Genomic DNA, 57,671 nt, shown 5'->3' with positions numbered 1-57,671 from the left:
TTGGTTATTCGCTAAGAAACTTTAATATTTTAGAAAGTGATCCCATTGAAATTGTAGAAAGCTATGTTAAACAATGTTCGATCAATGTGACGGTAAAGGATTTGGTCAATATGATGAGCGTGCTGGTGAATGATGGTATTCTTCCCCGAACAGGTGAGCGCATCTTGAGCCATAATACGGTTCGCCAAGTATTGACAGTGATGACTACTTGCGGTATGTACAATGCTGCTGGTGATTGGTTGGCCACTGTCGGGATTCCTGCCAAAAGTGGTGTTTCGGGTGGTATTATTGGCGTTCTCCCCGGTCAGGTCGGACTTGCTGTATTTTCCCCTAAACTAGATCGCTATGGAAATAGTGTGCGTGGCATAGATATTATGCAACAAATGTCGCGTGATATGGGCTTACATTTGCTCGAAGGTGTTCCGTCATCGCGCGTGATTGTAAATGATCACGATGTCGAGCAAATAAAAGCGGGTGTAAAAATGTACAAACTACATGGTGTTTTGCAATTTACGGATGCTGAGCGTTTGTTACGTAAGTTACAGGAAGAAGATCAAGACAGTGGTACTATCATTTTAGATTTGAGCCATATCTCGTTGGTTAATGACGTAGGTAGGCGTATGTTGCTTGACGGTATCGACCGATTGAAGGCAGATGGACATGATGTGGCATTAGTGGATCCCGAAAAAATTGTACCTAATGCAAAAACACAGTTAGACTTTGAACCTAGAATTTATGAAAATTTAGAGGATATTTCTAAGTAAGAAGGTCACCTCGCCTTATTTGTGTTACCATTTAGAAGTCAATTACCCACGAAAAAACTTCCTCAGAATGTAGTTAGCTTAAACGCATAAAAAAATGGTAGCAAGCCATTACTTGCTACCATTTAAACTTGCACTTCTTCTATTGATCTAATATCTCATCAAATAGGTAAGATCTTAGATAGAAACTGTAAAATAATCTTTTAAATTATGCTTCGTCGAAAGTCACTTTTACCAAGTGCTTGTCAATTTCCCACTGGCCTGTTCCTTGTTCACCAATGACATCAAACAACTCGATGATACGACGTGCTACATACTCTTCTTCTACTTGCTCTTCGAGAAACCATTGAACGAAGTTAAAAGTAACATAGTCCTTAGATTTCATACATAAGTCAGCAATATTATTGAACTGCTCAGTTACAAACATTTCTTGCTCTAAAGTTTGCTCAAATACACCGCGGAAAGACTCGAAGTCTGTAGGTACATTCGTGATCTCTGGAGAAACTGCACGCCCACCACGATCACCCACGTACTTGAATAACTTCAGCATGTGCGTACGTTCCTCATCCGATTGACGTGCGAAGAAAGCTGCCGCGTTGTCAAATCCTTGATCGTCACACCAGCTAGACATAGCTAGGTACAAAGCAGATGCATGTGCTTCAACTTTGATTTGTGCATTCAATATGTTTTCTATCTCTTCTACTAAAGAAGATTTCAATTTTAATAAATCTTTCATGTTCTGTCTTTTTTAGAAAAACTAAATACATCGTAATAACAGGATGCACTTTGCTTTTGTTTGATACAAAGATACTGCAGCAGGAAACAATTAGGATGAAAAAAATACAATACGAATTCAGTCTAAATTACACCTTAGATCGGTAAGTTCTTTAGAATCAGTATAATTATAAATGCGATTTAGGCAATCACACAACCACGACGCAAACAGCGTTTTACTTCGCTATTCAACTGGATCATAAACTTGGTACCCGACAATATCTCTCTTAAATTGAGGATATCAGATACATTAAGCAGATAGCATCGCTCCGTACGAAAAGGCATGACAATTTCGAAGTCGTATGATCTAGAAGACTCGGATAGCATGGCTTCGATGTCAATCGAATCGATACGTTTTTTCAACAAGAAAAGATCGGAAATCTTAAAAGCGGTTGTTGATCCCTGAAATTCCAACCAATAGCAGTTTTGACGGCTGCACTGGTACACCACACCGTGTTCTGTATCGAACACCTTTTCCACATTTGCTAACGGACAGATCATACTTATCTAATTGGAACAAATCTAAATACTATTTGGAATAAATCCAAATCATATCCGATAAATATCCAAAAAAATGATTTAATCCTAAACTGACAAATAATCGCTGTAACAGTAACCTTCTATTTGCTCGGTCACTTTCACCAGACACCAATTTTGATTGGTAAATCCCAATACCTGTACGCTATCACCTTGCTTGAGTTCGGCTACCACCAGTTGGTTGACACCCGGACCGCGACGCACAGCCACAAAGGGTTCGTCTATACAGTTTACCCGAGCTACGTTCAGTATGTCATCTACCTGCACGGTAAGTTCTAAGGCCAGATCTTCGGAAATATAATTGGGATCGATCCGATTATACAAATCCCAAGCCTTATGCTTGGCATCTACAGAAGAAGCGACACCTGAGATGTGCAATACATTATTTTCCTCTTGAATCTCTAATTGCTCTACTTTTAAAGAATGTAAGAGATCAATAAGCGTGGCATACTTAGAAGTTAATAGCATAGGTAGAATAATGTAATGTATGGTATTAATCGTTGTGCAATAACTCGTCTACTTTACGACTCGCTCTTTGTACAGAAGTATCCACCGCTGCTCCTGTTTTACGAGCTGCCTTCTTGGTGGCATTTACAGCATTATCTGCCGCCTTTTTAGTATTTTCCCAGATACCGGTTGCTTTGTCCAAGGCTTTTTGCGCTTCGCTTTCCGCCTTCGCATCACCGCGTTGTTTTGCGTCGGCCAAATCTTTTTTGGCTTGTTCTACGGCTGCTTCCGCTTTATTTACTTCTTCTTTAGCAAGTTCGCTAGTACGTTCGGCACTTTGCTCCACTTTTTCAATAGCATGATCCAAACGTTGCCCAGGAGTGGTAGATAGTGTATCTGACTCCGTAGTGATTGAACTATCTTGTTGTTGATTTTGATTGCAACCGACTAACATAGTTGCAGAAAGTGCGGCGATTAAAATAATAGGTTTGCCCATGAGCGTAATGATTAAGTTTACGCTCATACTAGGGCAATTTTTATACCAAAGATTAGTCTTTATAAATCGTGCCTTTGGCAGCTTCGAGTGTGTTTTTTAGCAAGCCAACAATCGTCATCAAGCCAACACCTCCCGGAACTGGTGTAATCCAAGATGCTTTTGGTGCTACGTTTTCATAATCCACATCACCAAATAATCTGAAGCCCGATTTGGTTTCTGTAGATGTCTCGCGGTTGATACCCACATCGATCACGACAGCCCCATCTTTAACCATATCTGCTGTTACGAAATTTTTCTTGCCGATAGCCGCAACGACGATATCGCCTTGCAATACTTCATCGCGTAGGTTTTGCGTGCGGCTGTGGGTGATCGTTACAGTACAGTTTCCTGGTTGCGTATTGCGTGCTAGCAAGATACTCATCGGCGAACCTACAATATTACTTCTACCTACGATAACCGCTTTCTTGCCTGCTGTATCAATATTATAATGTGCTAACATTAGCATGATGCCATACGGCGTTGCCGGAATGAAACAAGGCAAGTTGCGCTGCATCCGACCCAAGTTTACTGGATGAAAACCATCTACATCCTTGCGGTAATCGATCGCTTCTGTAATTTTTTCTGGATCAATATGCGGTGGCAATGGCAATTGTACAATCAAACCATCAATAGTGGCATCTGCATTGATTTCTTCAATCTTAGCAATCAATTCCGCTTCGCTGATCTCCACACCATATCGAATATTGGTCGATTCAAAGCCCACCAACTCACAGTTACGCATTTTACTGGCCACGTAAGTCTCGCTTCCACCATCATTACCCACTAAAATAGCGACTAAATGAGGTTTACGACCCGTTTCCTTCAAAAATTCGGCAGCTTCCTGCTTGATATCCTCTTTAATTTTGGCCGATACGACTTTACCGTCTAGTAATTGCATGCTGTATAATTTATGATCTTAAAAATAGATTAGTCCAATTTGAGAACCGCCATAAACGCCGATTGTGGAATCTCCACATTACCTACCGAACGCATGCGTTTCTTTCCTTTTTTCTGTTTCTCCAATAGTTTACGCTTACGGGAAATATCACCACCATAACATTTTGCGGTTACATCTTTACGTAATGCGGAAATGGTTTCACGTGCAATGATTTTTGCACCGATGGAAGCTTGAATACGAATTTCAAACTGCTGACGCGGCAAAAGTTCTTTTAGTTTTTCACAGATTTTCTTACCAAAATCGTACGCATTACTCCGGTGAATAAGCGAGGATAGCGCATCCACAGGTTCATCATTCAGACGAATATCCAAACGAACCAAATCGGATGTGCGGTAGCCAATCTGATGATAATCAAACGAAGCGTAGCCCTTGGATATTGTTTTTAGCTTATCATAAAAATCGAATACAATCTCTCCCATCGGCATTTCAAAGACCAGCTCCACACGATCAGAAGTCAGATAAGATTGATTGACTATCGTACCGCGTTTCTGAATACATAAAGACATTACTGGCCCAACAAAGTCAGATTTTGTGATAATGTTGGCTTTAATGTAAGGTTCTTCGATCATATCGAGCTTACTTGGATCGGGAAGATCGGATGGATTGTGCACCACAATTTCTTCCTTGTCTTTGGTAAGATAAGCTTTGTACGACACGTTGGGTACGGTGGTAATCACCGTCATATTGAACTCGCGCTCCAGACGCTCTTGGATAATCTCCATGTGAAGCATTCCCAAAAATCCACATCGGAAACCAAAACCCAATGCAGCAGATGATTCTGGTTCGAAAACCAAGGAGGCATCATTCAACTGCAGGCGATGCATGGATTCTCGCAACTCTTCGTAATCTTCGGTATCTACCGGATAAATTCCGGCAAAAACCATCGGTTTTACCTCTTCGAATCCCTGAATTGCAGAAGAACAAGGACGTTCTTTGTGGGTGATGGTATCGCCAACTTTCACTTCTCTGGCTTCTTTAATTCCCGAAATAATATAGCCTACGTCACCGGTTTTAACCACATCTTTAGCCACTTGATTTAGCTTCAATGTTCCGATTTCGTCTGCAAAATATTCTCTCCCTGTAGCCACAAACTTTACTTTGTCGCCCTTACGTATTTCTCCATTAACGACTTTGAAGTACGCCATGATACCACGAAACGAATTGAATACCGAATCGAAGATTAAGGCCTGCAATTCGCCCTTCGGATCGCCTACTGGCGCTGGAATACGATCTATAATGGCGTCCAGAATATCTGGAATACCCATTCCTGTCTTACCAGAAGCTGGAATGATATCTTCGCGCTTGCCACCAATCAAATCGACGATCTGATCTTTCACTTCTTCAGGCATCGCTCCGGGCAAATCCATCTTGTTTAAGATCGGAATAATCTCTAGATCGTGCTCGAGTGCCAAGTATAAATTGGAAATAGTCTGTGCCTGAATACCTTGCGAAGCGTCAACAATTAAAAGCGCACCTTCACAAGCAGCGATAGAACGAGATACTTCGTATGAAAAATCGACGTGCCCGGGTGTATCTATTAGGTTAAGCGTATATTTTTGTCCATCACGCGTGAAATCCATCTGGATTGCATGACTTTTTATGGTGATTCCGCGCTCTCGCTCGAGATCCATGTTGTCCAATAATTGCGCCTGCGCTTCGCGCTGCGTAATGGTGTTGGTGAATTCCAACAATCTATCGGCCAAGGTGCTCTTTCCGTGATCAATGTGCGCGATGATGCAAAAATTGCGTATATTCTCCATACTAGGGTCTACCGTCTCTCTTTTTATAATCGGCAAATATAGGTATTTCGATGCGCTTTTTCGCATGCTACACCCAGCAATTGAGCTATCTAAAAAATAAGTAATTTCGTGCATAATCACTTATATAGATAATATGAAGACGACACTGGCAAAGCCAAGAACATATGTACCGCAGGACCTGCCTATCGTGTGGGAGAATTTACATCTCTTATATGCCGAATTACAGCAGCGTGAAATCGTTGATTTATCGGCCTTAGAGCAGTGGATGCTAGATCGCAACGAGCTCGACGCCGTATTGCAAGAAGATCAGGCTTGGCGCTATATCCAGATGACTTGCCATACGGATAGCGAAGAATATGCGGAGAACTTTCGCTATTTCACCACGGAGATCGAGCCGAAAATCGCTCCGATCCACAATGAATTGGATCAGAAACTGATGGCACATCCATTGACCATGCAATTGGATCAAGATCGTTATTTCATCTATCTGCGTAAAGTCAAAAAATCTTTAGAGATTTTTCGTGTAGAGAATATCCCGTTGTTTACGGAAATGCAACTGCAGCAACAAGCTTACCAAGCGATCGTTGGTGCTATGACAGTCATGCTAAATGGCGAAGAATACACCATGCAGCAAGCATCTGTACGATTGCTTGATATCGATCGTACCATCCGCCAAGAAGCTTGGGAAGCTATTACATCAGTACGCTTAGCACAAACGCAGGCTCTCGAAGATATATTTCAAGATTTGCTGCGCCTACGCCATCAGGTGGCATTGAATGCGGGATTTGAAAATTACCGTGATTATATGTTTGTTGCAATGGGTCGATTTGATTACAGCGTAGCGGATTGCGAAGCATTCCATACCGCTGTGGCAGATCATGTTGTGCCTGTATTGCAAAAACTAGCCGACGAGCGCCAACAAAAACTGCAATTAACCACATTGAAACCTTGGGATATGCAGGTCGATCCGGAAAATTTGCCGCCATTAAAGCCATTCCAATCTGGCGAAGAACTAATTGACAAGACCGAACAAGCTTTTGCGAATCTGCATCCGTATATGGGTCAATGCATCAGCACGATGAAAGCGAATGGATTATTCGATGTAGAAAGTAGAAAAGGCAAAGCACCCGGTGGTTATAATTATCCGCTATACGAATCTGGTGCGCCTTTTATATTTATGAATGCCACGGGCACGATGCGCGATCTAACGACGATGGTACACGAAGGCGGACATGCCATCCACACATTTATTAGTTCGGAACTCGCATTAAACGATTTCAAGGATGTACCTTCGGAAGTAGCAGAGTTAGCTTCGATGTCGATGGAACTCTTGTCGATGGAACAATGGCATTATTTTCTTCCGGACGCTGCAGATCTCTCGCGTGCCAAGAAAGAACAGTTGGACGATGTGCTCTCGACCTTGCCTTGGGTGGCTACGGTCGATAAATTCCAACATTGGCTGTACACGAACCCCACTCATAGTCTTGCGGAACGCGCCGACGCGTGGAAAAGCATTTATCGCGAGTTTGGCCATGGTTTTGCAAACTGGATAAGCTACGAAAAAGCGGAGCAATACCTATGGCACAAGCAGCTTCATATCTTTGAGGTTCCATTTTACTACATCGAATACGGTTTTGCCCAATTGGGTGCCATTTCTGTATGGAAAAATTACCTCACAGGTCGTGATAGCACGCTGGCACAATATCTAGCAGCATTGAAACTTGGATATACACAACCTATTGGTAAAATCTATGAAACTGCTGGTGTTCGATTTGATTTTTCGCCGGATTATGTAGAGAATCTCGTGAGATTCATCGAAATAGAACGGAAAAAAATTTAATTGGCATTACTATTGCTTTTTAATGCTAATTTGAGTAGATTCAAATTGGTTATTAAATCGTATTATTATGAAAAAATGGTTGTGTGGGTTGGTCTTGAGTGGGTTTCTTTCCAATTTGGTTGCGCAAACTACATCTGTGAATCAAACTGAATCATCACCAACCGGTTATGTTTTAATTGGCATTCTGTTGCTGGCTATTGTGATATTTATGTTGTACCGGCGACAAAAGAGAAAATTCAACGATTAATGTACATAAAAAAGGGCTTTCATATGAAAGCCCTTTTTCGTAAAACACTATTTACCAACCGCTTATTTAGCATCTGGCAAAAGAATGAATCGAAACAATTTCGCCTCATCCAAATATTTGTTAGCTACTGCTTTCACCGACTCCACAGTCACGTTTTGTATATCCTCTTGGAGGTTGACAATAGATTTGAAATCCTCCTCGTTACTGATCACATCATTCAATGAATTAAGCCAAAAACGATTGTCTTTCAAATTAACTTCGTGTTGACGTTTTTGCTCAATAAAGAATTTATCCAAATCTACTTGCGTCGGTCCATTTTCTTTCACCTTACGAATTTCGTCCAATGCAGACTGAATTAGTGATTCGTACCGATCCACACCAGTACCAAATCCGATATGGAAGCCATATCGTCCACTTGGTTGTTTACGATAGCTAGCACTTGCACCCGTACCATATACACCACTTTCGTCTTCACGCAAACGCTCAATCAGTTTAATCGACAAGACCGACTCGAGTGCGTCCATATTCAAGTTTTCTTTCTCATTGTAGGCATAATCACCATAAAAAGACAAACGTACTTGAGCTTTTTCTTCCTTGCCTTTATGTACGATTTTCTCGAATCCAGTTGTTGGTTCTAAGATATTCAAATCTTTTGCAGTGTTATCTCGTTTTTGCGATGGCAATGAAGCGATGTATTGCTCAATTAAAGGTGTGATTTCCTCATCGGTAAATGAGCCAACAATCATAAAGGTAAAATCAGATGCGTCCGCAAATCTTTCTTGAAAAATGGAAAGTGATCGCTGTTGATCGATAGACTCTATATCTGCTACGTTTGCCGGATTACGTCGTACATTATCGCCGTACAAACTTTTTTGTATGGTTTCGCTGAATACGAATGAAGGATTGTTTTCGCGATTTTCCATCGATGATACCGCACGGCTAATCGTACTTTTGAAGACATCATCTTCTATGCGAGGTTCTGTGAAATAGCCGTAAATCATTTCGAAAGCTGTTTTCAGCCCTTCCTTATCTGCCGAACCAGTTAGTCCCTGCGTCCGTTCTCCGATAAATGGGCCGATATTGGCTTTTTTGTCGGAAAGATATTTTTGCAATTCCACCGTAGTCATCTGTCCTAACCCGCTGCCATTTACTAGTGAAGCGGCATTGGAAGCATTAAAATAATCGGCATCCGCATACAGTGAAGTACCACCAGGACCAAAAGCATGGATTAAAATTTCATCGTTTTTAAACTTGGTCGGTTTTAGCACTACTGTTGCGCCATTACTCAATTTCCAAGTTTTCGCTTCAATCACATTCAGATCTTTATGATCTACTATCGCACCTTTTGCAGGTTCTGAGGCTAGTAATGGTAAATCAGAAACTTTATCATCGTACGCCGTTAACGTTTCCTGATTCACTTCTTGAAACCAAGCGCTTACAGCTGCTTCATCTGGTAAATTGGCTTTTTCCTTATCGGGAGCCAAAAATAATACATCACGATTCTGATCTACATAATATTGCTTGCCAATAGCTTCGACCTCACTTAATGTTAAGGTCGGCAATAATTCTTTGGTGATTTGATAGCTATCATCATCACTCAAGGCAGGATTGTCTTTTAGAAAATGACTTAAGTAAGCATTAACATAGCTGTCGGAACGACGTTTGTCGCGCTCGGTGTAGGCACGTTCATTATTTTTTTGCATAGAAACGACCGTACGAGCAAACTCTGATTCCGTAAAACCGAATTGATCCACTCGATCCAGCTCGCGCACGACAGATTTAAACCCATCTCCAATAGCACCTGGCTTAGCCACAAAATAGGCAGAAAGATTATCTAATCCACCCAAAAATTCACTAATACCGATACCACCTTGCAAAAATGGTGCGTCAGCAGATTGCATCAATTCGCTCAGTCGGCTATTGATCATTTCGTTGTAGGTAGATTTGAGTAAGGAACGTCGGTAATCACCTACCGTTTTAACTTGTTCTTCTGGATGTTTTATGAAAATCTGACCCACGGTATATTGCATTTCGGGATCGGTGACTACCATAAACTGATTTTTATTCAGCAAATCAACCGTATACTTCTTGCGATCCTGTGGAGATTTTGATTGTTTCATGTCGCCAAAAAGGCGCTTGATTTCCTGCTCGATCATTTGAGGATCGATATCTCCAACCACGATGATGGATTGCAAATCTGGGCGATACCACTTCTGATGGAATTCCCGAATGGTTTCTGGTTTAAAATTCGTGATAATAGCTTCTTTACCGATCGGCAAACGCTCCGCATATCGAGATCCATTGAGCATCAAGGGGAAATATTGATCGCGCATCCGTTGCTGCGAACCGCGAGAACCGCGCAATTCCTCTAACACCACGCCGCGTTCTTTATTGATCTCATCTTCATCTAGTAATGCATCTTGCGCCCAATCGCGCATTACTTGCAAACCATTTTTCAACAGTTCGGGATCATCAGAAGGAATAGGCAACTGATATACGGTTTCATCGAAGCTAGTATATGCATTGAGATCACTACCAAAACGTACCCCGGCACGCTGTAAATAATCCACTAATTCATTTTTTGGAAAATGCTTCAATCCATTGAAGTTCATATGTTCTAAAAAATGTGCTAATCCTAGCTCTTTCTCATTTTCTAAAATAGAACCCACTTTTACGGCAAGATACATCGTAACTCGGTTTTCGGGTTCTACATTTTTACGAATATAGTATTGAAATCCATTTTCTAATTTTCCGGTAATGACCCCATCATCAAATGGCAAAGGTTGTGTCCATGAAGTGGTGTCTTGTTTTAAAATTTGCAAAGCCTGTGGATGCAATCCTGTCGGAACTTTGTCTAGCGCCTTTGCCTGTGCGCCCAACGCAGGTAGTAGGAAAGCCAGCGCTAATGGTTTAAGTATTCTCATGTTAGTTTGGTTTCGAAATTGAATGGAAGCAATTTATCAAAATTGCAGGAAATTTGCAATACGCAAAAAAGGCACTCTTTAGGAATGCCTTTTATATGGTATGATATATTAGCTTGCGCCTAATCTCCTGTTAATGAGGCGTTATGACATCAGCTTGGCCGCTTGCTTTTCGGCAACAATTTTTCGCAGCGATCTGGCGGAGAAACGGTGCGCCCGATTAACATAGCAAATTTCGATACCAGCTTCTTGGCAATACTCCTTACCTGTGAATGGCCCATTTTCATATTCACTCCCCACAAAGCGAATATCTGTTGGGATTGTTTGCAATAAATCCATCAGATCATCATCATTCTCGAATGGGATAATCTCATCTACGCTGGGATTACCTTCCAACTGTATAAAACGCTCTACAAGCGATTGTACGGGTTTACTCTTTCGAGCTGCATCGATCTGTCCGTTGGTGCACAAACCAACGATCAAATAATCGCACTGTTTACGTGCTTGTGCCAAAAACATGATTTGCCCTGCGTGCAACATATCAAATGCACCAAATGTAATTCCTACCTTCATCACCTATCCTCCTCTATCCTTTATGCAAAACTTTTTTAATATTATTCTGATGAACCAAGGGCTCTTTGAATGGTAAGATTGTTCCTTCCATTTCGCCTTGCTTTTCAAATACAATTTGTCTTAAAGCGGAGCTCGAGAAACGGTTTTCGCGGCGATTGAAATACAAGTCAATCCCTTTTTCTTCACAGTAAGATCTACCAGTAAAGTTCTTATTTATGTATTCATCACCTAAGATGCGTACATGAAACTTGAATGAACGTAAGATATCATCCAAATCTTGCTCAGTAGCATATGGTATAATCTTATCTACGTGTTTACAACCTTTCAATTGAATATAGCGCTCTACTACCGTTTGTGTGGGCTTATTTTTTTCCACTCTATCTAAGGTCGGGTCTGTCTGCAGACCACAAATTAAATAATCACATTGATCTTTCGCATCTTCCAACATCTTTACGTGGCCAGCGTGTAATACGTCAAAAGAAGAGAATGTAATTCCGATTCGCATAATATTTCCTAGTTATAGTATCTAACAATTTTCTTTATATCTTGATCAGGCTTTGCGCCTGGCTTTTTTTATTTCTTGGGACCCTTCTACTACAAATTCACCAAAATAGTAAATCTGACTGACCGATATTTTATTAACAAACCTTACGCCAAAAAGTTCGCACGGCAAGTGTCGGAAAATATACTTAATACACTGCATTGACAATGACAATCTGATAAAGAACGGCTTGAATATATGATGCACGTAGATTTGCATCTTATCTATCCATTTTGAGGCTTAAATTAAGCAATCAGCACTAAATTATTAAACAGGTATTACACACCTCACATAGCGTATAATACGCAATTAGCAGCCTATTTCGGCTATGTACAAATTACATACTTTATGGACCGATTCTATACTGCGCCATCTTCATAAAGATTAATTCAAAAAACCAATTGACAATAATTTAACCGTAAACAGGAAAATTATATATTGATCATGGGATTGTTATATAATAATGGTTAACGAACAAATTACTGGAATAGCTGTTATAACGCAAGATAAATCTCGCAGGAGATTCAGATCTATTATAAGAACAAGAGATCGAAGAATATACAACCAAACTAATAGAAAGACATCATAGATATGGAGACAAAAGTACTGACAGGTTCACCCTACCCACTTGGCGCCACCTACACTGGTGAAGGCGTGAACTTTTCAATATACGCTGAAAATGCGGAAGGCGTAGAATTATGCTTATTCAACAAGAAAGACGACCCAACTGAAAGTGTAAAAATTCGCTTTAAGGAGCGTACACACCAAGTGTGGCATGCCTTTATTCCGGGTATTCAACCCGGACAGTTGTATGGATATCGCGTGCACGGACCATTTGATCCAGCTTCTGGCCATCGATTCAATGCCAATAAATTGTTAATAGATCCTTATGCAAAAGCGATCGCTGGCACGCTAGAATGGGATGATTCTTTATTCGGTTACGAAGTAGGCCATGAACAAGAAGATCTTAGTTTTAGCAAACTAGACAGTGCGCCATATATTCCGAAATGCGTGGTGGTCGATGAGTCTTTTGATTGGGAAGGTGTTAAATCACCAAAAATACCGATCCATAAAAGCATTATTTACGAAACACATGTCAAAGGTTTCACCCAAATGCACCCTGATATCCCGGAAGAAATCCGTGGTACATACTTGGCGATGGCACATCCTGTGACCATCAAATACTTAAAAAATCTCGGTGTCACCGCCATCGAATTAATGCCAATTCATCATTTCATTACCGATCGGCACTTGAAAGATCAAAGATTAACCAATTATTGGGGCTATAATACGGTAGGATTTTTCGCACCTGATGTGCGCTATGCAGCCAACGGAGTACAAGGCGAGCAAGTGCGCGAATTCAAAGAAATGGTCAAGGCATTGCATCACGCGGGTATGGAAGTGATCCTTGACGTCGTGTATAATCACACCGGCGAAGGTAACCAAATGGGGCCAACGCTTTCTTTCCGAGGTATTGATAACGCGGCGTATTATCGCCTAACAGAAGATTCACGTTATTACATGGATTATACGGGAACGGGCAATACCTTAAATGCGATGATGCCGAGCGTATTGCGCCTGATCATGGATAGTCTACGCTATTGGATTCAGGAAATGCATGTGGATGGATTCCGCTTCGATTTGGCTTCTACATTGGCGCGTGAACTGCACGAAGTAAATAAGTTGAGCTCCTTCTTTGATGTGATCCACCAAGATCCGGTCATTTCTCAAGTCAAATTAATTGCGGAACCTTGGGATATTGGTGAAGGCGGTTATCAAGTAGGCAAATTCCCATCCGGATGGGCAGAATGGAACGGCAAGTACCGTGATTGTATGCGCGATTATTGGATCGGAGCAGATTCTATGTTGGGCGAATTTGCCGAACGTTTTATGGGTTCTTCCGATCTGTACCAAGATGATTACCGCAGGCCAACCGCCAGCATTAACTTCATTACTGCGCACGATGGTTTTACCTTAAATGATTTGGTGTCGTATAATGAAAAGCACAACGATGCAAATGGCGAGAACAATCAAGATGGCGAAAGCCACAATAGATCGTGGAACTGTGGTGCCGAGGGCCCCACAGATGATAACGAGATAAATGCATTACGCAGCAAGCAAATGCGCAATATGCTCACCACCATGTTGCTATCACAAGGTGTACCGATGTTGGTAGCAGGTGATGAATTTGCGCGCACACAAGACGGCAACAACAATGCGTATTGCCAGGACAATGAAATCTCCTGGTTGGACTGGGCGAATCGCGATGAAAGCTTACAAAACTTCACCGCACAATTAATTGCATTCCGTAAGTCGCACCCCTCATTTTGTCGGCGTAAGTGGTTTCAAGGAATGCCAATTAAAGGCATAGGTTTGGAAGATATTGCTTGGTTCTTGCCAGAAGGCAACGAAATGAGCGACGAGCATTGGCAACACGATTTTGCCCGTTCTTTGGCGGTCTTCTTAAATGGTAATGGCATTCGCTCCCTCAACGATGATGGCGAAAAAATCAAAGATGACAACTTCTATATCCTGTTCAACGCGCACCACGAAACCATCAATTATAAGTTGCCTTCGGAGAAGTACGGACAAGAATGGACAAAGGTGATTAACACTGAATTTGACACGATCGATGAGCATGACACCTTCAATCCGGGCGACGAAATCGCTGTACAAGGCCGCTCGATCATTGTGCTGAAAGCAAATAGCAGCCATTAAAACACGACACTTGTGAATACACCAAATAGAACTCATGTAGGTGTTCGCACCACTGCCAACGGCACTCATATTTCTGTATGGGCGCCATTGGCAAAAACGGTGGAATGTCAAATAGAAAACCAGGCCACACGCATCCCACTAGATCGCAGTGCATATGGCTACTGGGAAACCAACACAGCTGCTTTGCAAGCTGGTGCGCGCTATCGCTTTGTCGTAGATGGCGAAGTACATCCCGATCCAGCTTCCTACTATCAACCAGAAGGTGTACATGGTCCATCCGAAGTAGTTGACCTTTCTTTTGCGTGGACAGACCGTGCATACCAAGTGCCTGCGCTGAAAGATTTGATTATCTATGAGTTGCATATTGGCACATTTACCGATACGCACGATTTCCAAGGAACGATAGATAAATTACCTTACTTGAAAAAGCTTGGAATCAATGCGATCGAGGTCATGCCAATTGCGCAATTTCCAGGTGAGCGCAATTGGGGATATGATGGCGTGTTTCCATTTGCAGTACAAGCTTCTTATGGTGGGGCAAAAGCATTTCAGCAGCTCGTAGATGCAGCGCATGCACACGATATTGCGGTGGTATTAGATGTGGTGTACAATCACTTTGGGCCAGAAGGAAATTACGCGCCAAACTACGGACCATATTTTACAGACAAATACGGTACGCCTTGGGGCAGCGCAATCAACTTCGATGATGCTCATAGTAATGGCGTACGCGATTTTGTACTTGCAAATGTGCGCATGTGGTTTGCCGATTTTCACGTAGATGCGTTGCGCATTGATGCGGCACACGCTTTAAAAGATCTGAGCGCCTCTCATATCTTACAAGATATACGAAAGGATACAAACGCTTGGATCGAGGAACAGCATCGAAATCATTATCTCATCGTGGAATGTGACCTGAATGACAAACGTTATTTGGATTCCTTAGAGAAGAATGGCTATGCCATGGATGGGCAATGGGTCGATGAATTTCACCATGCGCTTCGTGTAGCTGCTGGCGGCAAACCCGACGGCTATTACAGTGATTTTCATGGTGTAGCAGATTTGGCGAAATCTATGCAGTATGCGTATGTGTATACTGGTCAATATTCTGAACATCGTCAAAAGTTTTTCGGAACAGATACAACAGGTATAGCAGGCGAGCGTTTTGTGGTGTTTTCACAAAACCATGATCAGACTGGAAATCGCATGCTGGGCGAACGCTCGAGCATGCTTTTCTCGGCCGACATGCAGCGCCTAATGGCACTTACTGTGATGGCCTCACCATATGTACCAATGCTATTTATGGGCGAAGAATGGTCGGCCTCTACTCCATTCCAATACTTTGTACATCATAGTGATGAAGAATTGATCGAAGCCGTACAAAAAGGCCGCAAAGAAGAGTTTAAATCATTCCAATCGGAAGCGGAAGCGCCCGATCCACAGGCGGAAACTACCTTTACAGCTTGTGTGTTGAATTGGGAGGAAATAAACACCCGAGTGCACCAACAGATGTTAGCCTACTACGAAGCGCTAATCAGCTTCCGCAAAGCGAATAGTATTCTTCGTCAAGTCGATCGCTCATTAATCACGGTACAATATGATGAAGCCAAGTCCGTGATCGTACTGAGCTATGCTTTTCAAGACCAGTCGATGGTTGGCATATTGAATTTTTCGACAACAACGCAATCGGTCAGCTTAGATAGTGCTTACTCTTGGGAACGGATTTGGGATACTTCTGATCCAGTTTGGGGCGGTTCTGGACCGACAGCAGATCTTTTTAACGGTCAAATTACGATTCCGGCTGCTACGGGCGTTTTCTTTCAACAGTTATAACACACATAAGGTCATCCACATGCCGCATCCGCAAAACACGTATCGTATTCAATTCCATCAGGATTTCAATCTATCCAATTTGGAGCAAGTTACGTCATACCTCCAGCAACTAGGCGTTCATACCATTTATGCATCACCGCTATTGGCTGCAACGCCGGGTAGCACACATGGTTATGACGGTATTAGTAGCCATCGTATCAATCCAGAAATAGGTTCAAAAAACCAGTTGATACAACTCAAGAAGAAACTGAGTCAGCATAACATGGCTTGGTTGCAAGATATCGTGCCCAATCATATGGCTTTCCATCCGGATAACGTCTGGTTGATGGATCTTTTGGAAAACGGTGATGATTCTACTTACCGATCTTACTTCGATACCAGTTTCAGCAGCGAACTTATGAATGGAAAGATGATGGTGCCCGTGTTGGGAAAATCATTGCGTCAAGCATGCGTAGACGAAGAATTAGGCATTCGATTCGATAAAGGTAAGTTCGCAATTCAGTATTACGATCAGTCATTCCCGCTTGCGCCAACCAGTTATACCTACCTGTTGCAAAGATTGTTACAGGATACTGACCAAAAAGACAAATTGGATGTGATCCTGCAAAAATTGCAAGAACCGTCTGCAGAGGAAATATCAATTCGGAATACCGTATACCAATCCATCGCTAAATTATTTGCTGGCGCAAAAAAACGCAGTCAGCTGCAGCGACATTTAGATCATTTCCGATTGGATGCGGATGCCATGAATGCATTATTAGAGCAACAGCATTACCGTCTTTGCCACTGGCAAGAGACGGACAAGCAAATCAATTACCGACGATTCTTTACGGTAAACGGCTTGATTTGCATGAATGTGGATCGCCCAGAAGTATTTGCAGATACACATTCACTCATAAAAGAGCTGGTCGATAAAGGCATTTTTGATGGCCTACGCATCGATCATATCGATGGACTGTATAATCCATCGAAATACCTTCGCGATCTGCGCCAGCTTTGCGGCCCAGAAACTTACATCGTGGCCGAAAAAATTCTGGAAACTGGAGAAGAACTACCCGAAGAATGGCCAATCCAAGGCGCGACGGGATACGAGTTTTTGGCATTATGTAATAACGTACTGACGAATAAAAAAAGCGAAAAGGTTCTGACGGATTACTACCAAGAACTTACTGGAATAGCAGCTGACCCGCATACCTTGCAACTACAAAAGAAGGCAGCCATTTTGAAAAACCACATGGGCGGTGAGGTCGATAATTTATATCATTACCTCTCGCACTTGGATCTGCTTCGGGACGACAAATCTTGCACGGCGAGTGATATGAAGGATGCTATTGCCGCATTTCTAATATATTTTCCGGTGTATCGTTTGTACGATGAGCAATTTCCATTAGACGATGCCTCTGTAAATGTGATTGGTAGCGTTTTCGAGCAAATTCTACAAGATAATGCAGCGAAGAAAAAATCGGTCAAAGCCCTAGCGGCTATATTTGAGGTGGCACAATCTACTCATGACGACGAATTACTAAAAAAAACTGGGTTATTTTTTGCGCGATGCATGCAGTTTGCCGGTCCTGTAATGGCAAAAGGTGTAGAAGATACGTTGATGTACACCTACCACCGCCATATTGGTCGGCATGAAGTAGGCGATCATCCGGAAAATTTCGGTTTATCGAAAAAGAAATTTCACCAGGCCATGGTCGATCGGCAGGAGAAATGGCCTGCCGCCTTGAACGGAAGTGCTACGCACGATACCAAGCGTGGTGAAGATCAACGCGCGCGATTGCAAGTGCTTACTGCGATCCCCAAGGACTGGATCGAAGCGGTGAAATCTTGGGAAAACGAGGTATCAGCCAGCTACACGCAAGATTTACCACATGCGAACGATCGCTATTTCTTGTATCAGACGTTGTTTGGCTCGTATCCGATGCCAGAAACACCTTATGACAAGTACGATTCGCGCTTGCAGGCCTATTTGGAAAAGTACCTACGAGAAGGAAAAGAGCGCTCGGATTGGGCTGCGCCCAATGAAGCATACGAAGATAGTGTCAAGGCATTTGCCAGCTATTTACTCGACAAAAAGCAACCTTTTTTCCCGAAATTTCAGGCTTTCTTGCTGAAACACCTTGATTTTGGCATCAGCAATTCACTGAACCAACTGGTACTGAAATTAACCTGTCCGGGTATTCCCGATGTATATCAAGGTTCGGAATTGTGGGAATTAGGATTTGTGGATCCCGACAATCGCCGGCCAGTTGATTACACGCTGCGCCAAAAGTATTTGGAGCAAATCAAGACTTCTACGTTGCAAAATCAAGCTGCATCACTGTGGCACGACAGGCATTCGGGCAAAATCAAGCTAGCGCTGCTACATAACTTATTGCATCTAAGAGCTGATCATGCTGATGTATTTCGCGACGGGATTTACCAACCGATAGAAGTAGCTGGCAAGTACAAACGTCATGTACTCGCGTACGCCAGAAGATATCAGCAGGATTGGGTTATAATAGTAATGCCTTTGCATCTGTCTTCTATTGCTATATCTGCACACGATGATCTTCGAAAGTTTGATTGGGAAGATACCCATATCGTATTGCCCGAAGATCAGGAGATCCATTGGCAGCACGGTTGGTCTGATGTAAGTACAGACGCAAAACAGATTGACATCAATACGCTTTTTGAAGATTTACCGATCGCGGTTTTAAGTGGTAAATCAACTGCGAACAAACGTAGCGCTGGCGTAGTACTACACATCACCTCGCTCCCATCAGAAAATGGAATTGGTGATCTGGGAAAAGAAGCCTATCATTTTGCCGATCAGTTAGCGGCGGCCGGACAGCGATGGTGGCAAGTATTGCCGCTTGGCCCCACGGCAAAAGATCAATTCCATTCTCCCTACAGTACTTGGAGTGCGATGGCTGGAAATCCATTATTAATTGATCTAGATCAGCTCGGGATTATTCAACAGAACGGTCAATCATTATCCCAAAAAAGAAAGAAAAATAAGCGCTACGTAGTCGATTTTGAACAGGCGATAGCGCTTAAGATGCCTTTGTTGCAAGCAGCATACGAGCAATCCGATGTGAAAAGCAACTTGGGATTTCAGCAATTCTGTAAGGCTGAAAGCAAATGGTTGTATGATTACGCGCTCTACGTCGTATTGCGTGAAAAGCATGGAAATGTAGCATGGTATTGCTGGGACGAGGCTTATCGCTTGCGAGATCCTGAAGCATTGCAAAGCTTCTCCGATCAACATCAATCTGCCATATTATTTCAGAAATGGTTGCAATATACCTTTGACAAACAGTGGTCTAAATTGCGCCGTTATTGTCATGCAAGGAATATATCGATCTTGGGTGACATCCCTATCTACGTCAGTCATGATTCGGCCGATGTGTGGGCAAATCCTGCGCTGTTCGCTTTGCAGGAAGATGGCAGCCTAAAAGCAGTAGCTGGAGTACCTCCCGATTATTTCAATGCCGATGGCCAACTTTGGGGAATGCCGGTATTCAATTGGGAATCGCACAAAAAAACTGGTTATAAATGGTGGAATGCACGCATAACGCGCAACATAGCTTTGTACGATATGGTGCGGCTAGACCATTTCAGAGCATTCTCCGCTTACTGGGAAGTGCCTGCAACAGCAGAATCCGCGAAATCAGGCGCTTGGAAAAAAGCACCAGGAAAAGCACTTTTTGCTAAAATACGACAAACATTAGGAGATCTTCCTTTCATAGCCGAAGATCTCGGAGATATCGACGATGAGGTGTATGCCCTTCGCGACAGCCAAAATATGCCGGGTATGAAAGTCTTGCAATTTGCGTTTGGCGCTGATATTGCTACTTCGCCACATATCCCTCATGAGTTCGAAGAGAATTACGTAGTCTACACCGGTACCCACGATAATAATACGACCCGTGGATGGTATGAAACGGAAACGGATGAAACCTCGCGGCAAAATATTAAACGCTATGCTGGTCAACAAGTAAATCTGAATACGATCAACGAAGCTTTGCTTCGATTGGCTTACGGTTCTAGCGCGGCAATGGCGATCGTACCTATGCAAGATATCTTGGATTTAGATGGCAGTAATCGGATGAATACCCCTGCTACGACGGAAGGAAACTGGACTTGGCAAATGCAAACAGGAGATTTTGATGCGGCCACAATACAGGAATTGAAAGAAACAGTCAAAGTCTTTAATCGCGGATAATGCCTGGTGCATTATCCGCAATAATGCAATATCGGATCTACGTTGGTAATCTTCGCATAATCGACTGATGGAATATGCCGTTCATGACTTTCATAAGTCCACTTGCGATCATCACCGCGCTTGAACGTGATGATGTAATTAATCCCTAAAGGCGGTAAGGGCGGCTGTCGCCGGTGCACATATATACCCACACGCACACAAGAACTATTCTCCAGTTCTACACTCTCCTTGTCGTGCACAAATGTTAATGCCTTAGCGATCGCTTTATCTAATACGGTTTGATTGTTATTCATGCCATCCTTTCTTTTATTACTGCATATAGTATACCAAAAAAGTAGTCGGCTGCAGACTTACTACATGCCGACTACCCCCAGTTGTGTAAACAACATTAATAATCACACATTATTAAATATCGCTATGGATGGCCATAACCTCCTGCTACACCTACAATCTGTCCGTGTGAGTAGCTTGATGTCGTATCTGCCAACAAAACGTAAACTCCAGCTAACTCAACCGGTTGTCCAGCGCGTTCTAATGGTGCCGTTGCTCCAAATTCTGGAATCGCATCGTATGGCTGACCACCACAAATCTGTAAAGGTGTCCAAATTGGACCTGGCGAAACACCATTTACCCGAATACCTTTTGGCCCTAATTGTTTCGACAATGCTTTTACATAAGCGACATTTGCCGCTTTGGTTTGTGCGTAATCAAAAAGATTAGCGGAGGGATCGTAGGCTTGTACCGACGAAGTTGCAATAATGGCCGAACCCGGCTTTAAATGCTTCAATGCTGCTTTGGTGATCCAATACGGGGCATAGATATTCGTCTTCATCGTCAGATCAAAATCTCTGGAATCGATGTCTTCAATCGAATCATGACTTTTCTGCTTCCCAGCATTATTCACCAAAATATCCAATCCACCTAGGTTAGCGACAGCATCTTCCACCAGTTGAACACAAAATGATTCATCTGTAATGTCGCCCGGTATGGCAAAACCTTTCTGGCCTGCTTCTTCGATATACCGTATCACTTCTTGTGCGTCTTCTTCCTCATGTGGCAAATAATTGATAGCCACATCAGCACCTTCACGAGCATAAGCGATAGCCGCTGCACGACCAATACCTGAATCTCCGCCTGTTATTAAGGCTTTGCGACCTTTTAGTTTGCCAGATCCCACGTATGACGTTTCGCCATGATCGGGTACAGGATCCATTTTACCAGCTAACCCCGGAAATGGTTGTTGCTGCTTTGGATAAGGTGGCTGTTGAAATCGTGTAAGCGGATTGATTAATCCTTCTGTCTCTTTATTTTCCATGTTTAATCATTTTAGTGGTTGTGCACTATAGCAACTTGTAGTCTTATTGTGCAGATCATTCACTGGAATAGACATATTGATCACGCTAATGTTTTCGCAGATCACAGAACACGAAATCGCATCCGATGTATTGCGGCATGTACGCCCGATGTAGACGTAGTACTACCCGTATGTGTTTTAGGTGATCGATTTCCCAAACTATTGCATGTAGCAACTGTTGATTCATTGATTGATATAAGACGTGCTGCTTATCGTAAAATCTGTCAGAGATTTTTTTTAATTATAGCACGCGCTTAGTAGAAAAAAGAGATAAGGAAATACACGTTCAAAACCCCAGAAGAGATATGGCAATCGATAAAAACGGAAGAAACCCGAAGAAAGAGCAGATGGATGCTCATTTGGTGAATAACAATATGACCAACATGACAACCAATCAAGGGCTGAATATACACGACAACAACAATTCGCTGAAAGCGGGGAAACGTGGGCCAACTTTACTAGAAGACTTTATATTGCGAGAGAAAATCTTTCACTTCGATCATGAACGCATACCAGAACGTATTGTGCATGCACGCGGTAGTGGCGCGCATGGCGTGTTTCAAGTTTACGATTCTCTGGAGAAATATACCAAAGCTGATTTTCTACAAAACCCAGCGAAAGAAACACCCGTTTTTGTTCGTTTTTCGACCGTGGCTGGATCTAAGGGATCGACGGATATGGCGCGAGATGCGCGTGGTTTTGCCGTCAAATTCTATACAGATGAGGGTATCTATGATTTAGTGGGGAATAATATACCTGTCTTCTTTATACAAGATGCGATGAACTTCCCAGATCTGGTGCACGCGGTAAAACCAGAAGCAGATAATGAGATTCCGCAGGCTGCATCCGCACACGATACTTTTTGGGATTTCGTATCGCTTATGCCAGAATCGGCCCACATGATCATGTGGGCTATGTCGGATCGCGGGATTCCGAAAACCTTCCGTACAATGGAAGGTTTCGGGGTACATACATTTCGTCTGATTAACAAGAAAAATGAATCGCATTTTGTCAAGTTTCACTGGAAGCCTTTATTAGGAATGCAAAGTGTAGCCTGGAATGAAGCGCAGAAAATCTCAGGATTTGATCCAGATTTTCATCGTCGTGATTTGTGGGAAAACATTGAAGCCGGGAATTTTCCCGAATGGGAACTAGGTTTACAGATCTTCACACAAGAACAAGCAGATGGCTTTTCATTTGATGTACTCGATCCGACCAAGATTATTCCAGAAGAATTAGTTCCTGTACAACGCGTAGGCAAACTAACCTTGAACCGCAATCCGGATAATTTCTTTGCAGAAACAGAACAAGTCGCTTTTCATCCGGGGCATATCGTTCCTGGTATTGAATTCTCGAGTGATCCACTTTTGCAGGGTCGTTTGTTCTCTTACACCGATACACAACTCAGCCGTTTAGGCAGCACCAATTTTCACGAATTGCCGATCAATAGATCCGTTGCTCCAGTACACAACAATCAGCGCGATGGACACATGCGGCATGATATTGCGAAAGGTAAAGCCAATTACTTTCCAAATAGCATGGGCGGCGGATGTCCATTTCATGCCATGATACAAGGACAAGGATTTGATTCTTTTCCAGAGGAAACAACGGAGACGAAAGTTCGCGGCAGATCGGATAGTTTTGCGGATCACTTCACCCAAGCTACACTATTTTACAATAGCCAGTCAGAACCAGAAAAATCTCACATCGTTAATGCATTCAGCTTTGAATTGGGCAAGATAAATTTGGTTGAAGTGAGAAAGCGCTATTTAGGAATTCTTTCGCAAGTAGATACAGATCTGGCAAAACAAGTTGCCAATAACTTGGGATTGGAAGTGCCCACTGGCTTGGCAGAAGAAACGCTGTTTTATGCGAAACAAAATCATGCAGATTACCCCATCACCCCAAACAAGCCCGAAGTAGAAAAATCAGAATCACTGAGCATGGAGTTCAATAAAGTGGAAAGTATCAAGACTAAAAAGGTCGCTATACTTGTAGCAGATGGTGCTTGCGAAGAATCATTGGAAAAATTGACCATCCCTTTGGAAGAAGGTGGCGCTACACCGGTATTGATCGGGCCAAAAGTTGGTTCCATAAAAACCAAACAGGGCAATACATTGCCAATAGAGCATAGTTTCTTGACCGAAGCTTCTGTGTTATACGATGCGCTATTCGTACCGAGTGGCGACGAATCAATTAAAGCTTTATTGGAAGAACCAGATGTGTTTCAGTTTGTTAATGAAGTATATAGACATTGTAAGCCCATGGCCTTCGGTGCTGGCGCAGAAGAAATTTTGAGCCATACATACATCAAAAAGAATGATGACGATTGGGGAATTGTGATTGAAACAGCAGACCAGAATTTGGACGCATTTGTAAAAGCGGTGGCACAACACCGGATTTGGGCACGTGAATCATTTCGAAAAGTGCCTGCATAACAGTTTAAAAGCAGCATTATGAAAGAGGCAAATAGGCAAAAACTAGGAATAGGTAGACATATCGGAAGAATAGCTTTAGGTGTATTCTTTGTGTATGCCGGTATAGCGCATCTCACTTTTGGCCGTCGCGCATTTCGAGCGCAGGTTCCTAAATGGATTCCTGCAACAAAAGATCAGACGGTAGTCTGGTCTGGTTATGTCGAGATTCTACTCGGGCTACTTATACTTTGGCGAGGATACCGTGACCCGCGAATCGGCTGGTTGATCGGAGCTTTTTTAGCAGCTGTGTTCCAAGGAAATTGGACGCAATATAAGAATCAAAGAAATGCATTTGGTTTGAATACCGACAAGGCCCGATTCATTCGCCTATTTTTTCAACCACCGCTTATCTGGTTAGCCTTATGGAGCATGGGCTCGATCCATACATCCCAAAATACAAGAATTACAGATTTAACAATAAAATAGACTCGTGATATGGCAAAAATAACAAACAATCAAAACGGACAATCGGTAGATATTCATTATCAAGATTTAGGATCTGGGAAACCAGTCGTTTTAATCCACGGCTGGCCTTTAAGCCACACATCATGGAATAACCAAATTTCAGCATTAGTGGATGCAGGTCATCGTGTTATTGCATATGATCGTCGGGGTTTCGGTGATTCTACCAAAGGCAATAGCTATGACTATGATAGTTTGAGTTCGGATCTCCATGCTCTGCTGGAGGAATTGGATTTGAACGATGTGAGCTTAGTAGGCTTCTCTATGGGCGGTGGCGAAGTCATTCGCTACGTGACCAACTACGGCACAAGCAGAGTTTCTAAACTAGCTTTGGTAGCTTCTATTATTCCAGTAGTAAAGCAAAAGGATGATAATCCAGATGGTGTACCACAGGAAGATTTAGACGATATCTTAGCCAATTTGAAAGAAGATCGTATAGCGTTTTTGAAAGAGTTTCATCAGCAGTTTTACAACGTAGACAAAGACCCTGATGCAGTACCCGAATCTCAGCTGGATGCTGATCTGGCGGTATCTTCTGCAGCGGATGCGAATGCAACCATCGAGGCTGCTAAGGCTTGGATGGATACCGATTTCAGACCTGAGACACAAAAGATTTCGCTACCGACTTTGATAATCCATGGCAAGGCAGACAGTACCGTGCCGATCGCTACTTCGGCTGAACAAGCCGCTAAGCTAATCTCAGGAAGTGAATTGAAAGTCTATGAGAATGCACCGCACGGACTGAATATCACCCATGCCGAGAAATTAAACAAAGATTTGATTCAATTCTTAGGATCGTAGTCCGTATCTATAAATAGTACACTTAAACAAATAGAGCCGAGATACTATATCTCGGCTCTATTTGTATTTTACAAGGAAGAAAGACGTGTTCGTATAAATACCAATCTAACTGAAGCTTTAATCCAAAGTTAGAACCACCACAGAAAATGGCGGCAATTCTACTGATAATTGATTTCCTTTTTGAGCAAATCCTTGGAATGCTTCCGGTTGGATTGCCGCTGGTTTTTCAAACGTATTATGATCGTTGAGCGAAGCAGATTTCAAGATTCTTCCCGAAAGATTTTTCGCGGATTTACCAAGATTTAGATCCACCTGTTGTGATTTTTTCGCATCAATATTGACGATACTAACATGGGTTTTCCCATCTTTGCCCACCGAGGCAGAAACATGTACAGCAGGCAATGTTTCTCCCTCGAAAGTATATAGTGCACTCTCCACCGTCAGCGGGATAAGCTGTGCATCCTGATGCACCTTGTACATTTCCATTACATGATAAGTGGGTGTCAAGATCATCTGCTCATCTTTAGTAAGGATTACCGCTTGCAGCACATTGATCGTCTGTGCTAGATTGGCCATGCGCACGCGCTCTGCATGATTGTTAAATACATTGAGCGTTAGTCCAGCAATCATGGCATCACGCATCGTATTCTGCTGATACAAGAAACCCGGATTGGTATCTTCTTCTACTTCGTACCAGCCTCCCCATTCATCCACCACTAAGGCAATGCGTTTTTTTGGATCGTATTTGTCCATGATGGCAGAGTGTTTGCGCACCAATTCATCCATCTTCCAAGCAGATTGCATGGTTTTAAAATATTGCGTATCCGAATATCCTGTTGCAGGCCCTTTGCTATTCCACTCGACATTGGCGTAGTGATGCAAAGCTAATCCCTCGACCAAATTGTGTTTGATATTTTTCATGAGCGTTTCTGTCCACTCATAATCGTCTACATTAGCTCCTGAGGCAACCCGAAATAACCCACCTGTATTTGTCCAGTCAGACATGAAAGTGGCATATTTGCGGTACACATCCGAGTAATAAGCCGCTGTCATGTTGCCACCGCAACCCCAAGCTTCATTTCCTACACCCCAAAATTTAACTTTCCAAGGTTCTTCACGACCATTTTTACGTCTCAGATCAGCCATCGGACTTTCACCTCCATGATTGGCATACTGCACCCAGTCGGCCAGTTCTTGCACTTCACCGCTACCTACATTTCCAGCCAAATAAGGCTCTGTCTCCAACAGTTCGCACATGTTTAGAAAATCGTGCGTACCAAAGCTATTATCTTCGGTAACGCCACCCCACCAGCTATTTACTATCGTTGGACGATCTGGCTTTGGGCCAATACCATCTTTCCAATGATAGGTATCTGCAAAACATCCTCCTGGCCAACGAAGATTTGGAATTTGGAGTTCTTTTAACGCGGCCACCACATCATTGCGCACGCCCGCTGTATTCGGAATGCGTTCATTATCTTCACCGACATAAAAACCGCCATACACACATCTACCCAAATGCTCGGCAAAGTGCCCATAAATGTGCTTGTTAATTGTCGTGCTGGAAGGTGCTTGCAATGTAACGGTCGTTTTCGTTTGCTGTGCAAATCCCCAATTGCCTGTGAACGCCAGCAACAAAAGAAAAAGGAATGGTCTAGAATTCGTCTTGATCATCTTTTAATAGTTTTTCGGTTTATGTGTACGATGACCTTTCTGAGTTATCGTATAGGTTGTTAGTTATATCACTCGTTTAGAGACAAGTACTATTCGCACTTGCTAGTAGATACACAAATATGCAAAAACTTCCAGTAGCGTACGATGGGTGATCTCAACCAAATAGAGGGGGTAGATTCGGCAAAAGAATTCAACGAGCACAATTAATATTTTTTGTAAGTTCTTTAAATAAATATTAAAAAAACAGATTATATAATTCCTTTTTTGATAAAAATCACCTCTAAAAAACAATTTTTTAACATTAATTGTATCGAATTAACAAACACCGGTCTAATATTTGCAAAAATGTATGTATAGGAAAAAGACTAATTATACTCACAATGGTAGTTTGTGCAATGATGTTTAGTGTTACATCGTGCTATACAATCGGCCCTAGACATGGAAGTTCGAAAGTGACTAAAAGCAAATCCAAAAAGGGTCATGCACAGGCTTCGCCAAAGAAAATAAAAGGAAAAAAAGCCTATACAGCAAGTAGCAGTGAAAATTTATTTCCGCCAAAACGCTAGAAGATTAGGTGCTATCAATCATGAAGCGCGTCCGCATCTTTTTGTCGACGCACTATCGATCTCTAAGCCCTAGCATTTTGAGGTATTCTTCTTTGATGAAGATGTCTCAGACTATTCTTCAATCCTATTTTGACATCATGCTTTTCAGATATCTCAATCTGGCAATCGTGAGCGCCGATATCACCACAAATAAAGTAAATAGGTGCAAAATTGTATCAGGCAGATCTCGAAAACTTGCCCCTCCTTGAACCATTTGAGTATAAAGCTTTATAAAAAAGGTGTCGTAGGCAAAAGATTAGAAAGCCACAGTATCGGGACATGTAACGAATGAAAAGGCAATTAATATCCTGTGATCATAAATATAGGGTAATAGCTAAAACCCGAATAACCAACAGGCTATTTTTGAAAAAGCTCCCAACTAGAGTAGCAATACTTGCAATCGTGATCAAAAATAAAGAAGACCAAATGCAGGTCTGCCAGTGAGAAGCGAAATATGGCATATCAGAAAGTTGATAAATGATTTACTTTTTGAGTGAAACCTTTGAATGCATCCGGTCAGTTTGCCACTGAAAAGCTCTATACTTTTTGGAAACAGTCCTCAAGCAGTAAATAGCCTCTCTTAGCATACATCTTATAATTAGGCAGTTTTAAACATCAGCGAGATCCAATCACTGACATATATAAATGCATTGCCGTAATATGATTTACAGACCTTCATTCCACTTCTCCGCAATGGAGTTCCATAGCCCGCTTAAGCCGCGCTAATCACTGCGTTTTCTACCGTAGTCAAAAATTCGTCAACATCGAATGGTTTGGCGATGAATGTATTTGCTCCTGCCTCATTAGCCACCTGCAAACCATCACGACTTGCAGAAATACAAATAATAAAAATATGCTTAAGTGCTTCGCTAGCACGAATTTTCTTGATTAATTGATCACCTGTTACAACGGGCATCCATAAATCTACAATTAAAATATCTGGTTTAAACTCGACCATTTTATCGTAAGCGTATACGCTATCAGTCTCAGTAATGGTGTCTACATCTTCCAATTCCAACACCATCTCCAACATATCTGTTATTCCCTTATCATCATCACAAATGAATACTTTTTTCTGTGCCATAATTATCTGCTATCTATACATTGCAGCCGCCTAATACTACACTTCTATCTTCTCAAAAATGCGGTTAACTTGTCTGTTACATTTATAGACCAATTCCCATACCAGAAAGTTTATTTTACAAAAAAATATAACTATAAAATGGGAAAATTAAATATTAGCTGCTTATTTGGCAGATCCAACACCATCTTGCTCCCTTCAATTCGCTGTATCGATTGTTCTAAAACTGTATAGCCAACAAATTGTTGACCTACCTCAGAATCGGTATATCTAAGGATATATTGCACCCCATCCGTAATCTGATTGCACGAAATTAACACCGGCATATATTGCTCACAACCAGACAATTGGCTCGCACTTTGGATCGCTAAATTGAAAATAGCATACACCGACTTTAAATCAGCAGGAATGGCCAACATACTGCTAAAATCTAGCTTGCTAGTATCCTGCCCTAGATACAATTGATTTTGTACAAAAATCTTGTGAACTATGTTCGATACATTGGTAGCGGCAGGTGTAGGCGCTTGTTTTTTGCTAATCTCTACCACATCCGTGATAAGCGTTTCGACACTTTGCAAAGCATCAATCACCATCGTCACCCATTTATTCTGTTCTTCGGGAGTCATTTGAGTACGGGATCGCATATATTGCATTCCCAATTTAGCGACCGACAGCGGATTGCGTAAATCGTGAGATAGATCGCGACTCCACTTAAGCAACTTCTCATCAGCCAGTATTTCATTTCCTTGCATCATTCCCGATTGCAAATTCAGCAGCGGATTTTCCACTTCGCGCATGGTGTGAATCATGGACTCCGTTTCGCCTGCCGAATTCACTATTGGTTGTAGATCAAAGTCAACATAAAACAGTTTTGCAGCACCATGTGCCTTTATTTCGATGGGATATGCTGTAAGACGAAATGGCCTCTCTTGATTCCAAACATCGGAAAGCAAGCTTGCAAGATATTGCTGGTCGTCTACGGTCAATAGATCTGGAAATTGTGCTGTTTCTTTTTCGGTGGTATGCCCCCATATCGCTAGCATTCCTTCGTTGATAAATCCGATATGTAATGCCGCCGAAGTATATATGGCCGTTGCGACGCTAGATTGACGCAGGGTCTCTAGCATAAGTGTTTGTTGATTACTCATTTTTATATCCTACAACGGTTATACGGATGCAATATTCACTTCCAGTGTATTTAATTCTTCTTTCATTCCTTCTAAAAACTGACTTCTAAATCGTTCAATTTGTCTCACATTCTTGACGCCTACTTGGATAGAAACTTTATAAGTGTCCGGTTGGATATCCTTCGTATAAACCTTTATCGGAATGGATTTATCTACAAACCGATCATTTTTCAAGCGGTTACGCAGTCGCTCTTTTACGTCCTCAATATTGTTACTTCCAGTAATAGATAAATCAAAATTTACCCTAATATCAGTCGAAGAAAAAGTCCAGTTGACCAAACGACCAGAGAATAAATCGGCATTGGGGATAATCACTTTCGCACCTTGGTCGGTCAATAGTACACTAGATCGGATTCCGATCTCCAGCACCTGCCCTTTTTTATCTGCCAACTCAATATAATCTCCAATTTTAAAGGGTTTTTCGAAGACCAATATTACGCCAGATACAAGGTTGTTGATGATATTTTGCAAACCGAAACCGATACCGACCGTAAGTGCACCTACAATCACCGTCAACTTATCCAGCCCTAAACCGAGAATACTGATCGCAAAGAAAAAACTCACGACAACCAAAATTAGTCGAAATAATGGAAACAAGGTCATTCGTTTCATCTGCAGCTCATCGGATGATGGATCATTTAACAGGTGTTTTAAATTCTTTTGAAACCAATTAGAACCCCATAAAACCAAGGCGGCCAATAATAGGTTGGCATAGTTAAACGTGATGCTACCTAACGACTGTTCCTTATAGAGTACACCTTGTAAAAAGTTTGCTGTGCGTGTGGTGATGTTCAAATTGTTGACTAAAACAATCGCTACAATGATCAGGGAAACCAACGAAATCAATCTATTCAGACTACTGAGCATGCGCTGTAGATCGAATCGGCGAATAAGATTTTCTTTAGAAACTTTGTTATAATGCTGATCCAAGTCTTTCAATAGCATCGTACTAAATGCACGCAAAGCAAGCGCCTGAATAAGGCCGACGCTGGCTGCAATACTGCTAATACGTGCCATATATACATAGCCGAATGCATTACTTATGATAGAGACAGTAAATCCTAGCAAGATTGCCCATTTGGCAATAGGTCGAATGTGATTTGCTGGCTCACCATCTTTAGCGGACTGCCCTATTCGCCAGGTCACTATCAGTCCAAAAACATTTAATACACCTGCTACCAAGCGAATCCACAAGGCTTCAGAAATAATAAGGTTGGCTACAATAAGCAATAGAAATACAGCAAATACCACGTGAACCGCATTCTTTTGTGCCGTTGAAAACTGACTATAATGTAAGCCATACAGAAGCAGAAAGATGATGAGATAACTCATCTGCAGTATGAAAATCGGGATTACATAGGCCGTTAATGGCAATAAGATCAGGAAGAAAATAAGTGCCTTGACCAATGGAATCCAGATCGGAAAATGCTTAAAAAGGCGCCACCGTTGATTCGTGTTTTCTTCATCTCTACCCAATCGGAATGTCCAATACAGGTATCCGAACGTGAGTAAAATCAATAAAATCCGACTGCTCCAAGCGGCGTAGTCAAAAAACTGCTCCAAAGGTTTATCACTATCCAAATTATTGCGAATGGAAGTCATCATGCGGCGTCGGGTTGGTATTTCCATCGTTGCACTATAACTAGAATCTTGCGCTAGCGTATCCGTAAGTACAGGGTCAGACAAGTGTTCGCGAATCTGTACCACATTGTCCAAAAGGCCATCCAGCCGCTGATCCAGACGTAGTAGCGAATCTTCGATACCGAGCTGCAATTCGCGCAATCCCCCAGCCACTTGCAAGCTGTCATTATTATCCGACGTGCTTTGCTTTTGTCGTTGTATCTGCAAATCCTGTCGGTATCTGCTTATCTCCCGTTTTAAGACGGTGATATCACGTACCTTATCGTTGAGAAATATGGTGGATGGCTGTATTGTCGAATCCAAAATGCCTATATTATTTCGCAACGTATCTTGATCCGCTTTAGCACTATCGATTTCCTTTGCTAAAGCAACGACTCGTCCTTGTAGTGCGCTTAATTTTAGATCAACCACGATTGATTGTTGTCCAACTGCTTGTTGTGCGGTATCTACTGTATCTGCATGCACAATATTCGTCGAGTCGGGCGCGATATTCCCATCAGATATGCCGCTATCCTGTTGCGCATAAAGCGGCAGCGCCGACCACATCAATATTCCTAAAAACCATGTATACATGGCATGGTTCGTCTTTTTCGTCATAGCTTTTTGTACAACAAATCTTGCAGAGACATGTTTGATCCTTGTTGCCCAGCTCATCTATATCACAGCAAATAAGCGGATTTATCTTACAACCATTTCTGTTTTGTGCTGTTATAATTTAAACACGGTTTTTTTAACATCTACCTAATAAAGAGTTATGAGAAAGCTAAAAACGGTTCCTATGCGCACCAAAACATATAATAGCATAAATCCTGATTATGCGATTCCAGATTACGAAGATGTGCCCGATCCAGAAGAGCGCGACCTCCCTACGCCACTGGAAGAAAATAGCCCAGGCATTAATTTACCACCGATCCCAGATCGCGGATTTCCGGGTGAAGATGAGCGCGTATTAGAAGATTTATTAGTGTAAGAAGAGGAAGGATACCATGATAGAAACAGAAAAACAGAAAATAGAATCGCAGGCATTTTACAAAGAAGCTTTGCAGCTTATGTACGATAATGACTGTCAGTTTATGTTGGGCGGCGCATTCGCTATGTTTCAATATACAGGCATATTTAGAGACACAAAGGATCTGGATATCTTTTGCAAAAGCAATGAATATCCAAAAATCCTGAAAGCTTTTGCTGAAAAAGGGTATCGCACGGAACTGACCGATGTACGTTGGTTGGCCAAGGTATTTCACGGTGACTATTTCATTGACATTATATTTGACACCGTCAATAACATTTGTACAGTGGATGATCGTTGGTACGAGCGTGCCACCGAAGGCGAATTCGCCGAGCTGCCGGTCAAATTTATTCCTGTCGAGGAATTGATTTGGTGCAAATTATATGTACAAAATCGAGAACGTAATGATAGCGCCGATGTGAATCATATTCTGCTACGCTATGGCCAACATGTCGATTGGAAGCATTTATTGTCACGATTGGATCCGCACTGGCATATCCTCTTAGCGCAACTCCTTATTTTTCAATTTGTATACCCAGCAGATTATCGTTCTATCATACCGAAGTGGCTATTTGATGAATTGATCGCGCGTGCAACGGAGCAATACGATCTTCCTGCGCCGGTCGAAAAGGTATGCCGTGGTCCGCTGATCGATCAGACACAGTACCAAGTAGATATCAAAGAATGGAATTATAAATCGTATACGATTACGACAATTTAAACAACTATGAACGCAAAACGTGCTCCTAAAAGAGTAGCCGCTATGGCGGATATACATATCAAGATGAACGATCGCGGAAAGATGAAGGCGATTTTTGAAGAAGTGTCGCACCAAGCAGATGTATTGGTCATTTGCGGTGATTTGACCGATACAGGGGATGAAGATGAAGCTTCAATTTTGGCGGAGGATCTCCGGGCACTGCAGATTCCTGTCGTTGGTGTGCTAGGCAATCATGATTATGAAAAAGGACGGCAAAAAATCATCAAACAAATCTTGACCGAACATAAAATGACCATACTTGACGGAGAATCTACAGTGTTGGCCGATGTGGGTTTTGCAGGCGTCAAAGGATTTGGTGGTGGTTTTGATCAATATATGCTATCCATTTTTGGGGAGGATATGATGAAATCCTTTGTACACGAAGTGGTCAATGAATCCTTACAGCTCGAACGTGCCCTTACCCGCTTGGATCAAGAGCATCCCGACATACCAAAGATCGCATTATTACATTATGCGCCGATCAAAGAAACCGTCGTTGGCGAACCCGAAGTATTATTCCCGTTTTTAGGGTCTTCTCGCTTGGCCGAACCAATTAATCGCGGCAATGTTGTTGCTGCATTTCACGGACATGCTCATGCCGGCACCTTGGAAGGCAAAACGAAAGAAGGGATTCCCGTCTTCAACGTTGCGTTGCCTGTCTTGCGAAAGTCAAAATTAGACACGTGCTATTACCTATTAAAAGTATAGCTACGTAAATCATTCGCTCTAAATACGTAATCATTCAAAATCAGTTGGCATAGACTTAAATAGTACATGTTTGGCCTCAAAGTTGCAATCGTTGCTCAAAAATAAGAACGATACAAACAAATGAACGATATAATTTTTAATGAGCACTATAATCGATTTGAAAAAAAATTGAAAAGATCATTGTCGGAAAAAGTGCGGGAGAAGCTCATCAATAATGACATCATTATTAAGCGCTCTAGGTGGGCAACAAATGCTTACCTAGGCGCATTAACTGCTGGTAATCCAGAAGATTATTGCGAACAAATCGCGACAACAATACTACTCGATGGCTTGGAACAATAGCTATCTGGTTGTAAACTGTTTGTGATAATCTTTAAAAAAACACCTCTATGAAAAACGAACGTGATCAATCACAAATAATCGCTCCTGATTGGAGCACTAAAGATATCAGCCCTTTATTTCATGCGGCACTTGATGCAAGTGTTGCAGGTATTATTATTACAGATAACAGCTTACCTGACAACCCTATTGTGTACTGCAACAAATCTTTTCAACGAATCAGTGGATACAGTCGAAAAGAAATTATAGGCCACAATTGTCGGTTTCTGCAGCACGACGACAGACAGCAGGATGAACGTAAACAATTGCGCAGAGCTGTGAACGAAGGAAAACATGTTAATGTCGAGATTAGAAATTATAACAAAGACCGCGAACTATTTTGGAATGAACTTTATGTTTCTCCTATAAAGGATAGTGTGGGAAATGTCACCCACTTTATTGGTGTGCAAAATGATATCACTGCACGAAAAAAGGCTGAACAAGAATTGCAGTTGGAGCGTGAGCTCATGGAGCAAAAGGTCAAAGAGCGTACGGCCAGTCTACAGTTGAGTCAAGAATATTTACAGAGTATCGTAGAGACCGTTCGCGAAAGTCTTATCGTACTGGATCCTGACTTAAAAGTGTTGACGGCGAACGAGGAGTTTATGCGCACCTTTAAAGTCAACAAATCGGAAACAATTAATAAAAAATTGTACGATTTGGGTAATGGTCAGTGGAACATCAAGGCGTTAAGAGAATTGATGGAAAACATTCTACCTACGAGTAATCCAGTGCTCGACTTCGAAGTAGAGCATAACTTTCCACATATTGGTCATAAGATCATGCTACTGAATGCACATCGTATAGAATTAGAAGGTGCTTACAAGGATCGTATCTTATTGGCAATTGAAGATATCACGGATCGGCGCGCGATCGAACTCCGCAAAGACGATTTCTTGGCGGTGGCAAGTCATGAGCTGAAAACACCCCTAACAACGGTGAAGGGCTATATACAATATGCCACACGACTATTACCTAAAGATTCAGATACTAAAATCTTAGATATCATGGACAAAGCTAATGTCCAACTGGATAGATTGAATAGGTTGATAGCGGAGCTACTGGACGTATCTAAAATACAATCTGGAAATTTAGAAGTGCATAGGGAAGTTTTTGATTTTAATAACATGGTAGAGGAAGCTGTTGAATCTATGAATAGAACAACAGATAGCCACGAAATTACGCTTTCAGGCAATATCGATGGATCCTATATGGGTGATGAAGCGCAACTTAGTCAGGTGGTGAAAAATCTTCTTGCCAATGCGGTAAAATATTCGCCCAAAGCTCGAAAAATAGAAGTTTCACTGTCGGTAATTAGCAAATACATTAAGTTTTCTGTCAGAGATTTTGGTATGGGAATTAGTCTAAACGACCAGAAGAAAATATTTGAACGCTTCTATCGCGCTCGTCACATACAGCAGCATTTCCCCGGTATGGGTATAGGTTTATACATCTGCGAACAAATTGTTGAACAACATGGTGGCACCTTGTGGGTAGATAGTGAGGTCGATAAAGGTTCTACATTTAGTTTTACATTACCTTTGTAGTATACCAAAAATAGTAGCAAACAAGTAAGCATTAGCACGTACTAAATATTATTTAGTTGCTCTATGTTATACCAAGCAATGATCAGGCGATTCATCATGCCATAACGCTGCATACCTTCAGGCTGATTATTATGTTGCAAATATTGGTTGTAAATTATTCCCGAAACATAATTTACTGGACCGCTGTAATTAGACCAAAAATCTTGTTCCGATTGCAAATCTTGTATAATCTTAGCGTCCAAACTATTAAAATAAGTTTTAAATAGTTGTGGCTGCGAATAACGCATGGCACCCAATAAGGACTGAATGGCTGAATAATGGGCGCTATAGGCATACCACGGATTAGGATGCGCTGATAGCACCTGATAAGCAATAAAATTACATTCATCTTCAAAACCGATCCCCATTTGATGCGACAGTTCGTGCGCTACGGTGAATGGAAAACTTGGCCAAGGAATTAACTCATTCACTTGCACCTCGTGTGTGAATGGATTAAAATAACCACTTACCGTGAAATAAGAAGCTAATGTGCTAGAGAAAGGTTGTTTTGCACTGATATACTTTTTACTTAGCATTGTATCGAAGGTTGTGTCTGTCGCCATCAAATGCTCCAACTGCTGCATGTTTCGCGAATTGGCAATTGCTCCTACATCTATTTGTTGTCGCAAATCATTGGCCCGACGAATCAAGCTATCCAACACTGTTTCATAATCTTGTATACTGATGTTTTCCAGATCCAATCCGTACTTAACGGCCAAAGGTTGTCGGTAATAATATAGTACTCCCTTTTTGCTGGACAGCAGTAGTTCAAACTTAAGTTTATTTACGACACTTTTTTATTATTTTGATAGAATACCTGATTTGGGGTAAAATGGTCCATAGACTGATGTCTTCTTTCCGTATTGTAAAATTCGACATACCGTTTCACACCTTGGAATAACTCCATGCCACCGTTAGGTGGGTTCAAATAAATGTATTCCTGCTTCAATGACCTCCAGAACCTTTCGATAAACACGTTGTCCAGCGCTCTTCCTTTTCCATCCATTGATATACTCACACGATTATCCTTGAGGACTTTGGTAAAGATCGGACTGGTAAATTGTGAACCCTGATCGGTATTGAATACTTCAGGAGTGCCGTGCTCTGCTATTGTTTCCAACAGCACATCCCTGCACCATTCCACCGTCATGGTATTAGAGATACTCCACCCCACAATCTTTCGACTATACACATCTATAATGGCGAACATATACATGAAGCCTCTAAACATAGGAATATAAGTGATGTCGGCCTGCCAAACTTGGCTTGGCCGCTCTATCTTTAAGCCTTTGAGTAAGTACGGGTATTTGTAATGTGTTGCATTTGCTTTACTTAGGTTCTTCTTTGGGTAAATGGTCCGAAGGCTCATTAGCCGATATAAACGCCGTACGCGCTTGGCATTTATACGATACCCTAGATCTTTGTTGAGATACGCAGTCATCCGTTCCACACCGTAAAATGGACAGTCCAGAAACTTGCGGTCAATTAGCTTCATGATGGACTGATTCAACAAGGATTCACCTTTAGGCTTGAAATAATAGAAGCTACGCTGAAGATTCAGCAGCTTACACTGCCCCACAATACTTAGCGGTTTATATCCTGGGGAAACAAGTCCGCGCCTTTCAATCATGCTCATTTCCCCAATACCTTTTTTAAGAAATCAACTTGGATCTGAAGTTCACCAATCTTGGAATAAAGTTCTTTCTCTTTAGACTCTTCTTTCTGTGTAGGTTTCTCTGAACCGAACACCGTGTCAGCTTTCTCCAGAAATTCCCGTTTCCAAGCGGTGATCTGTGTGGGATGAAGGCTGTATTTGGAAGCACGTTCCTGCATGGTACTAACTTCTTTAAGGGCTTCTAAGACTACTTTGGTCTTGAAAACCGGACTGAATTTTCTACGCTCTTTTTTCATTTTCAACTGTTAAATTATCGAATTTAATCAGCTGTCCAATATTTGGGGAGTATTATATAATTCAACCCCCAACTGATATAAAACAAGTGATGCAGCAGTAAGATCGTCATGATGAGTTGCAGTCCAGTGCGTCCTGCAAGATTCCATTGACGTAGAACAAGAAAACGAATTCCTTTGAGGAATAATACCAACAAGCCTAAAGAAACGACCGTATAAAATAGATCGCCAAGGCTGAAAGGTAGCCAACTAAATAAGATCGTAGGCAAATAACTATAAAGCGGATAAAAGGTTCTGGAATAGAACCGCTCAACCCGAGCAGGATCTTGCACAAAAACAAATCCAATCATGGCCAGTAAGAAGCAAACTCCTATTAGCCAAAAATAAGCTCTGTTTTTTGATCTTGAAGACCGCATAAACTATTGTTCGTTATCGAAATACAATTTGTAGAAGTTCATTCCACGCTCCTCGTCATATCCCCGTTCAATGTAATTTCTTTTTCCGTGGATATAAATATGAAAATTTTTATCCAATTTAACAACAGACTTATAGTCAGAAGACATTTTTTTAACAGCACCGGCGGCAATATCGAAATTCGTTTGGAAAGGCATATCCAATTCTTCGCCAACTTGCTCACGGTATTCTTTAAACAGAGAAATCGCTTCTGCATTGCCCAACACCTCGCCCGAGAACTCTTCCTCTTCAAATGTATCATGCGCTTTAAAGTAGTTCATCGATCGATTGAGCAGGTCTACCTTTTCCGCTTTATCCATTTCAAAGACTTCATCAATCTTCTCGTTGACAAAGTTTTTGTACACTTTCAGGAAATTACCGGTCTGCTGATAATTATCATCACGCACACGCAATTGCAAGAAATCATCTTTCCAATAGACCGCGTCTGAGCCATTGGTCTGATCGGTTACCAATACCTTATATCCTTCTTCGGCATCCGCTTTCACGATCACCACACCTTTATCTAGCTTATTGATATTGATGGCCTCCTGCTCATAATCCAGTCCGAATCCGCCCTGCTCAGGATACACTTTGAGGTAAGCTTCTTTATTCTCCGATTTAAAAATCCCGACAGCCGATCCCTCCTCGCCTTCCATCTGCACATTTTTGAGCGCTACGACATACAATTCACCCGGTTTGATATTCGGATGCGAGGATACTTCGTACAAATGCTTCGTTACTTGCTCAGAAAATTCGTGGAAAGGCATTTTCCCTTCAAAAAAAGCATGTGCAAAATGATACACTTCATTGAGTTGCAAATCTTCATTGGGATGAAAAAAGCGGTATACTTCCTTCGCTTTTGCAAAAGGTTTCATAAAATATTGCATCAACAAATCTGGCAGTACCTCATCTTGACTGAGATCAATCGGTTGTTCTGATAAGGCGTAATATTCGTCGCGGGCCTTATTGCCCACCCGGTGTATAGATAATGATTCGAACGTTGCGTCCTGATGAAAAAACATATTTGTTGAAATTTTGTAATGATAAATTTATAATCCGTACAGATCAATCGCGGTACGATAAGTACTCACATGCGCATCTACAATATGGCGAAGCGCTTCCGAATAACCACCGCCCATGCTTACTTGCACTGGAGCTTGATACCTACGGCATAATTGAAATACGACCTCATCGCGCTGCCGACAACCTTCCGATGTCAATCCTAATTTGCCCAGCTTATCGGTTGCCAGTACATCCACGCCAGCTTGATAGAAGACAAAATCAGGTTTTACGTGTTCAAAAACAGGCTTCAATGTTTGCGCTAGTAGCGCTAAATAATCTGCATCGCCGATGCCGTCTTTCAAGCCGATGTCTTTGTGCGATTGCTCTTTTACGAAAGGATAATTCTTTTCGCCATGCATCGAAAAGGTAAAAATATCGGGATGATCCTGAAAGATATGTGCCGTGCCATTCCCTTGATGCACATCCAGATCGACAATCAAAATTCGTTTTGCGAGCTGCTCATGCAGCAAATACGCAGCAGCTACCGCTTGATCGTTGAGCAAACAAAATCCTTCTCCAAAATCGCGACCAGCATGATGCGTACCACCAGCGGCATTAAAGGCAACGCCGTATTGCTGCGCATAATGACAGGCTTTGATCGTCCCATCGACCAACAATCGCTCACGCACAATCAGGGATTCGGATAAAGCAAAACCAATGCGGCGAACCATTTTGGGATCCAAGGTGAGATCGAGTAGCTGATCTACATATTTGGGATCGTGTGCGAGGCAGAGCGTTGCACGATCTGCCAGTATCGGTTTAAAGAAATTTTCTTTAGCAGCCAAGCCTTCATGCATCAATTGCGCTGGTATCAATTCGTACTTCGCCATCGGAAACCGATGATTATCGGGCACGGGATGGACATAAGCCGGATGATAGGCGATTTTGAGCACAGCGAATGAATTACTTCTTGAGTAATGCTTTGCAAATTTTGCTCACCAAGCCCGGTCCTTCGTAAATAAAGCCCGTATACAATTGGATCAAGACTGCGCCTGCTTCCAATTTTTCTAAAGCATCAGCAGCAGAATGAATGCCACCAACGCCGATCACTGGAAATGCCCCCCCAGATTTCTGAACTAGGTAACGGATCACTTCTGTCGACCGCTTGGTCAATGGTTTTCCGCTAACACCGCCTGTTTCTTGCACTAAGCGCGGATCACTTTTTAGTCCATCACGAGAAATGGTCGTATTGGTCGCAATGACACCAGCAATTTTCGTTTCTTGTACGATCTCTACGATATCATCCAACTGGCTATCGGTCAGGTCGGGTGCTATTTTCAATAAGATCGGCTTCGCCGAGTCCTTTTGCAAGTTTGCCGCTTGCAACGTGTTTAAGATATGCATGAGCGGTTCTTTCTCTTGCAACTCGCGCAAGCCGGGGGTGTTGGGCGAACTCACATTCACCACAAAATAATCGACATAACTATACAAGGCGTGAAAACAATACAGATAATCATCTACCGCTTGATCGTTTGGTGTCACTTTATTCTTCCCGATATTGCCACCTATTATTAAGTTACCTTTATTTTTAAGATGCTTCAATCGGCCAGCCGCCACATCCGCACCTTGATTGTTGAACCCCATCCGATTGATGAGTGCGCCATCAGGAATCAAGCGAAACATACGCGGCTTATCATTGCCCGGTTGTGGCTTTGGCGTTACCGTTCCGATTTCGATAAACCCAAATCCGAAAGAGGCCATCTCCTCTATATATGAGCCATTCTTATCAAATCCTGCAGCAAGGCCAACCGGATTTTTGAACTTCAAACCAAACACTTCCCGTTCCAAACGAGGATCTTCTAATGTGTAAGAAGCTTTTAACACCGCTTTCGAACCCCAGATTTTGGACACTTTGGTAAGCCCACCGGTCACCAAATGATGCGCCGATTCTGGATCCATTTTAAAAAAGAAAGGTTTGACAAGTTTATACATAGTACGGCAAATTTAGCCAAAGAAGCAGAAATATTCACTACTTTTGCGGAAATGATCTCGATTAATAATTTAACTTTTGAAATAGGCTCACGGGCTTTGTACGATGACGCTAACTGGCACATCAAGCCGGGCGACAAAGTAGGGCTAATTGGTGCCAATGGAACTGGAAAATCTACTCTACTAAAGATTATCGTAGGTGAGTACGCTCCTACATCGGGCACTATCTCGATGGCCAAAGATCTGAAGATCGGTTACCTCAACCAGGATTTGCTGTCTTACCATTCCGAAAAGAATATTGTGCAGGTGGCGATGGAGGCTTTCGAACGCCAAAATCAGCTACACACAGAAATAGAAAATTTGTTAAAGAAATTGGAAACCGATTATTCGGATGACATCCTTAACAAATTGAGCGACAAGCAAATGGAGTTTGAAGCGTTAGACGGCTACAACATTGAATTTCGTGCAAACGAGATTTTGGCGGGTTTGGGCTTCTCCGAAGAAGAACAAAAACGCCCTTTGGCGACCTTCTCTGGAGGTTGGCGTATGCGCGTAATGTTAGCGCGTATTCTACTCCAAACTCCTGATATCTTGCTGCTGGATGAGCCGACCAACCACATGGACTTACCTTCTATTAAGTGGTTGGAGAATTATTTGGGTTCATTTGAGGGAGCGATCATCATCGTTTCTCACGATAGGTATTTTCTAGATAAAATCATTAATAAGACTGTAGAATCCCGCAAAGGTAAACTAACCCTGTATGCTGGTAATTATTCTTTCTATTTGGAAGAGAAGTCGCTACGCGAAGAATTGCAGGGCAATCAGTTTAAAAATCAGCAAGCAAAGATAAAGCAAGAGGAAAAGTTGATCGAACGTTTCCGTTCGAAAGCATCTAAAGCAAAAATGGTACAATCACGTATCAAAGCATTGGATCGGATGGAGAAAATATCGGACGTAGATGATGATAATCCGGAAGTGAACTTCAGCTTCAAGTTTTCCAAACCTTCTGGTCGCCACGTTGTCACGTTAGAAAACATTTCTAAAAGCTATCCTAATATTGAAATCCTTCGCAATGCGGATGGATTAATCGAAAAAGGCGATAAAATTGCCCTGATCGGTGCCAATGGTAAAGGAAAATCCACCTTGTTACGTATTGTTGCTGATGATGATACTGAATTTACAGGCACGACAGTAAAAGGGCATAATGTATCGCAAACTTTCTTTGCACAGCATCAGTTGGAAGCCCTGCACTTGGAAAATTCCATTTTACAAGAGCTTCAAAACTTCGCTCCTAAACATTCGGAAACAGAAATCCGATCGATTTTGGGTTGTTTCTTATTTACAGGAGATGATGTTTTTAAGAAAATCAAAGTCTTATCTGGAGGAGAGAAATCTCGTGTAGCTTTGGCTAAGGCACTGACTGCGGACGCCAACTTTTTGGTACTGGATGAGCCGACCAACCACTTGGATATGGCATCGGTAAATATCCTGATTCAGGCCTTACAACAATATGAAGGTACGTTGATTGTGGTTTCGCATGATCGGTATTTCTTGGATCACGTAGCCAACAAAATCTGGTATATTGAGGATAAAGACATCAAAGAATATCCGGGCACCTATGAGGAATATGAAGCGTGGAGTAGCAAGCGCGTGACAAAACCTGCAGCAGCGGAGAAAAAAGAAGAAAAACCGAAAGCAGAAAAAAAGGCAAAGCCTGTGCTTACGGACGACTCAAAAGCGCAGCTTCAAAAGAAAAATAAGGAACTCACACAACTGGAATCGCAGATAGCTACAGCAGAAAAAGAAGTCAGCCAACTGGAAGCTACATTAGCTACGGAGGAAGTTTTTTCGGATGCCGAAAAGCTTAAAGCAGCTACCAGAGAATATAATTCATCGAAAGCGGCATGGGAACAACTGCAGAAAAAATGGGAACAGTTGGCAGATGAGATCATGGAACTAGAAGGTTAATCAACCCTTTAACAGTGATAATCAAGCGGTCACATTTCCTCCGAAATAGATAACACTAAAGATCGCCGTAGGGCGATCTTTAGTGTTTAATAACCACGTTAAGAACAAAAAACTTTCTACCAGATCAAAAAATAAAACGTTTTTCGTAATACGTTGTTGTAATCGTATTATGGAAAAATCGGAAAAAATATCCATCATGCGTAAAACCGCGCTGATATCCTTTATCGTTTTATTATTTGTTTTATTTGCCTCGCTATTCGTCAAAACCTTTAGCATCATACTATTGCTGTTTGGTGGCCTCCTCCTTTCCATCTTTTTTCAGGCGATCTCTAATCGTATTCATGGTTGGACTGGTTGGCACAGAGGCGTCACGCTCACCCTGTCCTTTTTTTTAGTTTTTGGATTTATATCAGGAGTTACTTACCTGATCGGAAATACAATGGCTCAGCAGTACGAACAGTTTAAAGAAGGTATTCCAAAGACTTTAAAAAATGTAGAATCTTATCTGGATGATCAGAGTTGGGGCGACAAGGTAGAAGATGCCACTCCTTCGCTAGACGAAAATGGAGACCAATTGATGCAACATGCCGGTTCACTATTTAAATCTACTTTTGGTTTTTTTGGAGATCTGTATGCCGTGATTTTTCTTGGTTTGTTTATCATGATATCACCTAAAGAGTATAAAAATGGTATAGTAGCCTTGGCCCCGAGTCAATACAAACCAAAGACGGATCACATCCTGAGTAAAATGGGAAATGACCTCAAAGTATGGTTGAAAGCGCAGATGTTGGAAATGGCGTTTGTATTTACGCTAACAGCTATTGGATCATTGATTCTCGGCGCAGAATTGTGGTTGATTTTGGCTATCATCGCCGGTACGCTGACTTTTATTCCCAACATCGGACCAACTTTGGCACTGATACCTGCCGCATTAATTGGGCTAATGGACGGCCCTGAAATGGCACTGTGGCTTATCGGTTTGTTCTTATTGGTACAACTATTAGAATCTGGTGTCTTCGGACCTTTTGTGAGAAAGAAAATGCTTTCCTTGCCGCCCGCACTGGTTTTATTCTTTCAGTTGTTTATGGCTGGTATATCCGGAGCTTGGGGGATTTTGTTTGCGACGCCAATCTTAGTGGTAGTGATGATCTTAATTCAGGAAACCTATTTACGCTGGAAAGAATAGTTTATGAGATAAATGTGACGGGTATGCTCCACTTGACGGTAGACTTTTTCTATTGTAAAAGCAATTGGATACCTTACCATTTCTATATTACACTGTTGATTGCAGATCAATAATGAAATGCCATTTCTTCGTGATTCAGATGCATTACGAACTCTACACACCCTAGAAATCAAAATGTTTAATCACAACATACTCAAGAGTATGTTGATTGCTATCATGCTTTTAGCATCTTAGAAGATCGTAAGATTTTTATGTTTTACGAAGCTAACAGCATATTCAAGTATAGATCTAAATTAGAATAGAATTTTTACGGGTTTTCCTTCTTTCCTATACTGAAGAATAATTTTATATTTGCGCTACAATTACAGCTAACATTCGTTAGTATCAAAGGTGTATCAACTGATACCAAATGACAAAAATGAACCCTCTTAGAAGCTCATCTTTTTAGAGGGTTTTTTATATTTAATAGTGTCAGAGAAATAAAATGTACTTCCTCATATTCTTAAATAGATTGTACAATTTGTATCCGCCCTACGAACTACAAGTTAGCTGATTTTTGAAGTTCTGAGGATAAAGAAGCTTTAAGTTTTTATGGTTTATGGACATGATATTTTCCAGCGTATGTTTTAACCACTGAAATGGATTGACCTGATGTTTTTTGCAGATAGCAAAGAACGAGTAGATCATTGCCGCACGCTGTGCTGCTTCATGGCTTCCTGCGAAGAGGTAATTTTTTCGTCCCAGTGCAACCGGGCGAATAGCGTTCTCGACAAGATTATTATCTATATGCAGATTTCCATCATACAAGTATGCTGATAGCGCATCCCATCTGGCGTATGCATAGGCCATTGCTTTACCAATCTGACTTTTAGGAAGTGTATTTTTTATCTCTTCAAAGATCCATTTTCCCAGTTCGTTGATAACAGGCAGTGATTCGGCCAGACGGATTTCTTTGATCTGTTTGGCATCAAGCTCACCTTCTTTGACCCGACTTTCAACAGCGTAAAGTTTTTGGATCATCAATAATGCCTTTTCAGCTCTTTGCTTGTCATTATCCAGTGCTTTCTCAAACTCACGGCGCGCATGTGCCCAGCAAGCAAGGTGTGTCACCTGTTTCTTTTTACCGTATTTTTCATACACTGCATAGCCGTCCGTCTGGAGATAACCTTTGAAGTTTCCAAGCATCGGTACAGCAGCAATACCACCGCGGGTAGGGCTATAATCAAATAATACGGTTCCCTCCAATGGAGCATGGTATGCCCAATAATAACCTTGGTGGGTAGCGCCTTTTTTATCGCTGTCCAGTACTTTTATTGGGGTCTCATCTACCTGCAGATACCCTTGAGCTTTGGTATCGAAGACGAGTTGTTCATACAGTGGTTCCAGTTTTTCTAGCGCTTGTCTGGTCCATCCTTCGATGGTTGAGCAGGCTATCTGTATGTTTTCCCTGGCAAAGATCTGCTTCTGTCGATATAGAGGAAGGTGATCCATATATTTAGCGGTCAGGATCATCGACAGCAGGCCTGGCCCCGGTATTCCTTTATCGATTACCCGTTCAGGAAGTTCGGCGATGGATACAGCAGATCCATCTCTGGCGGCATACTTATAACGGATGTAACGTTTGATGTAGAACTTAGCAGGCTCGCATTCCAATTCTTCAGTAATTTCTTTTCCGATACAGACCATTTGGGACAGATCACCTTCGGGATGGATTTCAATCTCTTCCACAGCAAGGTGTGCAGGCAATTTAGCACGTCCTTTATGGTTAGGACGTTTACGGACATACTCGATTTTTTCTTTGATTTCTTCCTGTTGCTGCTCTACTTCAGCAGGCTCCGCATTGAAAGGGAGCATAGTCTGGTCAGGATTGCCTTCAAAGCGCTCACGCTTCTGTCCGAACTGCATACGCTTTAGCATTTCAACCTGATATTTTAAGTGATCGCGTTCCTGAATGAGGTGCTCTATCTTTACATCACGACTGGAAATGACCTTGAGAAGGTCTTCTTTTGAGAGGTTTTCCAGCGCTGTTTCCATATGGTGAATATACGAAAAAAGCGACTTTTATCCTATATGAAAGCCACTTTTAAGGTAAATAAAAACGTCTTTTTTGAATACTCTTTACGACCTGTATGCCTTCAACCATCAGTACCAGATCACTCCAGGACAACTCGTTGTTTTTTGTGGACGGAGCAAGAAAAGTTCCACTTTCCAAACGTTTGTAATACAATACAAAGCCACCCTTTTCCCAATGCAATAACTTCATGTGCGTACGGCTACGGTTTAGGAAGACGAATACTTCACCACTGGTGGCTTGCCGTTGAATCACCGAACTGATCAATCCACAAAGTCCGTCAAAACTCTTGCGCATATCGCAATGGCCATCGTAGAGATAGAACCGATGCGAGGAACCCAATGAAAACATATCAATAAAGGCGGATCAACTGGGAAAGTAAACCAAGATCGGTATCTACCTTGATCCGCACCCCATTGGGATAGACAACCTCAATAGTACTGTTTTTGACGGCCTTATCGATCGATATAAAACGCCCGCTGGACGTATCGTCTTCTTTAATGCGCGAAAACCAGTAATAAAACGTAGCCTCATTGATCCCTTTTTCCTCGCAGTATCGTTTCTTGCTCCTGCCGCTCTGCTGCCAGTCTGCTATCATAGCAAACATCTGAACTCTTTTCTCTTCTTTGCTCATAAACCAAAGGTCTGATTTATCAAGAACTTAGGAAATATGTACTTCGACGGGCGGATACGTACAATTTCGTCTAAACCAAATCTGGATTTCGGCAAATTATTCGGGTGTGCCCAATCACTTTTATCCGCATTCTATAATACTCCCCAAATATTGGACAGCTGATTAAATTCGATAATTTAACAGTTGAAAATGAAAAAAGAGCGTAGAAAATTCAGTCCGGTTTTCAAGACTAAAGTAGTCTTAGAAGCCCTTAAAGAAGTTAGTACCATGCAATCCCACATTTACACGCACTTAAGAAGTAGCCTAAAGAAAGATAAACCTGATTTTCTATCTAGGATTTCACTGCCAAATCCACATTTGATTTTATCATCATCTCATAGAAAACCCTACCCAAGCTTCTGTTCGAACCGGCATAACGCAAAAAAATCCCTCGTCTTGCGACAAAGGATTTTTTCTGCGGAGAGGGAGGGATTCGAACCCTCGATACGGTCATCCCGTATACAGACTTGATTAATAGGTAGTTACAACATTACAATACCGTTATACTTTGGCAGACTTTAAATAACTCTGCCAATTGCAACCAAAGCATATGGAGTATAACAGCGATAATGTACGGATACTACAAGGCAGTAGATGTAAGACAAACAAACAACAAGCACTTAAAACTTGGTGTGTAGAATTTACTTTTAATGGTAAGCGTAAGAGGGTTACCAATAACCTTAATCGCATTAAGGATTATGTAACTAAGCTTAGTTCATTTATTGAGTTACGTGATGATCTTATTAATCAGCTTAATGATGGTACTTATGATCTTAAAGAAGTGGTTGAACAACCCTCAACAATTCCTACTATCAAAGATGCAAGCAACGCATTCATGCGTTGGCATCTTGCTAAAGGATCAAGACCAAAAACAATACAGTCCTATCAAAGCAAGCTAAAATACTTGATAGATGCAATGGGTGATACATTGGTTAATTACGCGTATCACAAGGAACTAAGTGATATGTTGCTCGATCTATCCAATAGTCTTAAATGGTCACCAAAGACCTATAATAATGCAAAGCTTATTTATTATGGTATGTTTCAATACTGCATTGAAAGTAGATGGATTGAGAATAATCCAATGTCTAGAATTAAATCACGCTATGTACCTAAATCCAATCGTAACAAAGCATTCAGTAAACAGGATTTCCAAACGGTATTGGAATATATAGAAAAGGATAAGATGCTATTAATGTTCGTTAAGAGCATATACTACACGTGTATCAGACCACGTGAATTAGTAAGCTTGCAAGTACATCACATAGACTTCAAGAAGCGTACAATCTTCATTCCTAGTACTATAAGCAAGAACAAAAAAGACGGCTATGTACATATTGATGATACCTATTATGATCTATTACATCATTACTATGCAGATGCACCAAAGGATGCTTTATTATTCTGTAACGATGAATGTCTTTGGGGATATGAAAGCTACCATCCAAATAGACCTTATAAGAGATTGGTTACTGCATTAGCTAAGTTGAATATGAGCAACAAAGGATATTCATTATATAGCGTAAAGCATTATTCCAATGTACAAAAGTTCTTAGGTAATGGTGATGGTACTGGATGTTGGACTGTTGCCGAAATAATGAAAGCAAATCGTCACGCTAGTATTGAAGAGACTGAGAATTATTTACGGGACTTACTGGATTATGTTGACATAACAAAAAAAGCAGTACCAGCAATCTAATCTTTACAAGTAGCAGAGTATTTATATCTAAAACAGTTAACATTATGAAATATATTAAAACAACAATCGTAGCGGTTATAATCGCTTTATTATCTTTTACATCTTGTAGCAAAGACAGTGAATATGATCCTTATGTAGATCAGTATCCTAGGATGATATTAGGTACGTGGAAAGAATCACATTTGGAATGTCTATTACCTTATAAAGGTAGTTATGCTTGGGGATTAACTCCATTAAATCAACACGAACCAAACGGTGAAGGGAGTGGTGAAGCTGAAGTACTAACATTCTCAATGAATAGTCATACCATCCACGGTAACAGATTAAAGCACAAAGGACAGAATTATAGACTCAAATTATCGTTGCCAGATACATTACGATTACTTCATCCAACCCAAGACAAACCAACGTGGCCAGAAAAGCATAGGGTATTTATTAGGAGAAAGTAAACCCTACATCATTATCTATATTACAGGCTACCGCATGGGTAGCCTTTTTTGTTTATCTTTAGTCAACCAACTACTGAAATATGGATAATGATACACCTACCAAAGCTTGGATAAGGAAGACAAAACGTTTTGTAATCGTACGTAGAGTGGAGATTTCGCTGAAACTGACCACCCGATTTCGGTTTAAACTGACCACCTATTCCGCTTGAAATTGACCACCCGATTTCGGGGGAAATTGACCAGTTCGAATAATGCGTGAATGCTATAGCGGCCAGCCTACTTTTGATGGATATATAATCCATCGAAATGGCCAATTCCACTATAAGCATGAGCAAGATCAGACAGATACTCAGAATGTATTCCCAAGGGCGTAGCAAGCTTTCCATCGCTACCCATACTGGTGTTTCCCGTAATACGGTCAAAGTTTATTTAAGGGCCTTCAGTTCCAGCGGCTGTAGTTTTGAGCAGATTGATTCACTTAACGATAAGGAACTGGATGATTTCTTTGGCAAGAGCCGTGAACAAGCTCCCAATAACCGGTTAATATCGCTTCAACGTTGTTTTCCCCGCATTGACCGTGAACTAAAGCGGACCGGGGTCAGTCGTATGATGCTATGGGAGGCCTATATGAAGGAGTTTCCGGATGGCTTCCAATATACCCAGTTCTGTTTCTACTACAACCAGTGGAAGAACAGGGTGAACCCCGTGATGCACTTGGACCATAAAGCGGGCGATAAACTTTTTATCGATTTTGCGGGACAGAAACTCGCCATCGTAGACAAGAATACGGGCGAGGTAACCCAGGTGGAGGTCTTCGTTGCCATCTTGGCCGCCAGCCAGCTCACCTATGTTGAAGCGGTCATGAGCCAACAGAAAGAGGACTTTATCTCGGCCTGCGAGAACACGCTCCATTATCTTGGCGGTGTTCCGGCAGCCATCGTACCTGATAACCTCAGGGCAGCGGTTACCAAGAGCAACCGCTACGAGCCTACCCTAAACGATACCTTTGCCGATTTCGCAGACCACTATGGAACAACGATCCTGCCGGCCAGGGCATACCGCCCAAGGGATAAGGCACTGGTGGAGGGAGCGGTAAAGATAGCCTATAGCCGCATCTATGCCCCGTTGAACAAAAAGGTATTCCATTCGCTGTCCGAGCTCAATTCGGCCATACTGGAGGCGCTGGAATCCCATAACACACAACTTTTGAAAGGTCGCAACTACAGCAGGAGGCTGCAGTTCGAAGAGATCGAAAAAGAGGCACTGAATCCTCTTCCGGTACTGCGCTATGCCTTCAAAAAGCAACACTATGCCACCGTTATGAAGAACGGGCACGTGAACCTAGGAGTGGACAAACATTATTACAGCGTACCATTCCGCTTTATCGGTAAAAAGGTCAAGATAATGTACAGCAGCTCAAATGTGGAGGTATTCTATCATTATGAACGCATCGCCATGCACAAGCGGATGAAAAGCCCCTACAACTATACCACCGACAGGGAGCATATGGCCACCACCCATAGGTTCGTTACTGATTGGACACCAGAGCGTTTTCTGGAATGGGCCACCAGCATCCATGACGACGTGAGGCTCTATATCTTAAAGGTACTGGAGCGCAAGCAACATCCAGAGCAGGCCTACAGATCATGCGTGGGTATCCTTGGCTTTGCCAAAAAAGCCGGCAACGAACGTTTGATCAATGCCTGTAGAAGGGCGCTGGGCTTTGGTATCTACTCCTATAAGACCATACAGATGATATTGGAGAAGAATATGGACCAGTACCCCGAAAGCCTCTTTGCCGATGAACTCCCTATGCCCAGCCATGACAATATCCGTGGCGAAGACTATTACCAATAACCCTTAAAATAGATAAAAAATGAACACGAGCACACTTGACAAATTACAGAAACTGAAGTTCTACGGCATGTTCCATGCCTTTAAGAGCAGCATCGAAACCGGACAGACCGACCAGTACACCTCCGATGAGCTATTGGCGCACCTTATCGATTCCGAATGGGATTACCGCCAGAACCGGCGGATCGAACGCCAGATACTGTATGCCAGATTCCGTTATAAAGCTTCCATAGAGGAGCTCCACTACCATGTGGATCGGAGCATTGATAGAAACCAGGTGATGAGGTTGGCAGACTGTACTTTTATCGACAGGTTTGAAAACCTGCTCATTACCGGAAGTACGGGGATCGGAAAAAGCTACCTTGCCTCGGCAATCGGACATCAGGCATGTATGCTGGGCTACAGGGTATTATATGCCAGTACGCCAAAGCTTTTTGCCAAACTGAAAATGGCCAAGGCCGATGGCTCCTATATCAAAGAGGTTGCAAAAATTGAAAAACAGCAGCTATTGATCCTAGATGATTTCGGCATACAGCCCTTCGATGCCCAGAGCAGGGCGGCTTTGATGGAGATCATCGAGGATCGCCATTCAAAGACCTCACTTATCATTACCTCACAGCTGCCGGTAAGCAAATGGCATGAAGTGATCGGTGAAAAAACCATTGCTGACGCAATATTGGATAGGATTGTTCATGATGCACACCGTATTGAACTCAAGGGAGAATCAATGCGAAAGAAAAGGATGCCTGTGCAAGAAAATAGCTTCCAATAAAACACAACTTTTAAATCACTACTTTTGTTAACGCCTCTATAGCATTTGCAACGTTCGTTCGCCAGCGAATTAGGTGGTCAATTTGCCACGGAATTACATGGTCAGTTTCTCCGAAATCTACAGGTAAGCTTTTTTGGGTTGATTTTTTAGATATCTAAAAAAATGAGGAAGAGAAGATTTTTTTTTGAACAATTAAGGGAGGATTTTGCTGAGTTTTTGCAAAATCCTCCCTTAAATATAATGGTATTATCTTAGGCTACTTGGCAGCTAAAATGTCCAATTTTTCAATAGACGGAGGTGTTGCCAATAGGTCTGGTGCATTTTCCATTAATGCTTTTGCGATCTTACCGCCAAGGTGTGCCTCTCTGCCTTCTTCGTTTGAAAAAGTATCGTAAATACCGAAGGTAGAAGCATCAATACGAAATGCATACCATGTAACGGTACCGGCTTCTTCAAGAGCAAGCGGTAATGCTCCTGTAATAAAATCTTCAACGTTTTTTTCTTGGCCGGCCTTTGCTTCCAACCGAACTAACAATCCTAATTTTTTCATTGTTTTTATTTTTTAGTTAAACAATTCTTCAATCAGACAAAATTAGAAAAAACCAGCGCTGCTTCGTTTATTAGTTTGGTTCAATAAGTTATGAAAAGAGGTCAATTTGAGTGGATGTGGTTGGGGCTATACCCAAATTCATTCTTAAAGGCTGCACTAAAATTTGACAAGCTGCCATAGCCAAAGTCCATAAAAATTTCGGAAGGTGTGACTTGGTTATTATGTAACAATTCTTTGGCCTTATTAAGCCGTTTTTGCTGAAACCATTTCCCTGGAGATTTCTGGTATATACTTATAAATTTTCTCTTAAAAGTAGAGGCACTCATATTGCACAGAAAGGCTATTTCGTCAATATTCAAGTTCGTATAAAGGTTCTTTTCAATTACCATTTTAAATGATAATTCTCTTTCATTGATTAGTAAATAATGTAAGTATTCTAAAAATACCGTCCCATATTTATCCGCCAGATAAAGCATTATTTCTTCAAATTTCAGTTCCAAAATCTTTTGAGAGATAAATTGTTGCAAACCAAAAATCTGTTGGAGCGAATGAATATAATGGAAGATAAAATTATCTTTCTCTAAGAGGAAATAAGGTATATCCGTTATCTTTTTATCTGAGGCATTCTGACTGAAAGAATGGGAATGTTTCAATAGAAAATCGGTGATGTTTTTGTGAGAAAAGAAGAAGAGTAAACAACGGTATGAACTTACACCTATCAGTTCGGTAACCAAAACATTATTAGATGTGATAAGTAGCGATTGTGTTTCATTGATTGAAATGATATCATTAGAAAAGTGAATGTTTTTTTGACCATCCAATAAGAAACTGAATACATTTTTATTCAGGCCAATCTTGTTTCTAGAACCGTTCTTATACACTTCGTAATTGAAAATTTGCAAATCCGAACTATGAGTTTCGTTATGTTCCCATAGATCTTCGGGAAGGTTTGTAATGTCCATCGTCAAAATTAAATTGATTTTTTACGGAGTGTTCTTTGGTTGTGTCATTAAAAAATTCGTTCCAAAAGCGATTTTAGCCATTTGAGTTTTTTCTTGCTGTAAGGAGGGTACTTGATAACGCCTTACCACCTTACGAATAGATAAGCTCAAAAAGCTTTTGCTTTCTTTCATCCATCTTTTTCGGGAATATTTCCAAAAGTTTTTCCGAAACCTTTTCTGCAAAGCTATCTAAGCTTGTAAGGTCTTCTTTAGAAATATCCCAAAAACCTGCGGGAAGCCGAATCTCATCTTTTCCAAAATCTGTCCTGTTGTATCCGAGCCGGTATTCGGCACCGAGCAAGGTAAGACATACCATAAAAAGCTTTGTTTGCTTTTTGAAAATATACCGCCTTGCTTTTTTATCCAGATTAAATAATTCGGCTACCAATGGTTCCTGATCTGTACAGCTAAACATAATGTCCACTCTTCCATCGGGAAAAATAATGACTTCTTTATCTTCATCGGCATGATTGGCACATAGCAGGAAACTCTCCACAAAACCGGAGAGCCGTTTGTCAGGAACAATTTTTATGTACTCAAAATCTTGCATCGTTTTTATGTGCATCTGACGGGGAAAGAAATATTGGATAATCTTAATCAATCTGTCAGATGAATTATATATGCAAAACTAACAAAAAAAACAGTATAAAATACACCACCACACCCGGCAAATGCTGAGTGTGGTGGTGTAAGATTTTACCATTATTGAGGTCATATGGGCTGTTACAACTTATAGATTTCTTTTAATGCTTCTTTCAATGCCAAAGGTTTTCTTCCCAAAAGGTTTTCCAGATCGTTTGTTACCTCTTCAAACTGGTGGTTTTTCTGATCTTCGGCAAAACCGGCGGTTAGTAAAATGGCAAATTTGGGAACGCCAAACTGCTTTAGTTTTTCGGTAAACTCTGTTGGGGTCGGCATTGGTGAAAGAAACCGATTTGCCTGAACGATTTAGTAACCTAACCTTATCATTTTAAGCCCAAAAGATTAATTAAGCCCAACTCGGCTTATTAGAAGTAGTTTACGAGAGTGGAAAACTCTATCGGTAACGATTTAGTAATGGTGCTCATTGCGCTTAATTACACTCGATACTTCTTTATTGGCTTTGCACCGTATGTTTTTTCGTTTCTATTTTGTAAACAGCATTGTAATAAATAAGCATTAACACCATGGCGGGTTTTTGATGTTAAAAAAAGTAGATTTCCTTATCAACACTATTAAATCCATTTTGAACTATATATTTTTTACGTTACCCAAACATTTAAGAATAATATTTATAACTGTTTCGATACTGTGTAAAGAGCAATCAGAATCGACTTCTAATTCAATGATTGAAGCTTCCAATTTGTTTAATATTTCGTTATAGTATTTTTCCATGAGCTATGGTTGAAACCTAAATCCTATACAATTGCGGGAAAGGATGTCCAATCAGTAATGTTTGGACAGTAATATTTTTCCTCCTGCTATAATCCTTCGAATTAATTTGGGATAATGAACAAGAGTTTATTCAATTTCGCTTTACAAAGATTATTTCAATTACATTATCATTACTTAATTCCCTTTGATAATACAATTTTAGAAAGATGAATATTTAAGTAGTTCTTCTTCAAGATCTAAACGCATCAAATGCTTTTTAACCACATCTTCGTCTAAATCCTTAAATTCCGAATTTTTCCGTAATAACCACTGTCTTTGAAATTCTAAAAGTTCTCTGTATAAATTTTTAGAAGATTCATTTCTACACACATTTTCAACATCATCATACTTTTTCTCCCATTTGGAGACCATAGTCATTACATACGGATAGTCATTCATCTTATCACCGTACTTATCTTTGAGATAACCTAGTGTTTCTGATGTCATTTCTCTGAATATAGATGAACTTACGTGTTCTTCAGATGTATCGTCATCATCGCTCGGTAATTGCAGTTTTTTAATCAGATACGGCAAGGTTAAACCTTGAACAACAAGCGTCAATAAAATAACAATAAATGTAATAAACAGAATTAGACTTCTTTGTGGAAAAAGCTCTCCATTATCTAAATAAACTGGGATTGAAAGAGCTGCTGCTAATGAAATTACACCACGCATTCCAGACCATCCAAAGAAAATTGGGAATCCCCAACCGTGATTTTTAGACGCTGCAACTGTTACAAAATTCCTTGCAATGAAAGTCACAATCACGGCAGCGTAAGACGAAATAAATCTAACCAATATAACTACTCCTGTAATTAAAACACCATATCCAATTGCTTTAGAAATACTAATATCTCCAAGTTCTGCCATAATTTGAGGAAGGTCAAGACCAATCATCATAAACACCGCACCATTTAGAATAAAGCCTAAACAGTTCCAACTGATAAATAACCTTTTTTTATCAGAATATTAATTAGCTCTGTTACATCGCTTCCGACCATATCCCTAACCAAATTTCTATCTCCTAGTCGCAACATAGTAGCACTAAAGCTAGAATTTGTGGAACTAGATGTAGAAGAGCTAGACGTAGTTGAGCGTGTACTGCTCGACGAGCTCGTTCCAGTAGTCCTTACAGGAGTTGAGGAGGAGGAAGATGTTCTACTACCTGAAGAAGAATTTGTTGAGCGCGAACTGCTACCACCACCTGCAGTGCTTGAATAATGTGATCGATGAGAGGAATGCGAACGATGACTTCGATGAGACACTACTGTCCATTCAGATCCTGAGTTTACTTTTAGTAGCAACTTAGGACTCAAATCTTTTTCTTTAGTAACGACCAAAGCATTGTTATCATTATGATCCAATTCGAAATGTGTAGCACTTGATGCTACAGACTGATGATTTGCCGCAATCCCGGCCATTGAGCTCAAGAACAGCTTCTTCAATATATTTGAAAAATCACTTTTCATTACGGTAGGTTAATTTAGTTTTTTGCCTAAAAGCTTTTAAAGATACGACAATAAACACAATTTAGTCTCTGCATCGAGAAATTAAATGTATAGCGGATGTAAGTAAAATTTTTAATTCAGCATGTATTAGCTAAGATAGCTATTGTAATTTCGGTATTGGTATTGGTTTTGGAATCTAAGTATTATTTAAACATGAGATCATAGTACATAATAGTGGTTATCAATAAGCTCTCTAGATTTTATAATCACCGTTATTAACACATTTTTAAGAAGGCTTATAAATAGACTAAAATCAAGATCTTCATAAGTTGTACATCATATCAATAAATATTTACTTGAAATACTTATATTTATATACTAGCATTTGCAGCTAAAAATAAGGTGAGCTTTTCGGTGAGTCCTTTTTCTAAAACGGGCTTCTTAACACCCTAAGAGCCGATTTTACACTCTTAATATGATCCCAGCGGGAGCAGTCAAACAAAAGGTAACTGAATTGCTAAAAAAAACCTACAGTCAGCCACATCTAAACCACGCTTGAACTATCCATTTTTGATTTAATTATTCGAACTATTTCCCATTTTTATTTTTTATTCAACACTAATGTGTTTAAGAGTATGTTTCCTTCTGAGATTAAATTTCAACTTGGTCTGTCAAGAACTTTTCTTATATGATATTATAGGGTTACCACATGTATCTATAAAACAAATATTTGGAGGCGATCATAGCTCTCTCAATTTTGCATATATATATAAGGAAAAAACAACTCGAATGCGATCAATTCTACTTTGAAAATTAGTAGAATAGGGTGTAAAATAAACCAAACCACCCTAAATCATAAA

At 41.3% G+C, this 57,671-nt stretch carries 51 protein-coding genes (1 of these 51 running past the window's edge); 21 read left to right on the top strand and 30 right to left on the bottom strand.

Going from position 1 to position 57,671, the window contains the following annotated elements:
• Positions 1-764, top strand: the 3' portion of a protein-coding gene (locus tag AC3IRT_RS06655) for a glutaminase (protein ID WP_489395622.1). It extends 508 nt beyond the left edge of the window; the window shows 764 of its 1,272 coding nt (coding positions 509-1,272); its start codon lies beyond the left edge, outside the window; its stop codon occupies positions 762-764.
• Positions 765-969: 205 nt separating this feature from the next.
• On the opposite strand, the gene AC3IRT_RS06650 is transcribed toward AC3IRT_RS06655, so the two are convergent.
• The 6 genes from AC3IRT_RS06650 to lepA form a co-directional block, all read right to left on the bottom strand.
• Entirely contained in the window at positions 970-1,497 is a 528-nt protein-coding gene (locus AC3IRT_RS06650) for a ferritin (protein ID WP_489395621.1), read from the bottom strand.
• Between the two features lie 179 nt (positions 1,498-1,676).
• Positions 1,677-2,036, bottom strand: coding sequence for a hypothetical protein (locus AC3IRT_RS06645; RefSeq protein WP_489395620.1), 360 nt, complete (start codon positions 2,034-2,036; stop codon positions 1,677-1,679).
• 84 nt (positions 2,037-2,120) lie between these two features.
• Positions 2,121-2,540, bottom strand: coding sequence for an SH3 domain-containing protein (locus AC3IRT_RS06640; protein ID WP_489395619.1), 420 nt, complete (start codon positions 2,538-2,540; stop codon positions 2,121-2,123).
• A 25-nt stretch (positions 2,541-2,565) separates the two neighbouring features.
• Positions 2,566-3,042 (bottom strand): hypothetical protein, encoded by a 477-nt coding sequence (locus AC3IRT_RS06635; RefSeq protein ID WP_489395618.1) that lies wholly within the window; start codon positions 3,040-3,042, stop codon positions 2,566-2,568.
• A 25-nt stretch (positions 3,043-3,067) separates the two neighbouring features.
• Complete coding sequence (locus tag AC3IRT_RS06630; RefSeq protein ID WP_489395617.1) at positions 3,068-3,952, bottom strand: bifunctional 5,10-methylenetetrahydrofolate dehydrogenase/5,10-methenyltetrahydrofolate cyclohydrolase; 885 nt, start codon at positions 3,950-3,952, stop codon at positions 3,068-3,070.
• Positions 3,953-3,981: 29 nt separating this feature from the next.
• Positions 3,982-5,772, bottom strand: a complete 1,791-nt coding sequence (lepA, locus tag AC3IRT_RS06625) for a translation elongation factor 4 (protein WP_489396111.1) — start codon at positions 5,770-5,772, stop codon at positions 3,982-3,984.
• 133 nt (positions 5,773-5,905) lie between these two features.
• Here lepA and AC3IRT_RS06620 point away from each other — a divergent pair, with 133 nt between their 5' ends.
• Both AC3IRT_RS06620 and AC3IRT_RS06615 read left to right on the top strand, forming a co-directional pair.
• Positions 5,906-7,612, top strand: coding sequence for a M3 family oligoendopeptidase (locus AC3IRT_RS06620; RefSeq protein WP_489395616.1), 1,707 nt, complete (start codon positions 5,906-5,908; stop codon positions 7,610-7,612).
• Between the two features lie 67 nt (positions 7,613-7,679).
• Positions 7,680-7,859, top strand: coding sequence for an LPXTG cell wall anchor domain-containing protein (locus tag AC3IRT_RS06615; RefSeq protein ID WP_489395615.1), 180 nt, complete (start codon positions 7,680-7,682; stop codon positions 7,857-7,859).
• A gap of 62 nt (positions 7,860-7,921) precedes the next feature.
• On the opposite strand, the gene AC3IRT_RS06610 is transcribed toward AC3IRT_RS06615, so the two are convergent.
• The 3 genes from AC3IRT_RS06610 to AC3IRT_RS06600 form a co-directional block, all read right to left on the bottom strand.
• Positions 7,922-10,783 (bottom strand): M16 family metallopeptidase, encoded by a 2,862-nt coding sequence (locus AC3IRT_RS06610; RefSeq protein ID WP_489395614.1) that lies wholly within the window; start codon positions 10,781-10,783, stop codon positions 7,922-7,924.
• A gap of 141 nt (positions 10,784-10,924) precedes the next feature.
• Complete coding sequence (locus tag AC3IRT_RS06605) at positions 10,925-11,353, bottom strand: adenylyltransferase/cytidyltransferase family protein (protein ID WP_489395613.1); 429 nt, start codon at positions 11,351-11,353, stop codon at positions 10,925-10,927.
• Positions 11,354-11,366: 13 nt separating this feature from the next.
• Positions 11,367-11,858, bottom strand: coding sequence for an adenylyltransferase/cytidyltransferase family protein (locus AC3IRT_RS06600; protein WP_489395612.1), 492 nt, complete (start codon positions 11,856-11,858; stop codon positions 11,367-11,369).
• Positions 11,859-12,485: 627 nt separating this feature from the next.
• Here AC3IRT_RS06600 and glgX point away from each other — a divergent pair.
• From glgX to treY, 3 genes are read left to right on the top strand one after another with little or no spacing between them, the layout of a single operon-like run.
• Entirely contained in the window at positions 12,486-14,612 is a 2,127-nt protein-coding gene (gene glgX / locus AC3IRT_RS06595) for a glycogen debranching protein GlgX (protein WP_489395611.1), read from the top strand.
• Between the two features lie 12 nt (positions 14,613-14,624).
• Entirely contained in the window at positions 14,625-16,442 is a 1,818-nt protein-coding gene (gene treZ, locus AC3IRT_RS06590; protein ID WP_489395610.1) for a malto-oligosyltrehalose trehalohydrolase, read from the top strand.
• A 19-nt stretch (positions 16,443-16,461) separates the two neighbouring features.
• Positions 16,462-20,652, top strand: coding sequence for a malto-oligosyltrehalose synthase (gene treY / locus AC3IRT_RS06585; protein ID WP_489395609.1), 4,191 nt, complete (start codon positions 16,462-16,464; stop codon positions 20,650-20,652).
• Positions 20,653-20,663: 11 nt separating this feature from the next.
• On the opposite strand, the gene AC3IRT_RS06580 is transcribed toward treY, so the two are convergent.
• Both AC3IRT_RS06580 and AC3IRT_RS06575 read right to left on the bottom strand, forming a co-directional pair.
• Positions 20,664-20,945 carry a hypothetical protein gene (locus AC3IRT_RS06580; protein WP_489395608.1) on the bottom strand — a complete coding sequence of 94 codons (282 nt, stop codon included), beginning with the start codon at positions 20,943-20,945 and terminating at the stop codon, positions 20,664-20,666.
• Positions 20,946-21,067: 122 nt separating this feature from the next.
• Positions 21,068-21,967, bottom strand: coding sequence for an SDR family oxidoreductase (locus tag AC3IRT_RS06575; RefSeq protein ID WP_489395607.1), 900 nt, complete (start codon positions 21,965-21,967; stop codon positions 21,068-21,070).
• A gap of 344 nt (positions 21,968-22,311) precedes the next feature.
• Here AC3IRT_RS06575 and AC3IRT_RS06570 point away from each other — a divergent pair, with 344 nt between their 5' ends.
• From AC3IRT_RS06570 to AC3IRT_RS06560, 3 genes are read left to right on the top strand one after another with little or no spacing between them, the layout of a single operon-like run.
• Entirely contained in the window at positions 22,312-24,444 is a 2,133-nt protein-coding gene (locus AC3IRT_RS06570) for a catalase (RefSeq protein ID WP_489395606.1), read from the top strand.
• Between the two features lie 18 nt (positions 24,445-24,462).
• Positions 24,463-24,909, top strand: coding sequence for a DoxX family protein (locus AC3IRT_RS06565; protein WP_489395605.1), 447 nt, complete (start codon positions 24,463-24,465; stop codon positions 24,907-24,909).
• Positions 24,910-24,918: 9 nt separating this feature from the next.
• Positions 24,919-25,746 carry an alpha/beta fold hydrolase gene (locus AC3IRT_RS06560; RefSeq protein ID WP_489395604.1) on the top strand — a complete coding sequence of 276 codons (828 nt, stop codon included), beginning with the start codon at positions 24,919-24,921 and terminating at the stop codon, positions 25,744-25,746.
• A gap of 117 nt (positions 25,747-25,863) precedes the next feature.
• Here AC3IRT_RS06560 and AC3IRT_RS06555 read toward each other — a convergent pair whose 3' ends face one another.
• From AC3IRT_RS06555 to AC3IRT_RS06540, 4 genes are all read right to left on the bottom strand, one after another.
• Positions 25,864-27,420 (bottom strand): alpha-N-arabinofuranosidase, encoded by a 1,557-nt coding sequence (locus AC3IRT_RS06555; RefSeq protein ID WP_489395603.1) that lies wholly within the window; start codon positions 27,418-27,420, stop codon positions 25,864-25,866.
• 1,317 nt (positions 27,421-28,737) lie between these two features.
• Entirely contained in the window at positions 28,738-29,109 is a 372-nt protein-coding gene (locus tag AC3IRT_RS06550) for a response regulator (protein ID WP_489395602.1), read from the bottom strand.
• Between the two features lie 131 nt (positions 29,110-29,240).
• Positions 29,241-30,254 carry a histidine kinase dimerization/phospho-acceptor domain-containing protein gene (locus AC3IRT_RS06545; protein WP_489395601.1) on the bottom strand — a complete coding sequence of 338 codons (1,014 nt, stop codon included), beginning with the start codon at positions 30,252-30,254 and terminating at the stop codon, positions 29,241-29,243.
• 18 nt (positions 30,255-30,272) lie between these two features.
• Positions 30,273-32,531, bottom strand: a complete 2,259-nt coding sequence (locus AC3IRT_RS06540) for a mechanosensitive ion channel domain-containing protein (RefSeq protein WP_489395600.1) — start codon at positions 32,529-32,531, stop codon at positions 30,273-30,275.
• Positions 32,532-32,688: 157 nt separating this feature from the next.
• Between AC3IRT_RS06540 and AC3IRT_RS06535 the strand changes: the two genes are divergently transcribed.
• The 5 genes from AC3IRT_RS06535 (at position 32,689) to AC3IRT_RS06515 (ending at position 36,336) form a co-directional block, all read left to right on the top strand.
• On the top strand, positions 32,689-32,904 hold the full coding sequence (locus AC3IRT_RS06535; RefSeq protein ID WP_489395599.1) for a hypothetical protein: 216 nt from the start codon (positions 32,689-32,691) through the stop codon (positions 32,902-32,904).
• A 16-nt stretch (positions 32,905-32,920) separates the two neighbouring features.
• Positions 32,921-33,664: a nucleotidyltransferase gene (locus AC3IRT_RS06530; RefSeq protein WP_489395598.1), complete on the top strand. Its 744-nt coding sequence runs from the start codon at positions 32,921-32,923 to the stop codon at positions 33,662-33,664.
• Between the two features lie 6 nt (positions 33,665-33,670).
• Positions 33,671-34,411, top strand: a complete 741-nt coding sequence (locus AC3IRT_RS06525) for a metallophosphoesterase family protein (RefSeq protein ID WP_489395597.1) — start codon at positions 33,671-33,673, stop codon at positions 34,409-34,411.
• A 120-nt stretch (positions 34,412-34,531) separates the two neighbouring features.
• A complete protein-coding gene (locus tag AC3IRT_RS06520) occupies positions 34,532-34,753 on the top strand; it encodes a DUF1896 family protein (RefSeq protein WP_489395596.1) in 222 nt (73 codons plus the stop codon).
• A 47-nt stretch (positions 34,754-34,800) separates the two neighbouring features.
• On the top strand, positions 34,801-36,336 hold the full coding sequence (locus AC3IRT_RS06515) for a PAS domain-containing sensor histidine kinase (RefSeq protein WP_489395595.1): 1,536 nt from the start codon (positions 34,801-34,803) through the stop codon (positions 36,334-36,336).
• A gap of 41 nt (positions 36,337-36,377) precedes the next feature.
• Here the strand turns inward: AC3IRT_RS06515 and AC3IRT_RS06510 are convergent, their stop codons facing one another.
• The 7 genes from AC3IRT_RS06510 to AC3IRT_RS06480 all read right to left on the bottom strand — a co-directional run bounded on the left by AC3IRT_RS06510 (position 36,378) and on the right by AC3IRT_RS06480 (position 41,730).
• On the bottom strand, positions 36,378-37,136 hold the full coding sequence (locus AC3IRT_RS06510) for a DUF3810 family protein (protein WP_489396110.1): 759 nt from the start codon (positions 37,134-37,136) through the stop codon (positions 36,378-36,380).
• A gap of 23 nt (positions 37,137-37,159) precedes the next feature.
• A complete protein-coding gene (locus AC3IRT_RS06505; protein ID WP_489393126.1) occupies positions 37,160-38,011 on the bottom strand; it encodes an IS3 family transposase in 852 nt (283 codons plus the stop codon).
• Positions 38,008-38,286, bottom strand: coding sequence for a transposase (locus tag AC3IRT_RS06500; protein ID WP_489393125.1), 279 nt, complete (start codon positions 38,284-38,286; stop codon positions 38,008-38,010). Before AC3IRT_RS06500 ends, AC3IRT_RS06505 begins: the two co-directional genes overlap by 4 nt.
• Positions 38,287-38,309: 23 nt before the next feature.
• A complete protein-coding gene (locus AC3IRT_RS06495) occupies positions 38,310-38,633 on the bottom strand; it encodes a DUF3810 family protein (RefSeq protein WP_489395594.1) in 324 nt (107 codons plus the stop codon).
• Positions 38,634-38,702: 69 nt separating this feature from the next.
• A complete protein-coding gene (locus AC3IRT_RS06490; protein WP_489395593.1) occupies positions 38,703-39,758 on the bottom strand; it encodes a nucleoid-associated protein in 1,056 nt (351 codons plus the stop codon).
• Between the two features lie 27 nt (positions 39,759-39,785).
• Positions 39,786-40,691, bottom strand: a complete 906-nt coding sequence (locus AC3IRT_RS06485) for a histone deacetylase family protein (RefSeq protein WP_489395592.1) — start codon at positions 40,689-40,691, stop codon at positions 39,786-39,788.
• Between the two features lie 10 nt (positions 40,692-40,701).
• Positions 40,702-41,730, bottom strand: a complete 1,029-nt coding sequence (locus tag AC3IRT_RS06480) for a quinone-dependent dihydroorotate dehydrogenase (protein ID WP_489395591.1) — start codon at positions 41,728-41,730, stop codon at positions 40,702-40,704.
• 51 nt (positions 41,731-41,781) lie between these two features.
• On the opposite strand from AC3IRT_RS06480, the gene AC3IRT_RS06475 reads away from it, so the two are divergent.
• Together AC3IRT_RS06475 and AC3IRT_RS06470 are read left to right on the top strand one after the other, a co-directional pair.
• Positions 41,782-43,695, top strand: a complete 1,914-nt coding sequence (locus AC3IRT_RS06475; RefSeq protein WP_489395590.1) for an ABC-F family ATP-binding cassette domain-containing protein — start codon at positions 41,782-41,784, stop codon at positions 43,693-43,695.
• A gap of 169 nt (positions 43,696-43,864) precedes the next feature.
• Positions 43,865-44,881 (top strand): AI-2E family transporter, encoded by a 1,017-nt coding sequence (locus AC3IRT_RS06470; protein ID WP_489395589.1) that lies wholly within the window; start codon positions 43,865-43,867, stop codon positions 44,879-44,881.
• A 531-nt stretch (positions 44,882-45,412) separates the two neighbouring features.
• Here the strand turns inward: AC3IRT_RS06470 and tnpC are convergent.
• Genes tnpC through tnpA form a run of 3 tightly spaced genes read right to left on the bottom strand, consistent with a single transcriptional unit; the run spans position 45,413 to position 47,586 of the window.
• Positions 45,413-46,915: an IS66 family transposase gene (gene tnpC / locus AC3IRT_RS06465; RefSeq protein WP_489393140.1), complete on the bottom strand. Its 1,503-nt coding sequence runs from the start codon at positions 46,913-46,915 to the stop codon at positions 45,413-45,415.
• A 49-nt stretch (positions 46,916-46,964) separates the two neighbouring features.
• The gene (tnpB, locus tag AC3IRT_RS06460) at positions 46,965-47,303 is read right to left on the bottom strand and encodes an IS66 family insertion sequence element accessory protein TnpB (protein WP_489395468.1); all 339 of its coding nucleotides are present in this window, start codon (positions 47,301-47,303) and stop codon (positions 46,965-46,967) included.
• Between the two features lies 1 nt (position 47,304).
• Complete coding sequence (gene tnpA / locus AC3IRT_RS06455; RefSeq protein WP_489393001.1) at positions 47,305-47,586, bottom strand: IS66 family insertion sequence element accessory protein TnpA; 282 nt, start codon at positions 47,584-47,586, stop codon at positions 47,305-47,307.
• A 589-nt stretch (positions 47,587-48,175) separates the two neighbouring features.
• On the opposite strand from tnpA, the gene AC3IRT_RS06450 reads away from it, so the two are divergent.
• The 4 genes from AC3IRT_RS06450 (at position 48,176) to istB (ending at position 52,399) form a co-directional block, all read left to right on the top strand.
• Positions 48,176-49,324: a tyrosine-type recombinase/integrase gene (locus AC3IRT_RS06450; protein ID WP_489395588.1), complete on the top strand. Its 1,149-nt coding sequence runs from the start codon at positions 48,176-48,178 to the stop codon at positions 49,322-49,324.
• A gap of 44 nt (positions 49,325-49,368) precedes the next feature.
• Positions 49,369-49,773, top strand: a complete 405-nt coding sequence (locus AC3IRT_RS06445) for a hypothetical protein (RefSeq protein ID WP_489395587.1) — start codon at positions 49,369-49,371, stop codon at positions 49,771-49,773.
• 327 nt (positions 49,774-50,100) lie between these two features.
• Positions 50,101-51,630, top strand: a complete 1,530-nt coding sequence (gene istA / locus AC3IRT_RS06440; RefSeq protein ID WP_489393026.1) for an IS21 family transposase — start codon at positions 50,101-50,103, stop codon at positions 51,628-51,630.
• 19 nt (positions 51,631-51,649) lie between these two features.
• Positions 51,650-52,399: an IS21-like element helper ATPase IstB gene (gene istB / locus AC3IRT_RS06435; RefSeq protein ID WP_489393027.1), complete on the top strand. Its 750-nt coding sequence runs from the start codon at positions 51,650-51,652 to the stop codon at positions 52,397-52,399.
• Between the two features lie 256 nt (positions 52,400-52,655).
• Here the strand turns inward: istB and AC3IRT_RS06430 are convergent, their stop codons facing one another.
• From AC3IRT_RS06430 to AC3IRT_RS06410, 5 genes are all read right to left on the bottom strand, one after another.
• The gene (locus AC3IRT_RS06430; RefSeq protein ID WP_047096321.1) at positions 52,656-52,949 is read right to left on the bottom strand and encodes a putative quinol monooxygenase; all 294 of its coding nucleotides are present in this window, start codon (positions 52,947-52,949) and stop codon (positions 52,656-52,658) included.
• A 101-nt stretch (positions 52,950-53,050) separates the two neighbouring features.
• Positions 53,051-53,911 carry a helix-turn-helix domain-containing protein gene (locus AC3IRT_RS06425; RefSeq protein WP_489396109.1) on the bottom strand — a complete coding sequence of 287 codons (861 nt, stop codon included), beginning with the start codon at positions 53,909-53,911 and terminating at the stop codon, positions 53,051-53,053.
• A gap of 130 nt (positions 53,912-54,041) precedes the next feature.
• A complete protein-coding gene (locus AC3IRT_RS06420; protein ID WP_489395586.1) occupies positions 54,042-54,500 on the bottom strand; it encodes a hypothetical protein in 459 nt (152 codons plus the stop codon).
• Between the two features lie 173 nt (positions 54,501-54,673).
• On the bottom strand, positions 54,674-54,868 hold the full coding sequence (locus tag AC3IRT_RS06415; protein WP_489395585.1) for a hypothetical protein: 195 nt from the start codon (positions 54,866-54,868) through the stop codon (positions 54,674-54,676).
• 654 nt (positions 54,869-55,522) lie between these two features.
• On the bottom strand, positions 55,523-56,233 hold the full coding sequence (locus AC3IRT_RS06410; protein ID WP_489395584.1) for a cation:proton antiporter domain-containing protein: 711 nt from the start codon (positions 56,231-56,233) through the stop codon (positions 55,523-55,525).
• A 189-nt stretch (positions 56,234-56,422) separates the two neighbouring features.
• Between AC3IRT_RS06410 and AC3IRT_RS06405 the strand changes: the two genes are divergently transcribed.
• Positions 56,423-56,584, top strand: coding sequence for a hypothetical protein (locus AC3IRT_RS06405; protein ID WP_489395583.1), 162 nt, complete (start codon positions 56,423-56,425; stop codon positions 56,582-56,584).
• The last annotated feature ends 1,087 nt before the right edge of the window (positions 56,585-57,671 follow it).

The sequence above is a fragment of the Sphingobacterium sp. KH_072 genome (assembly GCF_057837975.1).
This window is presented reverse-complemented; position numbering and strand designations above follow the sequence as displayed.

Coding starts and splice junctions, on each gene's coding strand:
- AC3IRT_RS06450 (WP_489395588.1), top strand. CDS start 48,176: ATGGAGTATAACAGCGATAATGTACGGATACTACAAGGCAGTAGATGT.
- AC3IRT_RS06480 (WP_489395591.1), bottom strand. CDS start 41,730: ATGTATAAACTTGTCAAACCTTTCTTTTTTAAAATGGATCCAGAATCG.
- AC3IRT_RS06645 (WP_489395620.1), bottom strand. CDS start 2,036: ATGATCTGTCCGTTAGCAAATGTGGAAAAGGTGTTCGATACAGAACAC.
- lepA (WP_489396111.1), bottom strand. CDS start 5,772: ATGGAGAATATACGCAATTTTTGCATCATCGCGCACATTGATCACGGA.
- AC3IRT_RS06640 (WP_489395619.1), bottom strand. CDS start 2,540: ATGCTATTAACTTCTAAGTATGCCACGCTTATTGATCTCTTACATTCT.
- AC3IRT_RS06555 (WP_489395603.1), bottom strand. CDS start 27,420: ATGATCAAGACGAATTCTAGACCATTCCTTTTTCTTTTGTTGCTGGCG.
- AC3IRT_RS06535 (WP_489395599.1), top strand. CDS start 32,689: ATGAGAAAGCTAAAAACGGTTCCTATGCGCACCAAAACATATAATAGC.
- AC3IRT_RS06580 (WP_489395608.1), bottom strand. CDS start 20,945: ATGAATAACAATCAAACCGTATTAGATAAAGCGATCGCTAAGGCATTA.
- AC3IRT_RS06610 (WP_489395614.1), bottom strand. CDS start 10,783: ATGAGAATACTTAAACCATTAGCGCTGGCTTTCCTACTACCTGCGTTG.
- AC3IRT_RS06520 (WP_489395596.1), top strand. CDS start 34,532: ATGAACGATATAATTTTTAATGAGCACTATAATCGATTTGAAAAAAAA.
- AC3IRT_RS06545 (WP_489395601.1), bottom strand. CDS start 30,254: ATGAGTAATCAACAAACACTTATGCTAGAGACCCTGCGTCAATCTAGC.
- AC3IRT_RS06525 (WP_489395597.1), top strand. CDS start 33,671: ATGAACGCAAAACGTGCTCCTAAAAGAGTAGCCGCTATGGCGGATATA.
- AC3IRT_RS06565 (WP_489395605.1), top strand. CDS start 24,463: ATGAAAGAGGCAAATAGGCAAAAACTAGGAATAGGTAGACATATCGGA.
- AC3IRT_RS06425 (WP_489396109.1), bottom strand. CDS start 53,911: ATGGACATTACAAACCTTCCCGAAGATCTATGGGAACATAACGAAACT.
- treY (WP_489395609.1), top strand. CDS start 16,462: ATGCCGCATCCGCAAAACACGTATCGTATTCAATTCCATCAGGATTTC.
- AC3IRT_RS06420 (WP_489395586.1), bottom strand. CDS start 54,500: ATGCAAGATTTTGAGTACATAAAAATTGTTCCTGACAAACGGCTCTCC.
- AC3IRT_RS06570 (WP_489395606.1), top strand. CDS start 22,312: ATGGCAATCGATAAAAACGGAAGAAACCCGAAGAAAGAGCAGATGGAT.
- AC3IRT_RS06445 (WP_489395587.1), top strand. CDS start 49,369: ATGAAATATATTAAAACAACAATCGTAGCGGTTATAATCGCTTTATTA.
- AC3IRT_RS06530 (WP_489395598.1), top strand. CDS start 32,921: ATGATAGAAACAGAAAAACAGAAAATAGAATCGCAGGCATTTTACAAA.
- AC3IRT_RS06410 (WP_489395584.1), bottom strand. CDS start 56,233: ATGGCAGAACTTGGAGATATTAGTATTTCTAAAGCAATTGGATATGGT.
- glgX (WP_489395611.1), top strand. CDS start 12,486: ATGGAGACAAAAGTACTGACAGGTTCACCCTACCCACTTGGCGCCACC.
- AC3IRT_RS06650 (WP_489395621.1), bottom strand. CDS start 1,497: ATGAAAGATTTATTAAAATTGAAATCTTCTTTAGTAGAAGAGATAGAA.
- AC3IRT_RS06500 (WP_489393125.1), bottom strand. CDS start 38,286: ATGAAAAAAGAGCGTAGAAAATTCAGTCCGGTTTTCAAGACCAAAGTA.
- AC3IRT_RS06490 (WP_489395593.1), bottom strand. CDS start 39,758: ATGTTTTTTCATCAGGACGCAACGTTCGAATCATTATCTATACACCGG.
- AC3IRT_RS06415 (WP_489395585.1), bottom strand. CDS start 54,868: ATGCCGACCCCAACAGAGTTTACCGAAAAACTAAAGCAGTTTGGCGTT.
- AC3IRT_RS06635 (WP_489395618.1), bottom strand. CDS start 3,042: ATGAGCGTAAACTTAATCATTACGCTCATGGGCAAACCTATTATTTTA.
- AC3IRT_RS06505 (WP_489393126.1), bottom strand. CDS start 38,011: ATGAGCATGATTGAAAGGCGCGGACTTGTTTCCCCAGGATATAAACCG.
- AC3IRT_RS06560 (WP_489395604.1), top strand. CDS start 24,919: ATGGCAAAAATAACAAACAATCAAAACGGACAATCGGTAGATATTCAT.
- istA (WP_489393026.1), top strand. CDS start 50,101: ATGAGCAAGATCAGACAGATACTCAGAATGTATTCCCAAGGGCGTAGC.
- AC3IRT_RS06575 (WP_489395607.1), bottom strand. CDS start 21,967: ATGGAAAATAAAGAGACAGAAGGATTAATCAATCCGCTTACACGATTT.
- AC3IRT_RS06515 (WP_489395595.1), top strand. CDS start 34,801: ATGAAAAACGAACGTGATCAATCACAAATAATCGCTCCTGATTGGAGC.
- AC3IRT_RS06470 (WP_489395589.1), top strand. CDS start 43,865: ATGGAAAAATCGGAAAAAATATCCATCATGCGTAAAACCGCGCTGATA.
- istB (WP_489393027.1), top strand. CDS start 51,650: ATGAACACGAGCACACTTGACAAATTACAGAAACTGAAGTTCTACGGC.
- tnpA (WP_489393001.1), bottom strand. CDS start 47,586: ATGAGCAAAGAAGAGAAAAGAGTTCAGATGTTTGCTATGATAGCAGAC.
- AC3IRT_RS06605 (WP_489395613.1), bottom strand. CDS start 11,353: ATGAAGGTAGGAATTACATTTGGTGCATTTGATATGTTGCACGCAGGG.
- AC3IRT_RS06620 (WP_489395616.1), top strand. CDS start 5,906: ATGAAGACGACACTGGCAAAGCCAAGAACATATGTACCGCAGGACCTG.
- tnpC (WP_489393140.1), bottom strand. CDS start 46,915: ATGGAAACAGCGCTGGAAAACCTCTCAAAAGAAGACCTTCTCAAGGTC.
- AC3IRT_RS06475 (WP_489395590.1), top strand. CDS start 41,782: ATGATCTCGATTAATAATTTAACTTTTGAAATAGGCTCACGGGCTTTG.
- AC3IRT_RS06630 (WP_489395617.1), bottom strand. CDS start 3,952: ATGCAATTACTAGACGGTAAAGTCGTATCGGCCAAAATTAAAGAGGAT.
- AC3IRT_RS06430 (WP_047096321.1), bottom strand. CDS start 52,949: ATGAAAAAATTAGGATTGTTAGTTCGGTTGGAAGCAAAGGCCGGCCAA.
- AC3IRT_RS06615 (WP_489395615.1), top strand. CDS start 7,680: ATGAAAAAATGGTTGTGTGGGTTGGTCTTGAGTGGGTTTCTTTCCAAT.
- AC3IRT_RS06550 (WP_489395602.1), bottom strand. CDS start 29,109: ATGGCACAGAAAAAAGTATTCATTTGTGATGATGATAAGGGAATAACA.
- AC3IRT_RS06495 (WP_489395594.1), bottom strand. CDS start 38,633: ATGATTGGATTTGTTTTTGTGCAAGATCCTGCTCGGGTTGAGCGGTTC.
- AC3IRT_RS06540 (WP_489395600.1), bottom strand. CDS start 32,531: ATGACGAAAAAGACGAACCATGCCATGTATACATGGTTTTTAGGAATA.
- tnpB (WP_489395468.1), bottom strand. CDS start 47,303: ATGTTTTCATTGGGTTCCTCGCATCGGTTCTATCTCTACGATGGCCAT.
- AC3IRT_RS06600 (WP_489395612.1), bottom strand. CDS start 11,858: ATGCGAATCGGAATTACATTCTCTTCTTTTGACGTATTACACGCTGGC.